General features: G+C 63.8%; 53 protein-coding genes and 3 pseudogenes (2 of these 56 running past the window's edge). 25 read left to right on the top strand and 31 right to left on the bottom strand.

Annotation, left to right across the window (positions count from 1 at the left end):
- Positions 1-820, top strand: the 3' portion of a protein-coding gene (locus OKQ63_RS21875; protein ID WP_264214252.1) for a LysR family transcriptional regulator. 83 nt of this gene lie to the left of the window's left edge; 820 of the gene's 903 nt are visible here — the last part of the coding sequence; the start codon falls outside the window, past its left edge; it ends in the stop codon at positions 818-820.
- A 475-nt stretch (positions 821-1,295) separates the two neighbouring features.
- Here the strand turns inward: OKQ63_RS21875 and OKQ63_RS21870 are convergent, their stop codons facing one another.
- From OKQ63_RS21870 to OKQ63_RS21840, 7 genes are all read right to left on the bottom strand, one after another.
- Positions 1,296-1,634, bottom strand: coding sequence for a RidA family protein (locus tag OKQ63_RS21870; protein ID WP_264214251.1), 339 nt, complete (start codon positions 1,632-1,634; stop codon positions 1,296-1,298).
- Positions 1,635-1,643: 9 nt separating this feature from the next.
- Complete coding sequence (locus OKQ63_RS21865; RefSeq protein ID WP_264214250.1) at positions 1,644-3,032, bottom strand: FAD/NAD(P)-dependent oxidoreductase; 1,389 nt, start codon at positions 3,030-3,032, stop codon at positions 1,644-1,646.
- Positions 3,019-3,327 carry a (2Fe-2S)-binding protein gene (locus OKQ63_RS21860; protein ID WP_264214249.1) on the bottom strand — a complete coding sequence of 103 codons (309 nt, stop codon included), beginning with the start codon at positions 3,325-3,327 and terminating at the stop codon, positions 3,019-3,021. The genes OKQ63_RS21865 and OKQ63_RS21860 overlap by 14 nt, the downstream gene beginning before the upstream one ends.
- Positions 3,302-4,405 (bottom strand): NAD(P)/FAD-dependent oxidoreductase, encoded by a 1,104-nt coding sequence (locus OKQ63_RS21855; RefSeq protein WP_264214248.1) that lies wholly within the window; start codon positions 4,403-4,405, stop codon positions 3,302-3,304. The genes OKQ63_RS21860 and OKQ63_RS21855 overlap by 26 nt, the downstream gene beginning before the upstream one ends.
- Before the next feature lie 71 nt (positions 4,406-4,476).
- Positions 4,477-5,451, bottom strand: a complete 975-nt coding sequence (dctP, locus tag OKQ63_RS21850) for a TRAP transporter substrate-binding protein DctP (protein ID WP_264214247.1) — start codon at positions 5,449-5,451, stop codon at positions 4,477-4,479.
- A 40-nt stretch (positions 5,452-5,491) separates the two neighbouring features.
- On the bottom strand, positions 5,492-6,790 hold the full coding sequence (locus OKQ63_RS21845) for a TRAP transporter large permease (protein ID WP_264214246.1): 1,299 nt from the start codon (positions 6,788-6,790) through the stop codon (positions 5,492-5,494).
- Positions 6,787-7,260 carry a TRAP transporter small permease gene (locus OKQ63_RS21840; RefSeq protein ID WP_264214245.1) on the bottom strand — a complete coding sequence of 158 codons (474 nt, stop codon included), beginning with the start codon at positions 7,258-7,260 and terminating at the stop codon, positions 6,787-6,789. The genes OKQ63_RS21845 and OKQ63_RS21840 overlap by 4 nt, the downstream gene beginning before the upstream one ends.
- A 113-nt stretch (positions 7,261-7,373) precedes the next feature.
- Here OKQ63_RS21840 and OKQ63_RS21835 point away from each other — a divergent pair, with 113 nt between their 5' ends.
- Positions 7,374-8,318: a LysR family transcriptional regulator gene (locus tag OKQ63_RS21835; RefSeq protein ID WP_264214244.1), complete on the top strand. Its 945-nt coding sequence runs from the start codon at positions 7,374-7,376 to the stop codon at positions 8,316-8,318.
- 241 nt (positions 8,319-8,559) lie between these two features.
- On the opposite strand, the gene OKQ63_RS21830 is transcribed toward OKQ63_RS21835, so the two are convergent.
- From OKQ63_RS21830 to OKQ63_RS21815, 4 genes and pseudogenes are all read right to left on the bottom strand, one after another.
- Positions 8,560-9,036, bottom strand: a complete 477-nt coding sequence (locus OKQ63_RS21830) for a cupin domain-containing protein (RefSeq protein WP_264214243.1) — start codon at positions 9,034-9,036, stop codon at positions 8,560-8,562.
- Positions 9,037-9,069: 33 nt separating this feature from the next.
- Positions 9,070-9,927, bottom strand: coding sequence for an alpha/beta fold hydrolase (locus OKQ63_RS21825; protein ID WP_264214242.1), 858 nt, complete (start codon positions 9,925-9,927; stop codon positions 9,070-9,072).
- 25 nt (positions 9,928-9,952) lie between these two features.
- Complete coding sequence (locus tag OKQ63_RS21820) at positions 9,953-10,219, bottom strand: pirin family protein (RefSeq protein WP_264214241.1); 267 nt, start codon at positions 10,217-10,219, stop codon at positions 9,953-9,955.
- A gap of 100 nt (positions 10,220-10,319) precedes the next feature.
- Positions 10,320-10,502 (bottom strand): annotated as a pseudogene (locus OKQ63_RS21815) (hypothetical protein); the annotation flags it as partial.
- Between the two features lie 172 nt (positions 10,503-10,674).
- On the opposite strand from OKQ63_RS21815, the gene OKQ63_RS21810 reads away from it, so the two are divergent.
- The 6 genes from OKQ63_RS21810 (at position 10,675) to OKQ63_RS21785 (ending at position 13,832) form a co-directional block, all read left to right on the top strand.
- Positions 10,675-11,556 carry a LysR family transcriptional regulator gene (locus OKQ63_RS21810; protein WP_264214266.1) on the top strand — a complete coding sequence of 294 codons (882 nt, stop codon included), beginning with the start codon at positions 10,675-10,677 and terminating at the stop codon, positions 11,554-11,556.
- Between the two features lie 6 nt (positions 11,557-11,562).
- Positions 11,563-11,907, top strand: coding sequence for a hypothetical protein (locus OKQ63_RS21805; RefSeq protein ID WP_264214239.1), 345 nt, complete (start codon positions 11,563-11,565; stop codon positions 11,905-11,907).
- A 95-nt stretch (positions 11,908-12,002) separates the two neighbouring features.
- Positions 12,003-12,422, top strand: a complete 420-nt coding sequence (locus tag OKQ63_RS21800) for a MarR family winged helix-turn-helix transcriptional regulator (RefSeq protein ID WP_264214238.1) — start codon at positions 12,003-12,005, stop codon at positions 12,420-12,422.
- Positions 12,423-12,644: 222 nt separating this feature from the next.
- Positions 12,645-12,965, top strand: coding sequence for a DMT family transporter (locus OKQ63_RS21795; protein WP_264214237.1), 321 nt, complete (start codon positions 12,645-12,647; stop codon positions 12,963-12,965).
- Positions 12,966-13,010: 45 nt separating this feature from the next.
- On the top strand, positions 13,011-13,391 hold the full coding sequence (locus OKQ63_RS21790) for a DMT family transporter (protein ID WP_264214236.1): 381 nt from the start codon (positions 13,011-13,013) through the stop codon (positions 13,389-13,391).
- A 243-nt stretch (positions 13,392-13,634) separates the two neighbouring features.
- A complete protein-coding gene (locus OKQ63_RS21785; RefSeq protein ID WP_264214235.1) occupies positions 13,635-13,832 on the top strand; it encodes a hypothetical protein in 198 nt (65 codons plus the stop codon).
- A gap of 24 nt (positions 13,833-13,856) precedes the next feature.
- Here the strand turns inward: OKQ63_RS21785 and OKQ63_RS21780 are convergent, their stop codons facing one another.
- Positions 13,857-14,771 carry a LysR family transcriptional regulator gene (locus OKQ63_RS21780; RefSeq protein WP_264214234.1) on the bottom strand — a complete coding sequence of 305 codons (915 nt, stop codon included), beginning with the start codon at positions 14,769-14,771 and terminating at the stop codon, positions 13,857-13,859.
- Positions 14,772-14,864: 93 nt separating this feature from the next.
- Here OKQ63_RS21780 and OKQ63_RS21775 point away from each other — a divergent pair, with 93 nt between their 5' ends.
- From OKQ63_RS21775 to OKQ63_RS21750, 6 genes and pseudogenes are all read left to right on the top strand, one after another.
- Positions 14,865-15,257, top strand: a complete 393-nt coding sequence (locus OKQ63_RS21775; protein ID WP_264214233.1) for a VOC family protein — start codon at positions 14,865-14,867, stop codon at positions 15,255-15,257.
- Positions 15,254-15,923: pseudogene (locus tag OKQ63_RS21770) on the top strand (SDR family oxidoreductase). Before OKQ63_RS21775 ends, OKQ63_RS21770 begins: the two are co-directional and overlap by 4 nt.
- A 124-nt stretch (positions 15,924-16,047) precedes the next feature.
- A pseudogene (locus tag OKQ63_RS21765) lies at positions 16,048-16,296 on the top strand (oxidoreductase); the annotation flags it as partial.
- A gap of 13 nt (positions 16,297-16,309) precedes the next feature.
- Positions 16,310-17,107, top strand: a complete 798-nt coding sequence (locus tag OKQ63_RS21760) for an FAD dependent oxidoreductase family protein (protein WP_264214232.1) — start codon at positions 16,310-16,312, stop codon at positions 17,105-17,107.
- 112 nt (positions 17,108-17,219) lie between these two features.
- Positions 17,220-17,627, top strand: coding sequence for a hypothetical protein (locus tag OKQ63_RS21755; protein ID WP_264214231.1), 408 nt, complete (start codon positions 17,220-17,222; stop codon positions 17,625-17,627).
- Positions 17,628-17,842: 215 nt separating this feature from the next.
- The gene (locus tag OKQ63_RS21750) at positions 17,843-20,260 is read left to right on the top strand and encodes a GcvT family protein (RefSeq protein ID WP_264214230.1); all 2,418 of its coding nucleotides are present in this window, start codon (positions 17,843-17,845) and stop codon (positions 20,258-20,260) included.
- A gap of 131 nt (positions 20,261-20,391) precedes the next feature.
- Here the strand turns inward: OKQ63_RS21750 and OKQ63_RS21745 are convergent, their stop codons facing one another.
- The 3 genes from OKQ63_RS21745 to OKQ63_RS21735 form a co-directional block, all read right to left on the bottom strand.
- A complete protein-coding gene (locus OKQ63_RS21745; protein WP_264214229.1) occupies positions 20,392-20,778 on the bottom strand; it encodes a type II toxin-antitoxin system death-on-curing family toxin in 387 nt (128 codons plus the stop codon).
- Positions 20,775-20,999, bottom strand: a complete 225-nt coding sequence (locus tag OKQ63_RS21740; protein WP_024092785.1) for an AbrB/MazE/SpoVT family DNA-binding domain-containing protein — start codon at positions 20,997-20,999, stop codon at positions 20,775-20,777. Before OKQ63_RS21740 ends, OKQ63_RS21745 begins: the two co-directional genes overlap by 4 nt.
- A gap of 80 nt (positions 21,000-21,079) precedes the next feature.
- A complete protein-coding gene (locus OKQ63_RS21735; protein WP_264214228.1) occupies positions 21,080-21,967 on the bottom strand; it encodes a LysR substrate-binding domain-containing protein in 888 nt (295 codons plus the stop codon).
- A gap of 210 nt (positions 21,968-22,177) precedes the next feature.
- On the opposite strand from OKQ63_RS21735, the gene OKQ63_RS21730 reads away from it, so the two are divergent.
- Positions 22,178-23,530: an MmgE/PrpD family protein gene (locus OKQ63_RS21730; protein ID WP_264214227.1), complete on the top strand. Its 1,353-nt coding sequence runs from the start codon at positions 22,178-22,180 to the stop codon at positions 23,528-23,530.
- A 30-nt stretch (positions 23,531-23,560) separates the two neighbouring features.
- Entirely contained in the window at positions 23,561-25,099 is a 1,539-nt protein-coding gene (locus OKQ63_RS21725; protein ID WP_264214226.1) for a trimethylamine methyltransferase family protein, read from the top strand.
- 94 nt (positions 25,100-25,193) lie between these two features.
- Here OKQ63_RS21725 and OKQ63_RS21720 read toward each other — a convergent pair whose 3' ends face one another.
- The 5 genes from OKQ63_RS21720 to OKQ63_RS21700 form a co-directional block, all read right to left on the bottom strand.
- Entirely contained in the window at positions 25,194-25,934 is a 741-nt protein-coding gene (locus OKQ63_RS21720) for a maleate cis-trans isomerase family protein (protein WP_264214225.1), read from the bottom strand.
- Positions 25,931-26,998 (bottom strand): pyridoxal phosphate-dependent aminotransferase, encoded by a 1,068-nt coding sequence (locus OKQ63_RS21715; protein ID WP_264214224.1) that lies wholly within the window; start codon positions 26,996-26,998, stop codon positions 25,931-25,933. The genes OKQ63_RS21720 and OKQ63_RS21715 overlap by 4 nt, the downstream gene beginning before the upstream one ends.
- A complete protein-coding gene (locus OKQ63_RS21710) occupies positions 26,995-28,653 on the bottom strand; it encodes a hydantoinase B/oxoprolinase family protein (RefSeq protein WP_264214223.1) in 1,659 nt (552 codons plus the stop codon). Before OKQ63_RS21710 ends, OKQ63_RS21715 begins: the two co-directional genes overlap by 4 nt.
- Positions 28,653-30,767 (bottom strand): hydantoinase/oxoprolinase family protein, encoded by a 2,115-nt coding sequence (locus tag OKQ63_RS21705; RefSeq protein WP_264214222.1) that lies wholly within the window; start codon positions 30,765-30,767, stop codon positions 28,653-28,655. The genes OKQ63_RS21710 and OKQ63_RS21705 overlap by 1 nt, the downstream gene beginning before the upstream one ends.
- Positions 30,768-31,031: 264 nt before the next feature.
- Positions 31,032-32,453 carry an aldehyde dehydrogenase family protein gene (locus tag OKQ63_RS21700; protein ID WP_264214221.1) on the bottom strand — a complete coding sequence of 474 codons (1,422 nt, stop codon included), beginning with the start codon at positions 32,451-32,453 and terminating at the stop codon, positions 31,032-31,034.
- 386 nt (positions 32,454-32,839) lie between these two features.
- Between OKQ63_RS21700 and OKQ63_RS21695 the strand changes: the two genes are divergently transcribed.
- Complete coding sequence (locus OKQ63_RS21695) at positions 32,840-34,234, top strand: efflux transporter outer membrane subunit (RefSeq protein ID WP_264214220.1); 1,395 nt, start codon at positions 32,840-32,842, stop codon at positions 34,232-34,234.
- Between the two features lie 42 nt (positions 34,235-34,276).
- On the opposite strand, the gene nqrM is transcribed toward OKQ63_RS21695, so the two are convergent.
- The 3 genes from nqrM to OKQ63_RS21680 form a co-directional block, all read right to left on the bottom strand.
- Positions 34,277-34,513 (bottom strand): (Na+)-NQR maturation NqrM, encoded by a 237-nt coding sequence (gene nqrM / locus OKQ63_RS21690; RefSeq protein ID WP_264214219.1) that lies wholly within the window; start codon positions 34,511-34,513, stop codon positions 34,277-34,279.
- A 46-nt stretch (positions 34,514-34,559) separates the two neighbouring features.
- Positions 34,560-35,594, bottom strand: coding sequence for an FAD:protein FMN transferase (locus OKQ63_RS21685; protein ID WP_264214218.1), 1,035 nt, complete (start codon positions 35,592-35,594; stop codon positions 34,560-34,562).
- 78 nt (positions 35,595-35,672) lie between these two features.
- Positions 35,673-35,861 carry a hypothetical protein gene (locus OKQ63_RS21680; RefSeq protein ID WP_264214217.1) on the bottom strand — a complete coding sequence of 63 codons (189 nt, stop codon included), beginning with the start codon at positions 35,859-35,861 and terminating at the stop codon, positions 35,673-35,675.
- A 108-nt stretch (positions 35,862-35,969) separates the two neighbouring features.
- Here OKQ63_RS21680 and OKQ63_RS21675 point away from each other — a divergent pair, with 108 nt between their 5' ends.
- Positions 35,970-36,494: a CBS domain-containing protein gene (locus OKQ63_RS21675; RefSeq protein WP_264214216.1), complete on the top strand. Its 525-nt coding sequence runs from the start codon at positions 35,970-35,972 to the stop codon at positions 36,492-36,494.
- 420 nt (positions 36,495-36,914) lie between these two features.
- Here OKQ63_RS21675 and OKQ63_RS21670 read toward each other — a convergent pair whose 3' ends face one another.
- Both OKQ63_RS21670 and OKQ63_RS21665 read right to left on the bottom strand, forming a co-directional pair.
- Complete coding sequence (locus OKQ63_RS21670; protein WP_264214215.1) at positions 36,915-37,619, bottom strand: CpXC domain-containing protein; 705 nt, start codon at positions 37,617-37,619, stop codon at positions 36,915-36,917.
- Positions 37,620-37,641: 22 nt separating this feature from the next.
- Complete coding sequence (locus OKQ63_RS21665; protein WP_264214214.1) at positions 37,642-43,176, bottom strand: coiled-coil domain-containing protein; 5,535 nt, start codon at positions 43,174-43,176, stop codon at positions 37,642-37,644.
- 310 nt (positions 43,177-43,486) lie between these two features.
- Here OKQ63_RS21665 and OKQ63_RS21660 point away from each other — a divergent pair, with 310 nt between their 5' ends.
- From OKQ63_RS21660 to OKQ63_RS21645, 4 genes are all read left to right on the top strand, one after another.
- The gene (locus tag OKQ63_RS21660; protein WP_264214213.1) at positions 43,487-43,837 is read left to right on the top strand and encodes an META domain-containing protein; all 351 of its coding nucleotides are present in this window, start codon (positions 43,487-43,489) and stop codon (positions 43,835-43,837) included.
- 255 nt (positions 43,838-44,092) lie between these two features.
- The gene (locus tag OKQ63_RS21655; protein ID WP_264214212.1) at positions 44,093-44,494 is read left to right on the top strand and encodes a hypothetical protein; all 402 of its coding nucleotides are present in this window, start codon (positions 44,093-44,095) and stop codon (positions 44,492-44,494) included.
- Positions 44,491-45,348, top strand: coding sequence for an alpha/beta fold hydrolase (locus OKQ63_RS21650; RefSeq protein ID WP_264214211.1), 858 nt, complete (start codon positions 44,491-44,493; stop codon positions 45,346-45,348). Before OKQ63_RS21655 ends, OKQ63_RS21650 begins: the two co-directional genes overlap by 4 nt.
- A gap of 49 nt (positions 45,349-45,397) precedes the next feature.
- Complete coding sequence (locus OKQ63_RS21645) at positions 45,398-46,261, top strand: 3-oxoadipate:acetyl-CoA acetyltransferase (RefSeq protein WP_264214210.1); 864 nt, start codon at positions 45,398-45,400, stop codon at positions 46,259-46,261.
- A gap of 251 nt (positions 46,262-46,512) precedes the next feature.
- Here the strand turns inward: OKQ63_RS21645 and OKQ63_RS21640 are convergent, their stop codons facing one another.
- The 6 genes from OKQ63_RS21640 to OKQ63_RS21615 form a co-directional block, all read right to left on the bottom strand.
- Positions 46,513-47,202 carry an ABC transporter ATP-binding protein gene (locus OKQ63_RS21640; RefSeq protein ID WP_264214209.1) on the bottom strand — a complete coding sequence of 230 codons (690 nt, stop codon included), beginning with the start codon at positions 47,200-47,202 and terminating at the stop codon, positions 46,513-46,515.
- On the bottom strand, positions 47,199-47,954 hold the full coding sequence (locus OKQ63_RS21635; RefSeq protein WP_264214208.1) for an ABC transporter ATP-binding protein: 756 nt from the start codon (positions 47,952-47,954) through the stop codon (positions 47,199-47,201). Before OKQ63_RS21635 ends, OKQ63_RS21640 begins: the two co-directional genes overlap by 4 nt.
- Positions 47,947-48,936 (bottom strand): branched-chain amino acid ABC transporter permease, encoded by a 990-nt coding sequence (locus tag OKQ63_RS21630; protein WP_434086070.1) that lies wholly within the window; start codon positions 48,934-48,936, stop codon positions 47,947-47,949. Before OKQ63_RS21630 ends, OKQ63_RS21635 begins: the two co-directional genes overlap by 8 nt.
- Positions 48,933-49,853 (bottom strand): branched-chain amino acid ABC transporter permease, encoded by a 921-nt coding sequence (locus OKQ63_RS21625; protein ID WP_264214207.1) that lies wholly within the window; start codon positions 49,851-49,853, stop codon positions 48,933-48,935. Before OKQ63_RS21625 ends, OKQ63_RS21630 begins: the two co-directional genes overlap by 4 nt.
- 73 nt (positions 49,854-49,926) lie before the next feature.
- Entirely contained in the window at positions 49,927-51,063 is a 1,137-nt protein-coding gene (locus OKQ63_RS21620; RefSeq protein WP_264214206.1) for an ABC transporter substrate-binding protein, read from the bottom strand.
- A gap of 337 nt (positions 51,064-51,400) precedes the next feature.
- Positions 51,401-52,288: a LysR family transcriptional regulator gene (locus tag OKQ63_RS21615; protein WP_264214205.1), complete on the bottom strand. Its 888-nt coding sequence runs from the start codon at positions 52,286-52,288 to the stop codon at positions 51,401-51,403.
- A gap of 143 nt (positions 52,289-52,431) precedes the next feature.
- Here OKQ63_RS21615 and OKQ63_RS21610 point away from each other — a divergent pair, with 143 nt between their 5' ends.
- The 3 genes from OKQ63_RS21610 to OKQ63_RS21600 form a co-directional block, all read left to right on the top strand.
- Positions 52,432-53,052, top strand: coding sequence for a glutathione S-transferase family protein (locus tag OKQ63_RS21610; RefSeq protein ID WP_264214204.1), 621 nt, complete (start codon positions 52,432-52,434; stop codon positions 53,050-53,052).
- Positions 53,053-53,123: 71 nt separating this feature from the next.
- Positions 53,124-54,116, top strand: coding sequence for a pyridoxamine 5'-phosphate oxidase family protein (locus OKQ63_RS21605; RefSeq protein ID WP_264214203.1), 993 nt, complete (start codon positions 53,124-53,126; stop codon positions 54,114-54,116).
- Positions 54,117-54,250: 134 nt separating this feature from the next.
- A protein-coding gene (locus OKQ63_RS21600) for a GcvT family protein (RefSeq protein WP_264214202.1) crosses the window boundary here: on the top strand, positions 54,251-55,847 show its 5' portion. 809 nt of this gene lie beyond the right edge of the window; the window shows 1,597 of its 2,406 coding nt (coding positions 1-1,597); the start codon lies at positions 54,251-54,253; its stop codon lies beyond the right edge, outside the window.

Raw genomic sequence — 55,847 nt, 5'->3', positions numbered from 1 at the left:
TCAATCGGCGTTCACCCGCAGGATCAAGAATCTGGAATACTGGGTTGGCACGCCGCTGTTCGACCGCAGCGTGCACCCCGTTGTCCTGACCCCGGCGGGCGAAGCTTTCAAACAGACGGCGCTGGACACCGTAAAGGCCTTGGAACTGGCGCGCGAAGAGGCAATGGGACTTGCGCAGAGGTATGGGGAAGTAATTGATTTCGTTGCGCTTCATACGCTTTCCATTTCCTACTTCCCGGCTTGGATTGCTGGCATTTCACGATCTCTGGGCGTCTTGAAAACCCGAGTTGTCGCCGAAAATTTCTCAGGCTGCGTCGAGGCTGTGCTCGCAGGAAACGCGGATTTCATGCTGTGCTACCATCACCCCGGCGTTCCGACGATCACCGATGACGCCCGCTACCCGTCCATCATCATTGCCGAAGACAGGCTGATCGCCGTCTCTGCCGTCAATGCGGACGGGTGTCCCAAGTTTCAGCTGTCAGGACAGGGGGAGGTTCCCTTGCTGACATATTCGCCGGACACTTTTCTGGGCCGGCTGACGCAGCTGTCGATTGAGCGCGGCGGCCTGAAGAACCAGTTCGAGCTGATCTACCAGAACTCTGTCGCCGAGGCGCTGAAGACGGCCTGCGCCGAAGGGCTTGGCGTCGCCTGGCTGCCGTATCTCACGGTCCAGAACGACCTTGCCAAGGGCACTCTGGCCAGAGTTAGCACCGAGGCCAGCGAAACCATGATGAAGATCAAACTGTACCGCTCCATCGAACGCAGCCGTTCGGCAGTCGAACGGCTTTGGACCTTCGCCAACGGCCAATCCCAAAGCTGACCCGCCCGCAACAAGAAAGAGGCCCCTAAGGAAAATCCCTCTGAGGCTGCCGCAAGGACTGTTTGCAGAGTTATCCGCCAAGTTGCCGAGTGCAGGCCGCGCAAGCCCGTTTGCCCGGGATCAGGTAGCGGCTGCTGCGGGCGTCTCGATCGGTTTGACATAGCTGCGGAAATTGCCGGTGATCGCAACACGCGGCCCGCCCCGCAAGCGATGAACCAGATCGAAAACGCCTTGCAGCCCTGGCATTGCGCCGGGCTGCAAAAGGATATCCGGAACAGTGCCATTCACACCATTGGCCCGCCTAAGCCCGGGCTTCTCACCGCGACCGTGGTCACGATTTCATCAAGATGCCGCTCCTCGCACGGTGCAGGCCGGCATCGCCATCCGTAACCGCCAGCGCAACTATGGTCCTGAATCGACTTGGCGATTCAGGACCGGCTTTCCCGGCGGGGCACTGCGCAGACGCAAGCCTCGCTCAGCAGGCGGCGGTGATGATGATCTCCACCTTCAGATCCGGGCTGGCAATTCGGGATTCGCCGCAGGCGCGGGCCGGGGCGTGGCCGGCCGGCACCCAGGCATCCCAGACCGCATTCATCTCGGCAAAATCATTCATGTCGGCCAGCCAGACAATTGCGTGCAGAATGCGGTCGGGCGAAGAACCCGCCTTGTCCAGCAGCGCCTCGATGCGGGACAGGCAGTCGCGGGTCTGCTCGGCCACGGTGCTGCCGGAACCGACCTGGCCGCAAAGATAGGCCACGCCGTTGTGTTTCACGATCTTGCTCATGCGGGTGCCGGTGTCGATCCGCTCGATCATTTCTGTCTCCTAGTCTTCGGCGGGCGTGTCTTGCGCACCGGCAAGCTCGCCCAGGGTCACGGGTTTGATTGGCGGCCGGATGCGGTAATAGCCGGTCTCATCCTTGCTCCGGCCATTGGCGCTGGCCAGAAGGCCGGTCACGGTCAAGCCGCAGTACCGGCCCTGGCAGGGACCCATGCCGGCCCGGCCAAAAGCCTTGGCCTGGTTGGGGCCCTGGCAGCCCAGCCTGGCAAAACTGCGGATGTCGCCGGCGGTCACTTCCTCGCAGCGGCAGATGATGGTCGCGTCGTCCGGCGCCAGCGCCTCGGCATAGGGCGGATAGGCCGCATCCAGGAACGGGCGCACCGCAGTTTCCCGCGCCTTCTGCCGCAGCAGCGGCGCTGCCAGGCGGTCGCGCTCCTGCACGGTCAGCCGGCCCAGTTCCTCAGCCGCTTTCAGCGCCGCGATCCGGCCCGAGTATTCCGCCGCTCTGGCACCGCCGATCCCGGCACCGTCGCCGGCGGTGAAGACCCCCTCGCGGCCGGTGCGGCCCCAGGCATCTGCCACCGGCGCGAAGCACTGCTGCGCCTGCGACCACAGGTGCGGCACCTGCATCGAACGCGCCGCCTGCTGGTTAGGCACCACACCGTGATGCAGCAGCACGGTCCCGCAAGCGATCCGGTGGCCGCGGCCGCCGCTTTCAAAGGCCACTGCTTCGGCGCGGTCTTCGCCCTCCACCGCAATCGCGGTGGCGCCGGTATAGCGCGGCACCCCGGCGCGCCTGATTTCGGCCATCAACTTCAGGCCCTTGGCCAGGTAGCGCCAACCGCGCAGGGCGCCGCCCAGATGGCGGCCGGCCCTGATCATGTCGGCACGGGTCTGGGTTTCCACCAGCGCCAGCGGCGGCGTGCCCGCGCGCACCATCTGCGCCGCGATCAGATACAGCAGCGGGCCGCTGCCTGCCAGCACCGCCTGCCTGGGCAGCACGCCGGATTGCTTCAGCAGGATCTGCGCCGCTCCCGCGGTCATCACTCCCGGCAGGGTCCAGCCGGGAACCGGCATCGGCCGCTCCAGCGCGCCGGTGGCCAGAATCACCCGGTCCGCCGCGACCCGGGCGGCGCGCCCCTCGCGGGTATAGGAGACCTGAAAGCCCTGCTCGATCATCCAGACCACCGCCCCCGGGACATGCTCGATGCCCGGGCTGCGCAGCCTGGCCGTCAGCGCTGCACCATGCAAATAATCCGCCCCCAGGATGCTGCCGCGCAGGCCCGCCGCCCGGTCCACATCGCGGTAGATTTGCCCGCCGGGGCGGGGCTGCTCGTCCAGCAGGACGGTCCGCAGCCCGGCCCCGGCCGCCTCGCTGGCCGCAGCCATGCCCGCCGGGCCGGCACCAATGACGATCAGATCAGCCTTCTGCATGGGCCGCCTCCGCTTCATGCGGGCGCGCGATGCGCATCCCGTCTTTCACCTCGAGCATGCAGGCCTGCTGAACCCTGCCGCCGGTTTCCACCAGGCAGTCGTAGCATGCGCCCATCATGCAGAACGGCGCCCGCGGCGCGCCCGAGACGGGTGTATGGCGGAACGTCCGCACCCCCGCTGCAAGCAGCGCCGCCGCCAGGTTGGCGCCGTCCGGCAGCTCCAGCGGCTGGCCGTCGAACCAGACCCGCACCCGCGGTGCGGCCTCCAGCTCAAGAAACGGTGAATCGGTCTTCACTGAACACCTCCAAGTCAGGGGCGGCGCCGGTGCCTTCCAGCCAGTCCGGCAGGAACAGCGCATGCGCCGCGGCCAGAGTGATGCCGCTGTGGCAGGTGACCAGATAGGCCCCCGGCAGCTCGGTGCTTTGCTGGTAGATCGGCAGCCCGTCGGGCGACAGGATCCTCAGCGCCCCCCAGCTGCGCACCAGCTGCGCCCGGGCCAGCGCCGGGTAGGCCCTGACCGCCTCAGCGGCGAGGCCGGACAGGCCGGTGCTGGTGACCCGGTCATCCAGGCCGGTCTCTTCGTTGGTGGCGCCGATCTGAATGCCGCCCTCGTCAACCTGCCGCGCGATCAGCGACGGCCGGTTTATCATCCTGGGCAGCTTCTCGGTGATCAGCACCTGGCCGCGCTGCGGCCGCACCGGCGCCTTGAAGCCCAGCCTCGGGCCCAGCTCCATCGCGCCAAGCCCGGCCGACAGCACCACCTTTTCCGCGGTTGCGGCAGTGCCGTCGCTGCAGCGCACCTCAAAAGCACCGCCTGAGTGCACCGCACCGGTGACCGTCTTGCCGTTCAGTACCCGGCCGCCCATCCGCCGCACATCCGCCGCCAGCGCCAGCAGCAGCCGCAGCGGGTTGGCGTGGCCGTCCTGATGGTGCAGGATCGCACCCGCAACCCCGGGGCCGATGTGCGGCTCCTCCCTGCGGAGCGCGGCGCGGTCCAGCACCTCATAGGGGTAGTTGCCGCCAAGGGCCTGCTTCAGCACCTCGTATTTGGCAACCGTCTCGTGCAGGGTCTGCTCGGAGAAATGCAGATCGTAACCGCCGTTCTGCTGCAGCGGCACCGTGCGGCCGGTGCCCTCGGCAAGCTCGGCCGCAAACCCGGCCCAGGCCGCAGCGGACTGCTGGCTCCAGCTGGCATAGCGCGGCTGCTTCATGCCCTTGGACTGTACCCAAACCAGGCCGAAGTTGCCGCGGCTGGCGCGGAAGGCTCCGTCGTCCCCATCCAGGACGACCACCCGTTTGCCGCGCCGCAACAGGCCCCATGCGACGGACAGGCCGACAACACCGCCGCCTATCACTGCATAGTCAGCTTCCATTCCGACGTTTCCCCTGAATTCTTGCCAGTGCCGCGGGGCGGCGTCCTGCCGCCCCGCGCAGTGTGCTGCGCTTACTTGCCGATCTGGTCCAGGATGCCCTGGCCCCATTCAGCGCCGATATCCTCCAGGATGACCGGCCAGACATCGGCGCGGACCTTCTCGGCCATTGCCGCCAGTTCATCATCGCTGAGGTCGACAACCTTGGTGCCAAGGTCGTCGGCCAGCTTCTTCTCCCAATGCGCCTGATCGGCTTCGGCCACGCCCCAGCGCTGCGTTTCGAACTGGACGGCAGCGGCTTTCAGCGCCTCCTGATCCTCGGCATCCAGTTCCGCCAGCGAGCTGTTGGAAATGATCATGTACCAGATCTCGAAATGCGTGTTGGCCGGCACGTAGACCTTGGTCACGTCGCGGAACGAGGCATAATAGCCCTCAGCGCCCGAACCGATCACGCCGTCGACGACACCGGTCTGAATCGCGGTGAAGGCTTCGGAGAACGGGATCGGCGACGGAATGTACCCAAGCGCTTCGCCGGTCAGCTGAAAGCTCTTGACGCCGGGCACGCGCACCTTGATGCCCTGGGCCTCCGGCGCATCGACATTCAGCGACACGCCGCCGAAATAGACCGGGTAGGCCGCCAGCATGGTGATGTCCTGCTTGGCATAAAGTTCCTGCATCACGTCACGGACCGCGCCGCCGGGACCGTAGATCGCCTGCGCCTCGGCCCAGGTGCTGGCCAGGAACGGGAAAGCGCTGATCTGCATGCGGCGGTCCGCTGCGGTCGCCGCAGGCTGGGTCCCCATGTCGATCGCGCCGACGCTGATGCGCTCCTGCACGGTGGTGTAGTCGCCCAGCGAGGACGCCGGGAAGATCGAGATCTTGACGTCGCCGCCGGTGGTCTCAGCCACCTGGTCGGCAAAGGCATGCAGTTCCTTGTCGATGGTGGTGTCCTGCGGGCGCACGTGGCTCATTTTCAGGTCAGCGGCCGAAACCGTGCCGGCCATGGCCATCAGGGCTGCGGCCGCGGCGCCGGAAAGAAAGTGCTTCATCTGGGTTCTCCTCCGTTGGATGAAAGGGGTGGGATCGGGGTCAGTAGCCGAACAGGCGCGGCAAAAACAGCGACAGATCGGGCCACAGCGAGGTCAGGAAGACCACCGGAACGTAGCAGGTCACGATCAGCAGCATGGCATGGGGGATCACCTTGGTGACCTTCACATTGCCGATGCGCGCGCCCAGGTACAGGATCGAGGCATAAGGCGGGGTGACCCCGCCCATCGCGGTGTTCACGCCCATGATCGCGGCGAACTGGACCGGAGTGACCCCGATGGCCTGCATCAGCGGCAGCAAGAGCGGCGCGATCAGGATGATGGCGGTGACGTCGTTCACCACCATGCCGACCAGGAACAGCAGGATATTGATGAAGATCAGCAGCAGCACCTTGTTTTCGGTCACTTCGAAAATGGCGCCGACCATCTGCTGCGGGATGCCCTCATAGACGAACATCTGGCTCAGGATCATCGAAAACAGCACCATCACCATGATCGCGCCCACCGCGGTCGAGGCTTCCTTGCCGGCCAGCAGAAAGCTTTGCCAGTTCAGGCCCTTGTAGATGAAGAAACCAACGGGAAGCGCATAGATCACTGACAGGGCAGCGGCTTCCGTCGGGGTCATGATGCCACCGTAGATGCCGCCGAGGATGATCACCGGCATCAGCAGCGCCGGGGTCGCGCTGAAGCCTTCCCGCGCCACCTTGCCGGTGAATTCCGAAAAGCTCGGCGCATCGTCCAGCACCAGGTCGAACTTGCGGCTGAGCCAGAGGTTCATCGCCGAGAAGTTGAACATGATCAGCAGCCCCGGCCCGAGGGTCGCCAGGAAGCAGGCAAGGATCGAGGTGTCCGTCACCCAGCCGTAGACGATCATGGTGACCGACGGCGGGATCAGCAGGCCAAGGATCGACGAGTTGGCGATCAGGGCGGTCGCGTATTCCCGCGGATAGCCGCGCTTTTCCATCTCGGGGATCAGCAGCGGGCCGATTGCGGCAATGCCGGTCAGGCCCGAGCCGGAAATCGCTCCGATGACCGCGCAGCTGACGGCCGCAACGACGCCCAATCCGCCCCGCACATGGCCGATGAAGGCATTGACGAAATTCAGCAGTGACGCGGCGATACCGCTGACGGACATGATTGTGCCGGCCAGCACAAACAGCGGGATGGCAAGCAGCACCGGGTTGCCAAGCTGCTGCGAGCCCCAGAGCATCATGCCCTTCATGGTCACGCCGCCGAGGAAATACATGATCATCAGCGCCGAACCGAAGCAGTAGGGCAGCGGCACCCCCAGCGTCAGGGTGATGACAAGCACCGCAATGGCAAGAAGGGCGATCTCGATCATTTTGTTGCACCTCCGGTGCGCAGGTCATTGATGTGGCGCACAAGATGCAGCGCGGTGTAGATCATCATCAGCACCATCCCGCCCAGGATCGCCACTTCGGAATAGAACGTCGGAAGGTACAGGGTCGGGGTCTCTTTCCAGACGCGGATGGCGTACAGGGTGTAATCCCACGCCCAGGTGGTCAGCCAAATGCCGACAACCAGGCTGATGATTTCGCCCACGATCGCCAGGATGGTGTGGCCGCGCGGTGTATTGATGGCGATTTCCAGAACATTGGCGCGGATATGGGTATCCTCGCGCGAGGCGTTCACGGCGCCCAGGATGTAAAGCCAGACCGTGGGATAGAGCATGACTTCCTCCAGCCCCATCAGCGGCACCTGCAGCAGGTAGCGCGTGACGATCTGGACGAACTGGGCCAGGGCGACCATGCAGATCAAACCCGTCAGCAGGTATTTCGTAAACTTGTCCATTCAACCTCCGTCCCAGCATTCCCTTCTGCTAGACCCGGTGCATATGGCTGGACAATTGCCATAATATCAATTTCATTATTCCTCTAACTTCATAAATTCAGTGAATACCCCACATGAATCTCTCCATCCGTCAAATCGTTACCTTCCGCGAAGTCATGCGCAGCGGCTCCATTTCCCAGGCCTCCCGCACCGTCGGGCGCACACAGCCTGCTGTCAGCACCATGATCGCGACGCTGGAATCCGAGCTGGGGTTCAGTCTTTTCCTGCGCAGACAGGGCAAGCTGATTCCGACCCCCGAAGCATATTTTTTCCTCGAGGAGTGCGACGCTGTCCTGGAACGGTTCGAGCGTATCGAGAACACCGTGGGCCGGATCCGCGCGCACCAGGCCGGCAGGCTCAGCATCGCCTGCCATCCGGCCGCATCCAGCTTCTTCCTGCCGCGGGTGCTCACCGCATTCATGGAAGGCAAGGAAGATCTTGAAATCGCGCTGACCATGCGGTCTTCCGATGTCATCGAAGACCTCATTGCCTCACAGCAGTTCGACATCGGCTTTGCCGAAACGCCGAATCCGCGGCCGTCGGTCACCCAGCGGGATTTCGATCTGGAATGTGTTTGCGTGCTTCCGGCCAGTGATCCGCTGGCGGCGGCCCCGGCGCTCAGCCCGGCGGATCTGGCCGGCCGGCCGATGGCGCTGCTGTTCAAGGAACACCCGCTGACACGGCAGACAGAGCAGGTCTTTCAGCAGGCCGGATGCCGGATCCGCAAACGGCTGGAACTGCGCACCTGGGCACCAGGGCTGCAGTTTGTCGCTGACGGCATATGCTATATGATCTGCGACATGATCACCGCCTACAGCTGCCTGCAGCAGCCCCAGACCCGCAATCCGCTGGCCATCCGACGTTTCGAGCCGCGGATGAGTTCCTGCATCTCGATCCTGACGCCCGGCTACGCCACCCGGTCACTGGTCTCCCATGCCTTTACCGACCGGCTCTGCTCAGCGATCGACGAGATGCAGGACGAGATGGAAGAGGTCCTTTCAAATGGCAACGGCAACTGAACAGGTCCCGCTGGCCACGGATCTGCCCCCGCCTGCCTCCGGTGCAGGCCGCTGAAAGCGATGCACGCTCTGCCCGCCAGTGCGGCAAGGTCCTGCCGGAATTTATCATCTGCAGCTTCCATCCCGAAAGTGTCGTCCGCAATGAGCTGAAAGAACCGCATGTTCTGTAAAAAGGAAGCCGGAGAGCGCAGCCTTGCCCAAATCTGATGGTGCACCCTCCCGGCAAACCGCGGACCGGGGATCAATGATCCGGCGGAATGATCTCCATGCCGTATTTGGGGGCAAGTTCCAGCATTTTCCCGATCTGCGACGGATCGATGGCTGGCGGATTGTCTGCTGAGAAGGTGCCAGGTTCCTGGCTGACTTCAGCGAAGAACTCCTCCAGCCCCGCGGGCGCGGCAAGGATCAGCATGCGCGCAGCCGTTGTTCCGGTGTTCTTGAACTGGTGGACCGATCCTTTTGGCAGCAGGATCACCGTCCCCGCACCTGCGGCAGACGTCTCTCCGCCAGCCACAATCTCCAGCTCGCCGTCGAGAATGTAGAAAGTTTCATCCTCGCGGGAATGCCGGTGCGGTGGCGGTCCGCCTCCTGGCGGCACAATGGCTTCTAGAAGGGCAAAAGACCCGCCGGTTTCCGCTCCGCTGATCTTTATCGTGTAGATGTCGCCGGCCACGCCGGTCATTCTGCCGTCGCCGGGTTTGCGAATGAGTGCAGTCATCGTTCCTCTCCGTGTTTTGAGTTTCGGCATGGATCATGGCTGTGTGAAGAAACCGGTCAGCTGGCAGGCCAGCTGCGCCGGTTGCTCTTCGGGTATCCAGTGACCGCTGCGTTCCACGACGGCGGTCGCTACCTGGCCGGCCAAAGGCTCCATGAACTTGCCGACGTGCTCGCCCAGGCTGTGATCGCCCCCTATGCCCAGCACCGGCAAGGGCAGCTTGTTCCGGGCGTTTTCCTGATTGTTGAGGGCATCGGCCGGAAAGGCCCGGTAGTGCTCAAAACTGGCCCGCAAAGCGCCGGGCGCGCTCATCCGGTCCGCGTATTCATCGAGGTCATCGCCAGTGACGGCGTATGGGTCATAGGCAAGATGCCTGATGAAGTGCGACAGAAACTGTTTCTCCCGCCCGGCGATGAGCGTTTCCGCGGCGCCGGGGGCATTGAAGAAGCCGAAATGCCAGAGGTGCGGGTACTTTGCAGTGTCCTGGTAGGCTTCCAGCCCCAATCCGGGAAGACCTGCTTCCAAAACGGCAGGCCGCCGGACTTCGGCCGGGAAAGCGGCAGCGTATTCGTAGGCAACCCTCATGCCGATATCATGTCCCGCCAGGTGGATTTCGCGGAAGCCGAGGCAATGCACCAGTTCGCGGATATCCGGTGCAACGGTGCGTTTGTCATACCCGCTTGCGGGTTTGTCCGAGTCGCCAAAGCCCCACATGTCCGGAGCAATCACGGTAAACCGCGACGCGAGTTCCGGGATCAGATGGCGCCATTCGCGCCAGCTTTGCGGCCATCCGTGCAGAAAGACCAGCGGATCTCCCGATCCTGCAATCACGTAATGCAGGCGCACGCCGTTCACCACGGCCGTTGCGTGCGGCAGGTTGACTTGCTGTGTCATGGTTCTTTTCCCGATTGCTGCCGGCCTAAGCGGCCAGCTTGTTGCCCCTGAACATTCCGCCCTTGAACACCGGGGCGGCTTCGTCCGTGCTGAAGAGGATCAGCCCGGCATCCTCCCCGGACAGGATTGCCGCGCCGCCACTGATGAGACAGTGGCCATCAAACTCAATTGAGCCGTCAAAGACATACAGCATTCGGGTCAGCCCGGTGCTGCAGGGCGTCGGCAGCTGGCAGCCGGTGCCATGGGACTGCTTGCGGTCTCTGGGGATGAACATGTGCGGTTTACAGGGCATTTCAGGCACTCCGATTTGGTCCGCGGCCAGGACGCACCGGCCACGGCGTGCTTTGGTTTGCATTGCGGTTGCGGCAGTGCGCGCTGCGCTATCGCGGGCGTCAGCTGTTTAAGGCTTCCACCATCACCTGAACGCGCTGCTTTCCTTCAGGCGCTGACCAGCTGCCGACCGGTTCAGCAATGACCTGGTTCGTGCTGCTGAGCGTCACGCCGCCTTTTTCCATCCGGCGCAGCGCCATGTCGTCGCCCATCTTGGAAGGCGACCCGCCGGCATCCGCGATGACCCACCCCATCGTGCCGACCTGATGATCGACCAGAAGCATTGCGGCATTCTCGCCGGTAAAGCGCTCGAAGGACATCACAGGTCTCCTGTTGGTGTGCCACCCGAACTTAGCCCTCGCCATAGGTGGCATAAAGGTGTTCAAGTGGGAACCAGTATTCCAAAAATGGCGCAATATGGGTAATCATCTGAATGATATGGTGCTTTTCGTGGAAGTGGTGAAAGCCCGCAGTTTCCGGGGCGCCGCCAAGGCTGCTGGTGTCCCCAACTCGACGCTTTCCCGGCGCATCACGGCACTGGAAACCGCCATCGGCCTGCGACTGCTCCACCGCACCACACGCCGCGTCGAGCCCACGGAAGCCGGGCAGCTCTATTTTGACAGATGCAAACGGATCGTCGAAGAAGCCCGGGTAGCACATGAAGAACTGGGCGAGATGGTGACTCAGCCATCCGGAACGCTGCACCTTTCCCTGCCGGTGGATTTTGCAATTGTGTGGCTGGGGCCCCTGTTCCCCAAATTTGCCGCGAAATATCCGGGCATCGATTTTGATCTCGATTTGACCCCGCGGAACGTTGACCTGATTTCCGAGCCCTACGATCTCGCGATCAGGATGGCCGCACCGCAGGCCGACGGGCTGATATCCCGCGTGATTGGCCGCGTCCGCTTCAAGCTTTATGCTTCCCCCGGGTACCTAGCGGCAAACGGCAGTCCTGCCCACCCTGCTGATCTGTCTCAGCATAATTGCCTGACAATGCCCAATCTGAAGACCTGGCAGCTGCATTCAGACAGCGGCTCGGCTGATGCGCAGGTCCAGGGGCGGTTTACGGTCAACAGCGTGGGACTTTTACGCAACCTTGCGGTCCAGGGCATGGGTATACTCTTCATGTCTGAACACGTGGTCGCGGAAGATCTCGCCGCCGGCCGCATCAAACGGGTCTTACCCGGCTGGCAGGGCGTGTCCCGGCCGATCCATGTCGTCACGGAATCCAAGCTGCTGCCCGCGAAAACTCAGCGGTTCATCGAGTTTCTTCAAGAGGAGCTGGCCCTGAACGAATAGCAACAGGTGCAGATTAAGTCCCGCTCCCGCGAACTTCCATTTGATAAGGCCGTGCGCGAGGAGAGGCATTCATCTGGGCTGGAGCTTGCCGAACCGCTGATGCTTGATGCGGTCACCTTGGCCGGGGCCCGCGCGGCCGAAAGCGAGGGCCGTTCCCAGCACGGCCGCAGCAGTCTGACGCGCGCCGGGCAGCGAGCCACCGGCGTCATTGATACCGTTGCAAGCCGGCTGGGCATCGAAATGCTGACCGCAAACCAGGTTCCGTTCTGGGGCGCCTTGCAGGCAGCCGGTGTTCGGCCCACCGCTGAAGGGCATGGGACGCTTTTTTCAAAGAATGTAGCATCCATGTGATTTCCAGGGCTGGCAAGTGCCGCGCAGTTTCCATATCCTTGCTTGCAAAAGCAAGCATGTGCTGCGCACCACTTGCAGGACAAAGGAGCCAGGCAATGAAGCTGGATGTTTGGGATCAGATAACGGCCTTGTTCTCCGGGATCGAAAACCAGCTCACGGAAGAGCTGCGCAGGTCCAGCGATCTTGGCCTCAGCGAATTCCGCACCCTGAAACATCTGTCAGAACAGCCTGACCTGGAGCTTCGCATGCAGGAGCTGGCGGAATTCCTGATGCTGACCCAGAGCTCGACCACCCGTGTGGTCGAACGGCTGGAGAAGAGAGAGTTTGTTTTTCGCGACAGTTGCCCCAGCGACAAGCGGGGGAAATACTGTGTCCTGAATGAGCACGGTAAGAAGTATATCGAGGAGGCCGCTCCGCTGTTTCAGGACTGCCTGGAGCGCGTGTTGGAAAAGACCTTCGAAAACAAGGAAGCCCGTGCCGCGGCCCGCGCCCTTTGTGCCCTGGCCGGGGACTGATACGGTCTGACGAAGGACTGGGCAGGGACACCTCTCCGCCTGCGTTCAACACAGGAAACCTCAATCTCGAGCAAATTAAATGCATGTACAAATAAGGTGATTGACAGCCACTGCCGACTCTCATTAATTTGCATGTGCAAGTAAACTAGTATCCTCCCCAATCTCCGCTGGGGCACATCCTCCTTGACCCGCAGGTACGGGTTCACCCTGAAAGGAACAGCAATGCACTGGTTATATCTGATGATCGCAGTTGTATTTGAAATCACCGTGGCAATCGCCGCCGGCAATTCAGAAGGTTTCAAGAACGTCAAATGGACCACGATCACGCTTGCCAGCGGTGTGTTCGCCACGTTTTTTCTCAGCCTTGCCCTGCTCACCTTCGACGTAGGGGTTGGCTACTCCATGTGGACCGCGCTGGCCGGGGTGGGAATCGTGGCGCTTGGCGCAATGTTCTTCAGCCAGCGCCTGAGCGTCTCCAAGGGTATCGGCATCCTGATCGTCATCGGCGGGGTTGTCGGCCTGCGGATGAGCGGCGCCGCATGAAACGATCCGGTCATCAACTCCCTGAATGGACGAAAGGAAGACACCATGACTGATACGCAAACTTCTTCGCTTCCCGCGGCTGAGACCGGCAGCAAGGGTGCTTGGGGCGCGCTGCTGCTGGCGGGGGCCTTCGAGGTCGGCTACGCCCTGAGCGTCGGCGGCAGCCAGGCCTTCACCGTTCTGACATGGTCGGTCTCGGCCATCGTATTCTTCTTGCTGACGCTCTATTTCCTCAGCGTTGCACTCAAATCCATCGACGTGGGCATCGGCTACGCTGTCTGGGCCGGGATCGGCTCGATCGGCGCGGCGGTTCTGGGGGCCGTACTGCTTGATCAGCCCCTGACCCTGGCGCAATCGGTCTGGCTGGCTGTCATTATCGCCGGGGTGGTCTGGCTGAAGCTGGCAGACAGCCCCAAGCTCAAGTAGATCAGCCTCCGATGGCAAGGGCTGGCATGTCCCGCTCCCGCCGCCGGGTGCATTGCGAGCAAGGCCCATGCCCTTAACAGGGTGGGGCTCTCAGGCACTCCGCACTTGGCGCTCGCAGAGACATGGCTTTGCTGGGCAAACGGGTGAAGCCCGGAGTCCCCCTTTCCCAGACGGGCTTACGCTGCGGGCTCTGCAGCGGCAGCTTCACGCGATGCATATTTATTTCGGCGCGGGAGGCAGGCGATGAACGTGGAAAGCACCTGGCCCGCACGGCGGCCGCTGATCATCGGCCTGTTCAGCCTTCTTGTCCTGGCGGGCGGCGCCGGCTCCCGGCCGGTGCTGTCGCCGCTTTCCGGCGCGGTGGCGGCAACCGGGCGGATCAAGGCCGACCGCAACCGCCAGGTGGTTCAGCACCTGGACCGCGGTTCGCCTTCCAGCTGACCGAAGGCGCCCGGCCTTTTTGGGTTAGGCACCACCCTTCTTGCCGGCCGCAATTCGGGACTGGAAATCCTCGGTAAGCATGTCGATCAAGGCCCGGACCCGTTTCGGCTGGATACGCGCCACCGGCCAGACGACCTGAAGCCCCAGCGGCGGCACTTCGTATTCGCGCAACAGCGGAACCAGCCTCCCGGCCTCGATGTCCTCCATCACGTCCCATTGAGACTTGCGAACGATTCCGTAGCCTTCAAGTGCCCAGCGGCGGACCAGATCGCCGTCATTCGCCACCCGATCCCCCTGCACCGTCACGACCCGCCTGCGGCCTTCAATTTCAAACGGCCAGGCACGGTCAGCATCCATGCCGAACCTCATGAGCAGGCAATTATGCTGCTCCAGATCCTGCGGATACTGCGGTATCCCATTGCGCTGCAGATACGCCGGAGCCGCGCAGACGATGCGGGAACTGCCGGCCAGGCGCTTCACGATCAAGCTGCTGTCGGCCAGGTCTCCATAGCGAAGCGCCATATCCAGCCCCATCGCAGCAACATCAACATAACCGTCCCCGAGATGAAGATCGATTGACACCTCAGGATTCGCGGCAAGGAAGCGGTTCACCACCCTCGCGAGGCGGTTGCGCCCCAGGTCAGAAGGTGCACTCAGACGGATTGGCCCGGCAATCCGTTCCACGCCAAGACGGATACGCGCTTCCAGTTCTTCGGTCTCTGCCAGAAGCCGCTGCGCGCCGGCGACCAGTTCCCGCCCCTCCTCCGTCAAGCTGATCGACCGGGTTGTCCTGTTCAACAGCCGCGCCCCGTAATGCGCCTCCAAGGCGGCCAGTCGCTCCGAGACGGTGGCTGGCGACAGCCCCATCTCGCGGCCTCCGGCGGCAAGCCCGCCCTTTTCCACGATACGGAGAAACAGAGACAGGTTGTCGATCAGCATTTTTCGCCCAGTCCGAAATATCAATTCGGAATTCTCTCAATTCTCTAACTTTTACGCAAGGTCCACATTCACGGCAACAGAGGACAACGCACCATGCAGCTCGATCATGTCACCCTGCGCACCCGGAACCTAGCACGCACGCGGGACTTTTTCATTGAGGTCTTCGGACTGGTTGAAAGCACCCGCCCTGAGGCCATCCGGCGCATCCCGGGCCATTGGCTCTGCACCGGAGGCGAACCCATCATCCACCTGATCGGATCGCGCGGGCTTGGCGCCGGCAGCGGTCCTGAAGCCTGGGATCATGTCGGTTTCCGGCTGACAGGCTACCGGGAGTTCCGCGCCCGCATCGAACAGCTGGGTATTCGCTACTCCACCATGGATCTGCCGGAACTGAACGAACGGCGATTGATCTTCCACGCCCCCTGCGGGCAGCTCATCGAAACCGTGTTCCGAGAGGATGCACAACTGTCCGGAGACAAGTCATGACCAGCATGAGGGACAAGAAAGCCATTGTCATTGGCGGCACCTCTGGCATCGGGGCAGCTGTGGCCGGCGCCCTGGCCGCTCGCGGCGCTGATGTCATCAGGGGCAGCCGGTCGGCTGGGCTGGTTGTGACAGACACTTCGGTCCTGCGCGACTGGATCGCAGCGCAGGGCCTTCGATCATTTGATCATTACCGCCGGTTCCCAAGCGCCGGGCGGTGCGGTGGCCGCGCTCGATCTGGCCGCAGCCAAGACTGCATTCGATACTAAGTCCTGGAGGTCAATCCTTGCCGCCCAGGCGGCAGCCAGTCAGATCAGGCCGGGTGGCACCATCACCTTCACCAGCGGGTTTGCCGTGCGGCGGACACTGCCGGGAACCTTCACCAAATCCGCGATGACCGCCGCGCTTGAAGCCAGCACAAAGGTCCTCGCCAAGGAGCTGGCCCCGATCCGTGTCAACATCGTCAGCCCGAGCCGTACTGACACAGCCTCCTATGCAAGCATGGACGCTGATGCCCGCCAAAACATGTTCGACGGCGCTGCCGCACGCTTGCCCGCCGGGCGCGTGGCCCAGCCGCAGGATGTGGCAGCAGGCTATCTCTTCGCCATTGAAACCCCTTCTGTAACCGGCGCTGTGATCGACATCTACAGCGGCGCACTGATCGCCTGAAGCACGCGGGACAGGACGGAAAGCCACTCCCCTCGGATGGCTTCAGCCGCTGGCCGCAAGACTCAGCGCCCTTAACCCCATCTGCCAAACTCCCTCCTTCATGCCTTTGACAAAGGATCTGACCATGAACACGCTCTTTGACCCTTTCAAAGTCGGCTCGATCAAACTTCTCTCACGCATTGCCATGGCCCCGATGACCCGCTGCCGGACCGACCAGCCAGGCAATACGCCCAACGTCATGATGGCCGAATACTATGCACAGCGCGCCAGCGCGGGCCTGATCGTGACCGAAGCCACACAGATTAGCCAGCAGGGTCAGGGCTATTCATTTACCCCCGGCATACTTTCGGAGGCGCAGATCGCAGGCTGGAAACAGCCCAGACGGCTTGGCCCCTTTTGAACCCGCCTATGCCGACGAACTTGCGGCAATTATGGAATGGGCCCTCGGCCGCGTGCTACGCGATGGCGAAACGGCACCCCGGCCAGATGGTTGGCTCCGGGATGAGACCGGTGGTGCGGTCTACCTGCGCCTCTCGACCCACAAGCTGGGTCAGCCGGGCCGGCACCTGAGCGAAGATCAAAAACGGGATATCATTAATGGCGCCTTTTGGCTGCGTCCGCCAGGACCCGCGTGCCGCCTCTTCATCGCCTGTACCGGCGTCGTTGCCCCGGAAGCGATTGCGGCGGCTGGCCAGACCGTGCAGGGCCAGCGTGACATCGGCCTGCTGGCAGTAACGCCTGCCGACCGGCTGAACGCAGGCTGGCATGCCGCGGACCGGGTACGGGCACTAGGCCATGCGGACGCGCAACCCCATATCGAAAGGCTGCTGTTTCAGGCCAGCCGCAACGCGGCCATCGTGAGGACCACGGACGGCCGTCCGCTGGCACCTTCGTGGATTGGCGCCAACCTCGGTTCCGGCCTCAGCGAAATGGCCAATTTCGCGTTCCGCCGCAGGGACCTGAAGGCGTGCCGGCGCGCCTGCCCCGCATTGGAAATCGGTGACCTGCAACCGCACCACCCAGGCATTCGGGCGCAGGCAGTGATGCGGGACGGCAGGCTCGTCGATGATTTCCTCATCCGCAGCACTGCGCGCACCATTCACATCTGCAATGCACCGCCGCCCTCCGCCACTTCTGCCATCCCGGCTGCAAGAAACATCCGAGCCGCAGCTGAAACTCTATGAAGACCTCGGATACGCCGCCCAGTGCCGCCATCCCGGCAAACCAGCTTGCTCGTGTTCGGCGCTGGCATTCAGCAAGCTGTGGGATTTTCTCGACCGGGCAGGTTCCGGGAATGTGACCCTGCACATCCGTTTGCAATCGCAACCGTGGCATCTGTTTTCCCGCAACATCGTTCGCGCCTTTCTCACAGCCTCGACCGGCTTGGACGGCAAGATGGCGGCCAGGCGTGTCATGCAGGCAGTCTTTGGCAACCGCACGGAATTCGATTTCACCAATCACTGCGCCGGCCCAAACCGTCAGGCGACACCTGACGGAGTCCTGAGCCGCATCGAAGCGCTGAGCGGAGTGGTCGTCGCAGATGCCTTTAACCTCCCCGATCTAGACCAGGAACTTGAATGGCATTGCAAATACGCCCGCCAGAACGGAATACATGTCTCCCCTACATTCATGGCGGATGGGCTGGTCCGCTCTGTTCTGGGCAGCCGGGAACCAGTAGAGCAGTGGGAGGCTGCGCTGCAATAAATCCCCCTCGCGATGGCACCTGGTTGCGGCCCTGCTTCCCCAAGAGCCCTATCAGCGGGCATCGCAGATGACCCATCGAATCCAAGGGCATTGGGTCTGAATTCTTCACGGGTCATCCCTCGCCGCCGCCGCTAGTCTCGCCGGGAAGAATTTGACGGCTCTCCCCAGCCTGCGGGGCGTGCCGTGCCAGAGGCGCAGGCAAGGGAAACACAGGCATGAAAACCCATGCACAGGCAGTTGTCATCGGCGGCGGGCTGGTCGGCTGCTCGATCCTCTACCACCTGGCGAAACTCGGCTGGAAAGACGTGGTGCTGCTGGAACGCGATGAGCTGACCGCAGGCTCCACCTGGCACGCGGCGGCCAACATCCACGGGCTGCACGACAACAACAACGTCACCCGCGTCCAGCACTACACCATGAACCTGTATAAAGAGCTGGAAAAGGAAACCGGCCAGGGCTGCGGCGTGTTCCAGCCCGGCTCCCTGTATCTGGCCAAGACCGAGGAGCGCGAGCACCAGCTGCGCCTGCAGGAAGCCAAGGCGAAATACTACGGTTTGAACTTCCATGAGGTCAGCCGCGAGCAGGCCAAGGAGCTGCACCCGCTGGCGCAGTTCGACGACATCCGCTGCATCATGTTCGAACCCGATGGCGGAAATGTGGACCCCTCGGGCGTCACCATGGCCTACGCCGCCGGCGCCCGCGCCATGGGCGCACAGATCGAACGCTTCTGCCCGGTTATCGGCACCGAACAGCAGCCCGACGGCAGCTGGATCGTGAAAACTGAAAAGGGCGATATCCACACCCAGTGGGTGGTGAACGCAGGCGGCCTCTGGGGCCGCGAAGTGGCGGCCATGGCGGGCCTTACCCTGCCCTTGCAGCCGACCGAGCACCAGTATTTCGTAACAGAATCCATCGACGAGGTCGCCAAGCTGGGCCGCCGGCTGCCCTCGATCGCCGACCGCGACGGCGAATACTACTTCCGCCAGGAGGGCAACGGCTTCCTGATCGGCGCCTATGAAAAGGACATGCGGTTCTGGGCCGAGGACGGCACCCCGCTGGACTTTGCCCATGAACTGTTCCCCGACGATCTGGACCGGATCATGGAGAACGTGATCCGCGCCACCGAACGCGTGCCTTGTGCCGAAACTGCCGGCGTCAAGCGCGTGATCAATGGCCCGATGATCTGGTCGCCCGACTCCAACGCCATCTGGGGGCCGGTGCCAGAGCTGAAAAACTACTTCTGCTGCACCGGCATCATCCCCGGCTTCTCGCAGTCCGGCGGCCTCGGCCTGCTGGCCGCGCAATGGATGATCGAGGGCGAGCCGCAATATGACATGTTCGCCTGGGATCTGGCTCGCTTTGGCGACTGGGCCGACAAGAAATTCACCAAGGCCCGGGTCGAGGACCAGTACGCCCACCGCTTCGCCATCCATTTTCCGAACGAGGAACGCAGCGCCGGCCGCCCGGCCCGTGTGCGTCCCGCCTACGAGCTGCAAAAGAAACTGGGCTGCGTCTTTGGCCTCAACTGCGGCTGGGAGCATCCCTTGTGGTTCTCCGGCACACCCGGCACCCAGGACACCAACAGCTTCACCCGACAGAACTGGTGGGAACCGGTGGGCCGCGAGGTCAGTATGCTGCGCGAAAACGTCGGCGTGATCGACATCTCGAACTTCGCCAACTACGTGATCAAAGGCCCCGGTGCGTTTGAATGGCTGGACAAGCTGGTCGCCAACAAGGTGCCCACAGAAGTGGGCCGCTCCTGCCTCACCCCGCTGATCTCGGTGCGCGGCGGCGTGGCCGGCGATTTCACCATCACCAAGGTCGCGGATGACGAATACATGATGGTCGGCTCCGGCATGGCGGAACGCTATCACCAGCGCTTCTTCAACATGGTCGAGCTGCCGGAAGGCACCACGTTTGAGGTCGCCACCAACCGCATCGCGGGCTTCAACGTGGCCGGTCCCAAGTCGCGCGGCATGCTGCAGCGGCTGACCAATGAGAACCTGTCAAATGAAGCCTTCCGCTTCATGGGCTCACGCACCATCGACGTGGCGGGGGTGGAATGCCTGGCGATCCGCGTCTCCTTCACCGGCGATCTCGGCTGGGAACTGCACTGCGCCGAAGAGGATCAGGTCAAGCTCTACGCGGCGCTGTTGGAAGCCGCCAAGGAATTCGGCGGCGGCCCGGTCGGCGGCCGGGCGCTCGGATCTTTGCGGATCGAGAAGGGCTATGGCTCCTGGGGCCGCGAATACAGCCAGGAATACTGGCCGCAGGAGGTGGGGCTTGCCGGACTCATCAAGCTGGACAAGGACTTCCTCAACAAGGACGCCTATCTGAAGGTCAAGGACAACGCCCCGCGCGAGGTGCTGTCGGCCTTTGAGATCGACGCGGTGAATGATGCCGATGCCTCCGGCGGCGAGCCCATCTTCACACCGGACGGCAAGCCGGTGGGCCGGGTCACCTCGGGCGCCTATGGCTACTCGGTCGGCAAGTCGCTGGCGCTGGGATATGCCAACCCGGCAGTTGCCAAACCGGGCGACGAGGTCGAGGTGTTCATCCTCGGCAAGCCGCATAAGGCGCGGATCTTGGAAGCGGCAGCCTTCGACCCCTCCGGCGCACGCCTGCGCGCCTGAGCATTCGGAAGGGTAGAACTACAGCGCCAAGGGCAGCGCCCGACCCTGGGTGGGTGCGAAAGCGCCCTCCCGTGGGGAGGGTCGGGCGCTGCCCGGCCTTCGTCCGGGCGGAACTTACCCGTTAGACAGAGCTATAACGGCTGCATCCCGGCCGTAAGCCACTCCGCAAACGCCGCCTCATCCACATCGCCGGTGGCGAGGTCTTCCATCATCCGCACGCCCGCAAGCGGATCAGGGCGGAACTGGTATCCGTTCAGCCGCAGAAAGGTCACAGCGGTCACAAAGGCCGTGCGCTTGTTGCCATCGACAAAGGCGTGCGCCTTGGCAATGCCAAACGCATAAGCAGCGGCAACCTCTGCCACACCCGCATCCGAATAGGCCGCAAGGTTCATCGCGCGGGCACAGCCCATCTCCAAAAGCGCCTTGTCGCGCATTCCGGCAGCGCCGCCGTGGCGCGAAATCTGCCGGTCATGAATGATGATAACCGCCGCCAGCGGCACCCATGTGTATTTGCTCACGCAAGCGCCTGCAGCAGGTCGCGGTTCTCATCCATCACGATCTCGGCCGCCGCCAGCGCCTCGGCCACCGACGGATCATGCGCCATCACCCTAAGGCTGCCGTCATCGCCGCGTACCACAAACAGCGTATCGCCTTCCTTGGCGTCCAGCATGGTGAGCATCTCCGTCGTCAGCGTGATGACGGCAGAGTTTCCGACTTTCCTGATCTTGGTCTCAATCATGGAGGCACCTTCCGTATATATGGTTGTATATACACGCGAGCGGGCGGGAAATCAATGCGGCCCGCCGTTTCCGCGCGCCCTCACAGCTCCATCTGCGCCGCCGCCTTCAGCAGCCAAGCCTTGAAATGCTTGACCGACGGCGTCGCCGCCTTGTCCTTGAAGGTGGCGAAATAGGTCCAGGGGCAGTCGAGGTCGAAATCGAACGGCTCCACCAGCCGCCCGGCCTCCACATGCGAACGCACCAGCGATTTCGGCAGCACCACGCTCCCCAGCGCATTGACCGCAAACTCCAGCCCCATGTTGGAGGAATTGGTCTGCAAACCGCCTTTCAGCTCGATTCCCGACAGGTTGTAGTGCTTGGCGATCCTCTCCCAATAGACCGGGCGGCCCAGGATATGGATCAGCTTGGCCTCCAGCAGCTGTTCGGGCCGGGTCAGCGCCTCGCTGCCAACCCGGTAGTCCGGCGAACAGACCAGCGCCAGCTTTTCGTCCCACAGTTTGACCGCCGGCCCCATCACATCATCGACATGATTGATGGTGATCGAAATGTCGGAGACGTTGGTCTCCACATCCACCCAGATGGTGCTGTGAATGGTCAGATCGATATCCGGGTGCACCTTGGTGAAATCCTCGATCACGCTGATCAGCCATTTCTCCGCCAGGCTGACCGGGCAGGAGATCACCACCTCCCGCTTGTGGCTTTGCGAGATCAAGAGCTGGGTAGCGCTGTCGATCTCCTGCAGCGCGTGGCGCACCGAGGGCAGATAGGCCTCGCCCACATCCGTCAGCGACAAGGACCGCGGGTGGCGCACGAACAGCGGCCGGCCGATGAATTCCTCCAGGCTGCGCACATGGTTGGAAACCGCCGACTGGGTGCAGTTCAGCTCATCCGCCGCCGAGGTGAAGCTCAGGTAGCGCGCCGCGGCCTCGAACGAGCGCAGGAATGTCAGGTGGGGGAGATTTTTCATCAGGCAGTCCGCTGGCGGTTTCGGGGGCCATGTTCCCATGCTTTGGAATGGGCTGCAATTCCCAGAAGTTAGCGGCCCGGAGAGGTCGGAAAACGACGTCTAGCGCACCATTCACGAAATATCCCGCACCTCAGACCCCCTTTAATTTGTGTGTCACCTGCCGCCATTGAGCCTAGCCTGTTGCGGAAACCGCCCTGCGAGAGAGCCGCCATGACCGCTACCTTCGACCGCGCCGCCGACTTTACCTTTGACATCGCCCCTGGCGACCTGCCGGAAACCACCCGCGAGGCGGCGGCGCTGATGTTCCTCGACACTCTGGGCATCACCATCGGCGCCACCCCGATGGAGGCCGGCCGCATCACCCGCGACACTGCCGTGGCGCTCTACGGCTGCGGCGAGGAAGGGTTGGCTGCGCGCATGCTGTTCGACGGCCGCAGGGTGAGTGTTGCCGGCGCCGCCTATGCCGCCGCCACTGCCACCGACAACCTGGACGGCCATGACGGCTATTACCCGACCAAGGGCCATATCGGCGTGGTGGTGATCCCGGCAATTGCGGCGCTGGCGGAAACCGTGCCGGATTTTTCCGGGCCGGAAGCGCTGGCCATTACCACATTGGGCTATGAGCTGGCAGGCCGCGCCGCGCTGTCGCTGCACGCAACGGTCAGCGATTACCACACATCCGGCGCCTGGAACGCGCTGGGGGTGGCGGCGATGGCGGCCCGGATGCGCGGCCTGTCCCGCGCCCAGCTGCGCGAAGCGCTGGGGATCGCCGAGTTCCACGGCCCCCGCAGCCAGATGATGCGCGAAATCGCCAACCCCTCGATGCTGCATGACGGCTCCGGCTGGGGCGCGATGGTTGGAATGTCGGCGGCGGTGCTGGCCGAGAAGGGTTTCACCGGTGCCCCCGCCATCACCCTCGAGGAAGACCGCGTGGCCGAACATTGGCAGGACCTCGGCAGCTTCTGGCAGATGGAGCATCAGTACGTGAAGCCCTACCCGATCTGCCGCTGGGCCCATGCGCCGATCGACGCGTTGCGCCAGGTGATGCTGGAGTACGGACTGAACCACGAACAGCTGGCCAGAATCCGCATCAACACCTTCCACGAAAGCGCCTGCCTCTATTCCGGCATCCCCGCGACCACCAGCCAGGCACAGTATTCGCTGGGCTTTGCGGTGGCGGTGCAAGCGGCCTATGGCCGCATCGGGGTCGAGCATATCTCCGGCGCAGGCCTGGCGGACCCGTTGGTGGCCTCGATCCACGAACGGATCTCGGTTGCTGAGGCCGCGCGCCATTCTGTCCGCTTCCCCGCCTGCCGGGTGGCCGATGTGGTGGTCACCCTGACCGACGGCCGGGTGATCGAATCCGGCGACGTGCACGCCCGCGGCGGACCCGAAGCGCCATTCTCGCAGGAAGACGTGGTGCGGAAATTCATGGAATTCGCCGTCCCCGTGCTGGGCGAGGCCCGCGCCGCAGGCATCCGCGATGCGGTGCTGGGGTTCACCCGCCAGGACAGCAAATTCTCCGATCTCGGCCGCCTGATCTACGGCGCGCCGGAAACCTAAGCCTGCAAACTGACCAGAAAGATGAACGACATGGCACGCGAAAGACGCGGCGGCGGACGCCGCGGCAAATCCAGCCGATCCGGCGGCAGCATCGAACAGCTGCCGTGGCAACAGGTGAAGAACACCTACCCGCCGTTCGAGCTGCTGAACCCCGACCAGATGGACCAGTTGCACGCCACCTCGATGCGGATCCTGTCAGAGGCCGGCATAAGGGTGATGGGCGATAACGTCATGGATCTCTTCGAGGCCGCCGGCGCCATCGTCGACCGTGACAGCAAGACCATCCGCATCGACGAAAGCATCGTTGCCGCGGCGCTGGAAACGGTGCCGGCGGAGTTCACCCTGACCGCGCGCAACCCGGCCAAGCGGATCACCATGGGCGGCAACAACGTGACCTTCGGCCTGGTGGCCGGCCCGCCCAACGTGCATGACTGCGTGGGCGGACGCCGTTCGGGCAACCTCACCGACTACCAGAACTTCATCAAGCTGGCGCATCACTTCAACGCCATCCACCTGATCGGCAACCAGGTGACAGCCCCGCTGGAGCTGCCCGCCAACAACCGCCATCTGGACACCTATCTGGCCAACCTGACCTACTCGGACCTCACCTTCCACTGCTCCGCCATCGGCCGCGGCCGGGCAATGGACGGGATAAACATGATGGCAATTTCCCGCGGCCAGACGCCTGAGCAAATGAAAGGCGATCCGGGTGTGATCACCATCATCTCGGTGAACTCGCCGCGGCTGTTCGACGATGCGATGGGCGACGGGCTGATTGCGATGGCGGAATACGGCCAGCCGGTGACGGTGACGCCGTTCACCCTGATGGGGGCGATGACCCCTGTCACTCTGCCCGCGGCGCTGGCCCAGCAGAACGCCGAGGCGCTGTTCGGCGTGGTGCTGACGCAGCTGGTCAATCCCGGCACGCCGGTGATGTACGGCTCCTTCACCTCCAACGTCGACATGCGCTCCGGCGCGCCGGCCTTCGGGACGCCGGAAAACGCCAAAGCCAATATCGTCGGCGGCCAGCTGGCGCGGCGTTATGGCATCCCTTACCGGACCTCCAACGCCAACGCCTCCAACGCGGTGGACCTGCAGGCGGCTTATGAGACCATGATGGGCACCTGGGGCGCAGTGCTGGGCGGTGCCAATATCGTCTATCACGCGGCCGGCTGGCTGGAGGGCGGGCTGACGGCGTCTTATGAGAAGTTCATCCTGGATGTGGAGATCATCCAGAACATGATCGAGTTCCTGAAGCCGATGAAGTTCGACACGGACGAACTGGGCTTTGACGCGATCCAGTCGGTGCCCAGCGGCGGCCATTTCTTTGGCGCCGCGCACACGATGGCGCGCTATGAGACCGCGTTTTACCGCCCGATGCTGTCGGATTGGCAGAATTATGAGAACTGGGAGGCAGCCGGCGCCAAGGATGCCCTGCAGCGGGCAACCGGGCTGTGGCAGCAGGCGCTGCGGGATTACGAGGAGCCGGCAATGGACCCGGCAATCCGCGAAGAGCTGGAGGCCTATGTGGCGAAGCGGCGCGGGGAAATCGGCTCCGGCGAGCCTTGAAGGGGCCGGTGCGAGGGGCCGGCCCCTCGCGCTCCCCGGAGTATATTTGGAAAGATGAAAGAGCCAAGGCTCCGGAACGCCCTGGCTTTTTCCATTAAAGGCGGCTGAATAGCCGGCCGGGCAGCCTGTCATGGCGCGGCAGCGCCAGCGCCTGCATCAGGCAGAACATCATCGCCTGATTGGAAGTAACCACCGGCTTGCCCAAGTGCGCTTCGATCCGCTCCACCGCCTCGACCGCGCGCATGTCAGTGCAGCTGAGCACGATGGCTTCGGCCTCCGGGTGATCGGCCTGGCAGGCGAGATCGAACACCTCCTCCGGGGTGAGTTCGCCCTGACCGTAGTTGCCGAGCGCGCGGCCGATATCGGCGCAGGCCACTGTTTCGATGCCGTTTGCGGCCAGGAAGTCCACCGCCTGGGTGTTGATCTCCCCTAGATAGGGGGAGGAGAAGCCCACCCTGGCGGCTCCGATAGCCTTGATCCCCGCCACCAGCGACCCGGCAGCGGTGAGGGAAATGGCGCCGGAGCCCGCCTTGATCCGCTGCGCCAGATCCGCGTCGAACCCGGGGCCATGCGTGAGCGTCGCCGAGGTGCAGCCGTAGAGCACCACGTCGGGGCGCACGCCGGAGATCATCCGCAAATCGTGGCTGATGTCGGAAGCCCCCAGCCCCGCCATCTGGCCGGAACCCGGGATTTCGTCCACGTCATAACCGCCGATGCGCTGGAAGTGCACCGTGGTGTCCGGGCAGCGCATCAGCATCATGTCGGCTTCGAGATTGGTGTTGGTGAAGGGCACCAGCACGCCGATTTTCGCGCGTGTGCGGGTTTCATGGGTCATGTGAGCACTCCTTTCAGCACCGTCAGGGCGCGGTCCATGATCTGCTGGCTGCAGATGGTGGCGCGCAGGCAGTCATTGAGGCCATAGCCGCCCATGCCGCGCATCAGCAGCTGTTCCGACCGCAAGGCAGCATCGGCGGCCTGCACCTGCTCCGGCGAGGCAAAACGCATCAGCACGAAGTTCGTGTGGCTCTGCGGCACCTCCAGCCCCAAGGCGCGGCAGCCTTCCGCAAACCGGTCGCGGATGGCGGCGGTTTTGGCCACTACCTCCCGCATATACGCCTGATCGCGCATGGCGGCGGCGGCCATCGCCTGCGACGGTATGGAGACGTTGTTGGGGTTCAGGAGCTTGCGCACTTCCCCCGCGATCTGCGGCGGGAAACAGCCCCAGCCGGCCCGCGCGCCTGCCAGGCCATAGGCCTTGGAAAGGGTGCGCATCACCACGGTATCGCCGCGCGCCACCAGCGCGAAGATTCCCGCCGGATCGTGCTCCGCATCGGCAAATTCGCCATAAGCCTGGTCCACCACCAGCAGCACATCCGCTGGCAGGCCTTCGCGCAGGCGCAGAATCTCGCTGTTGGGGATCAGCGTGCCGGTCGGGTTGCCCGGGTTGCAGACAAAGACAATGCGGGTTTCAGGCACCACCGAAGACAGTATGTCATCAACGGACACGGTCAGCTCCCGCTCCCGCGCCTTCACGTAATCGGCCTGCGCCTGCGCCGTGGCCGAGGCCGCATAGGCGTAACCGTAATCGGTGCCCAATACGCGGTCTCCGGGCCCGGCAAAGGCGCGGATGAGACAGCCGATCAGCTCCATCGAGCCCGCGCCGCAGAGGATGTTTTTCGCGGCCAGCCCATGCACCCGTGCAATCGCCGCGCGCAGCTCAGTCCACTCCGGATCGGGGTAGAGCGGCATCTGCGCCAGCACCGCTTGCCCTGCCGCGACCGCTTTGGGGCTGGCTGCAAAGGCGCTTTCGTTCTGGGCGAGGGAAATGGTCCCCTCGCCGCCCAGGTCCGCCAGCGCATAGGCGGCCATCTGCCTCACATGGTCAACCGCCCGGATCATGATGCACCGCCATAGGCTTTTGCGCCTTCCGCGGTCACAAGCCCGCGTTTCAGATCCAGCGCGAGCGCCGCCGGGTCGCGTTCCGCCGGGTCGCCGAAGCCGCCGCCGCCGGGCGTGTCGAAGATCAGGTAATCCTCCCCCTCGACCCGCAGCTCACCCTTGCCGGGAATGTCACTGCCGGCACCCCGGAAGCGGATCCGCCCCGGCGCGCCGGCGCCGCCGCCCATCCGGCCCAAAGCCGGGAACTTCAAGCGTTCCACCGACAGGAACACAATGAAAGGCGCCTTGTTGGAAGAGGTCATCTCGATCCGCTGGCCCAGACCGCCCCGGTATTTGCCGGCACCGCCACTGTCGGGCCGCAGCTCGCGCCGCCACATGATCACGGGCGCCACGCTTTCGGTGATCTCGACCTGGCTGCCAAAGACCCCCGACGGGTAAGCCGTGGCCGAGAGGCCATCGGCATGGGGCCGGGCGCCGGTGCCGCCATTGTGCACCGGTTCAATTGCGAACGCGCGCCCGCCATTGGCCGCCACTTCCGGCGCATGGCGCATCGGCAGGTCGAACATGCAGCTGGCGCCCTCGGCCGGCACATGATCGGGCAGCGCCTGATGCAGGCAGCCCAGCACCAGATCCGGGGTCATCTGGCCCAGCGTGTGGCGCATCGCCACCGGCACCGGGTGCTGGGCATTGAGGATGCAGCCCTTGGGGCCGTCCACGGTGAAAGGCGCCAGCGAGCCCGCATTGTTGGGGATGTCCGGCCCAACAATGCAGCGCAGCGCAAAGACGGTATAGGCGGTGGCATAGTTCAGCGGCACGTTGATGCCCTTCTTCGAACAGCCCGAGGTGCCGGTGAAATCCACATGCATCCCGTCCCTGGTGACCGTCAGGGCCGCGTGCAGTTCCAGCTCAGTCTCATAGCCGTCCATTTTCAGGACGTTCCGGTAGACGCCCTCCGGCACTTCCGCGATGGCCTCCAGCGTGCCGCGGCGGGAGGTCTCGATGATGTAGGACCCCAGCGCCTCCAGATCCTCGATGCCGAACTCCTCCATCATCCCCGCCAGCCGCGCCACTCCCGCCTCGCAGCAGGCGATCAGCGCGTAGATATCGCCCTCGTTGGCAGTGGGCTCGCGGGAGTTGGCGCGGATGATGTCCATCAACAGCGCGTTGAGCACGCCTTCCTCCACCAGCTTGCACGGCGGGATCAGCAGCCCTTCGTCATAGATGTCGGAACCTTCCGGCCCCATGCCCTGGCCGCCCAGATCCACCAGATGCGAGGTGCAGGCGGTGAAACCGGCCACCCTGCCATCCTTGAAGGCCGGCATCATCAGCAGGAAGTCGTTCAGGTGCCCCGAGGCCAGCCAGGGATCGTTGGTCATGTAGATATCGCCGGGCTTCATGTCCTGCAGCGGGAACCGCCCGCGCAGGTGCAGAACCGCTTCGGCCATGGTGTTGATATGGCCCGGCGTGCCGGTCACCGCCTGGGCCAGCATGCGGCCGTCCGCGTCGAAGATACCGGCGGAAATGTCGCCGCATTCGCGCACGATCGGCGAAAAGGCGGCCCGGATCAGGGTCTGGCCCTGTTCTTCGACCACAGCCAGAAGACGGTTCCACATCACCTGCAGACGGGCCGGGGAAAGATTAGCGGGCGAGGTCATCATGCACCTCCTTTCTGGTCCTGGATCAGGACGAGGTTTCCAATCGCATCGAGATGAGCCGAGAAATCGGCGGACACGAGCGTGGTTGTTTGCGGTTCATGGATCAGCGCGGGGCCGCGCACATGGTCGCCGGGCTGCAGATCGGCCCGCGCCACGAAGGCCGCCTGCTTGGCTGTCCCATCAACATCGCAAATGATCGGGCGGGTCCGGGCAACGTCAAATGGGCGCAGCGCCGGCGCCGCCGGCACCGGCGGCACGGCACGTTCCTTGGTGGCCACCCGGACCGCCCAGTTGAGAATCTCGATCTCCATACCCGGCACCGGGCGCGAGAACTGCTTGCGGTACTCTTCTTCGAAAGCTGCCGTCAGCGGCGCTATATCGCCGGAGGCAAGCGCCCGGTCGGGCAGGCTGATCTCGATTTCGTGGCCCTGGCCATTGTAGCGCATGAAGGCGGTGCGCATGGTCTGGGCCGGCGCATCGCCCGCGCCCTGTGCCACCACGTCCCTGGCTTCCGAAATCATCCTCTCCAGCAGGCCGTTCACCCCGTCCATGTCCATGCTGTCAAGCAGCGCATACCGCGACCGGACAATCTCGAACGACACCGGCGCGAACAGGAAGCCAACAGCCGAGCCCACCCCGGGGTTGGGCGGGATCACGATGCGCGACACCCCGGCAGACCGCGCCACCCGGCTCGCGTGCAGCGGGCCGTTGCCGCCAAAGGCGATCATGGTGCGCGGACCGAGGTCCTTGCCGCTTTCCACCGCATGCATGCGGCCCGCCGACGCCATGCTTTCATCGACGATGCGTGACACACCATCGGCCGCCCCCACCGCGTCAAGGGCAAGTTTCGACCCGATCACTCGGGTTAAGGCCTGTTTTGACCCTTCCGGATCCAGCTGGATATGCCCTTCAGCAAAAGTGTCCGGCACAATGTAGCCCAGCGTGATATCGCTGTCGGTCACCGTCGGTTCAGTCCCGCCGCGCCCGAACGCCACCGGGCCGGGCTCGGAGCCTGCCGATTTCGGGCCCACGGTCAGGCGGTTCAAACGGTCGACCCCGGCGATCGAGCCGCCGCCTGCGCCGATCTCGATCATCTCGATCACCGGGATGCGGACCGGCATGCCCGACCCTTTGATGAATCGCGCCGCACGGGCAATCTCGAACGAGCGCGAGGTCTGCGGGCGGGCGTTGTCGATCAGGCAGAGTTTGGCGGTGGTGCCGCCAATGTCAAAGGACAGCACCTCATCGAGCCCGGCCCGCGCGGCAATGCGGGCGGCAAGAATGGCCCCCCCGGCAGGGCCGCTTTCGACCAGGCGGACCGGGAACCGCGCCGCGGTCTGCACCGTGCACATGCCGCCGCCGGCGGTCATCATCAGGATCGGGCAGGTGACACCCTCCGCCGCGAACCGCTCAGCAAAGCGCGCCAGATAGGTCTCCATCAGCGGCTGGATATACGCGTTGGCGGCAGTCGTGCACAGCCGGTCGAACTCCCGCGCCTCGGGGCTGACCTCGGAGGAGATCGACACCGCCAGGCCCGGGCGTTTTTCGGCAATCAGGCCGCGCAGGCGCCGTTCATGGGCCGGGTTGGCATAGGCATGCAGCAGACAGACCGCCAGCGCTTCGGCACCGCTTTCGTCGATCTGGCGCAGCAGCGCATCCACCGCGCTCTCCTCCAGGGCGATCAGCACCCCGCCCTCTGCCGACATCCGCTCGCGGATCACGAATGAACGCTCGCGCGGCACCAGAAGGTCCGGCTTTTCCAGATTGATGTCATACTGCGAGTAGCGGCGTTCATATCCGATATCGAGGATATCGCGGAACCCTTCCGTGCAGACGGTTGCCACCACCGCGCCGCGGCGTTCAATCAGGGCATTGGTCGCCAAAGTCGTGCCGTGGATGAAACCGGTGACCTCACCGAGCGTGCGCCCCGATTGCCCCATCACCCGCGCCGCGCCTTCCATCGCGCCATCCGCAGGATTCTGGTGGGTGGTCAGGGTCTTGGTGGATGCCAGTACTGTGTCTTCACCCGCCACCAGAACGGTATCGGTAAAGGTGCCGCCAATATCGATGGCGAGCCGCAGCGCCTGTCCGGCGCCGGTGGATGTGGATGTCATGGGTCATTCCAAAATCTGTCGTTGAAGAGCCGCCGGGCGCCCGTCAAGGGGCGGCGCTTTCAGACAGCGACCAGATCGCAACCGGTTGCGCGGCGGTCAAGGCGTTTGGGAATGATGCTCTGTGCCATGCCGCCATCTTGAGGCGGCACCGCGGGGCGCGCTTGGCGGATTGCGACATGGAAAACGCTGGATAACGGCACCAGAAGCGCCGCTGGCGGCAGCCATCCCCTCCCGGTTGCGGGTCCGTCCGGAAGGGGAAATGACTTAGCCGAAATGCAGGGTTTTGATTTCCTGGTAATCCTCCAGCCCCAGCAAGCCGCCTTCGCGGCCATTGCCGGACTGCTTGTAGCCGCCGAAGGGCGAACCGTAGTTGAAACCGCCGCCGTTGATATGCACGGCGCCTGCCCGCAGGCGGGCTGCCACCCGCTCGGCCCGCTCCGGATCGCCGGTCTGCAGATAGGCGGCCAGGCCGTAAGGCGTGTCATTGGCGATGCGGATGGCATCCTCTTCGTCCTCGAACGGGATGATCACCAGCACCGGGCCAAAAATCTCCTGCTGGGCAATGGCCATGTCGTTGGTCACATCGGCAAAGACGGTGGGGCGCACATACCAGCCCTTGTCCAGCCCCTCGGGACGGCCGAGGCCGCCTGCCAGAACGGTGGCGCCTTCGTCGATGCCTTTCTGAATCATCGCCTGCACCCGGTCGAACTGGATGCGGTCGAACATCGGGCCAATGTGGTCGCCTTCCTGCGTTGGGTCGCCCACCGCCTGGCCCTCTGCCGCAGCCTTGGCGATCTCCAGCACTTGGTCATAGCAACTGCGCTCCACCAGCATCCGGGTCGGCGCGTCGCAGCTCTGGCCGGTGTTGTACATGCACTCCAGCACCGAAGCGGTGACCTTCTCCTGCAGGTCGGCATCACCAAACACCAGGTTCGGGGACTTGCCGCCCAGCTCCAGCGTTACCCGTTTCACGGTGTCCGCGGAATCCTTGGCCACGGCCACTCCTGCGCGGGTCGAGCCGGTGAAGGACATCATGTCGATATCAGGGTGGCGCGACAGGCCTGCGCCGACAGTCGGCCCGTCGCCGTGGATCAGGTTGAACACCCCCGCCGGATAGCCCGCATCATGAATCATCTGCGCATAGACCGCGGCCGACACCGGCGTGTGCTCCGACGGTTTCAGCACGCAGGTGCAGCCGGTGGCCAGCGCCGGCAGCACCTTGAGCGCGATCTGATTGACCGGCCAGTTCCAGGGCGTGATCAGCCCGCAGACCCCGATCGGCTCGCGCACCAGGATATCGCCGTTGAAGAGTGTCTCGCGCAGGGTCTGAGCCTTCAGCGCCTCCAGGATGCCTTCCAGATGGCCGATGCCCGAATCGGCCTGGGCATCGCGCGCCATCGAAATCGGCGCGCCCATCTCGGTACTGAGCGCCTGCGCCATCTCCTCGCGCCGTGCCCTGCTGATCTCCAGGAGCCGTTCCAGCAGCGCAATCCGCTCGTCGCGCGAGGTGCGCGAAAAGCCGTCAAATGCTGCCTTGGCCGCTGCAACGGCAGTGTTCACATCCGTTTCATCGCCCAGGATAATGGTGCCGATCTGATCTTCGGTCGCCGGGTTCAGCACCGGGAAACCGCGGTTCGAATGCGGCGTCACCCAGGCGCCGCCGATATAGAATTTTTGCAGGTCCATCAGGTTGTTCTCACTTTGTGTCGCGGTTGCGGTTCAGGCGTGCCAGACACCGGGCCGGCCGGCAGGACAGGGCTGCAGGTGCACAGCCCTTCGCCGAAACAGTGAAGGCGCGGCCCATGCCCGTCAAGCGCCGGCACTGCCCCGGCGGCACATCCCTGCAGCCCTTCCCGGCAGCGTTCATCTGCTCCGCAGACTGACCGGTTCGCCGCCGCCGGGAAGCAGCAAAAGCGGCACAGCCGCAACAGATTACGCAGCACCCAGGCTGTGGACTGCGCGCATCAGTGCGCGGCAAAGACTCCCTCAACGGCAGGAAGGTGTTCGCAGCACTGCCCGGCGCTGGCTATGATTTTCGAAAGCCCGCAAAACCGGGCGCCTAGAGGCAAGTCATGAGCAACTCCAATTGGACAGCCCGTTCCGTGCTGCTGGCCGGAACCATCCTGTGTAGCTGCACCGTCGTCGGTCTGGACTACCAGCGGCCGGACTTTGCGGTGCCCGCAAGCTATTACCACTCGCGCACCTATGCGACCGCGCAGGGTGCCTCTGAAACCTGGTGGCAGGGGCTGAACGACGCGACGCTGAACCGGCTGGTCGAGGCAGGCCTGGCCCAGAACCTCAGCCTGAAGTCCGCCCGCGAACGGCTGAAAGCTGCAGAAGCCCTGCGCCGGGGCAGCGGCCGCGCGGAACAGGTCAGCGGCGATCTGGAGGGCAGTTCGGTGTTCTCACGCCGCGAATCGCAGGATGGCTCCACCAGCACCGACACGGCCGAAGCGGGCGCAACCTATGTATTCGACCTGTTCGGCGAGTTCCAGCGCCGCTCCGAACGCGCTGTCGCCGGCCGCGACGCGCAGTTCTACCAGATGGCCACCACACGGCTGGCGATCATCGACGCCATCACCCGCACCTATATCCAGGCCCGCTACTTCCAGCGCGGCGCCGCCGTCACCCGCAAGACGATCCAGCTGCGCCAGCAAATCCTGGAAACCGTCGAAGAGCTGAAAGAAGCCCGTGCGGTGCTGGCGCTGGATCTGGAGCGCACCAAGCTGCAGGTCGCCAGCGCCAAGGCCGACCTGCCCTCCTTCATCGCCAATTACGAATCTTCCGTTTTTGCCCTGGCGACGCTGCTGGACCGCGATGCCTCCGAAGTGTTCGCGATGATGCAGGGCAGCTACGGCCAGCCCTACCCCGCCAGCCAGCCGGAACTGGGCGTGCCCGCTACCCTGCTGCGCAACCGTCCAGATGTGCTGCTGGCCGAAGCCCAGCTGCGCAGCGCCACGGCAGATATCGGCGTCACCGAGGCCGAGCTGTACCCGTCGCTGGAGATCACCGGCAGCGTCCGGGCCACCCGCCACGCGCCCAACCTCTACCAGATCGGGCCGGCGCTGAACTTGCCGCTGTTCAACCGCCCGGTTCTGCGCGCCTTCCACGAACAGGCCATCGCCGAAGCCAAGGCCACCGAATACGATTACCGTGCCTCGGTCCGGTCCGCAGTCGAAGAAGTCCAGTCCCAGCAAAGCACCCTGAGAGCCGCCCGCGAGCGCACCGCCGCCCAGGTCCGCGCGGTCAATCTGGGCACCAAGGTTGCCGATCTGGCCCGCGAAACCTTCCGGGCGAGCGAGATCACGCTGTTCGACCTGCTGTCGACCGAAGAAGCGCTGCGCGACAATGAGCTGAACCTGATTGCGGCCCGGCGCGATCTGGCCCTGTCCTGGTCCAGCCTGCAGATTTCCCTGGGTAAAGGCTGGGCACCGGGCCAGAGCCCGGCTGCCGCCGCGGCTGAGTAACCGGATCCAGCCCCCGCGCGCCAGGGGCCGGCCTGTCCGGCTTCAGGCCTGTTCCTGCATCTTCTCGACCATCTGACGGGCGCGTTTGCACTGCAGCTTGTCGCGCAGCGGGCTGTCGGGGTCGATGTCCTTGGAGCAGACCACGCATTTGTCGGCGCCGGAAATCGCATTGAGGCCGCCGCAGCTGCCCTTGATCTTCTTGCCCATCAGGATCACCCCCAGCGACATGCCCAGGGTGACGATCAGCAGCAGGATGAAGGCCAGAAGAAAGGTGCTCATTGGGGTCTCTCGCGGTTCGGTTCGGCTTAGTTCGGTTCGATGCGGTTCAGTGTCCGGTCAGCGCCTCAAACGCGCTGCTGGCAGAGGTCATATAGGCATCCGCGCCGGCTTGCACGTCCCGGTCTATGAAAAACACGGCAAGTTTATGCGCTTCCGCAAGCTTCAGCCCGTTTTCCCGCCCCAGGACCAGCATCGCGGTGGCCCAGGCATCCGCCAGCATGGCGTTCTCCGCAATCACCGTGACTGACGTGGTGCTGTGCGTCACCGGCCGCCCCGCCACCGGGTCGAGGATATGGGAATAGCGCACGCCGTCATGTTCGAAATAGTTGCGGTAATCGCCCGAAGTCGCCAGCCCCAGGTTGCTGACCGGCACGATCAGCTGCACGGTCTGCGCCCCCGCACCGGGTTTTTCAATACCTATGCGCCAGGCCTCGCCCTTGGCATTATCCCCCTTGGTCACCAGATCGCCGCCGATCTCAACCATGTACCGGTCTGCCCCGAACCCCTCCAGCACCGCCGCCACCGCGTCGACGCCGTACCCCTTGGCGATGGCGGACAGGTTGATGCCGGTCTCCGGCGCGGATTTCTTCAAGGTTCCCGCGGTGACATCCAGGGTCAGCAGCCGGGCCTGCCCAACACTTTCCAGCGCCGCTGCAATGTCTTCGTCGGACGGCACCGGATCCTCGGGTCTGCGCGGGCCAAACCCCCACAGTTCGATCAACGGGCCCAGGGTCACGTCGAACTTGCCGCCGGTCTTTTCATGCACGTCGTTGGCTGCGGCCAGCACATCGGCAAACTCCGGCGACACCCGGACCGGCGCAGTGCTGCGCGCGGCGGAAAAGGTGGAAACTTCAGAAGCCGGATCCCAATTTGACATCTTGGCGTTCACCGCGGCCAGGGTGCCCTCGACCGCTGCGGCAAGTGCCTCATGGTCCAGTCCTGTACCAATCGCAACCACGCTGTAGGTGGTGCCCATGGTCTCGCCCGACAGCCGCAGTTCTTCCGGCGCGCTGCCGAACCAGCAGCCCGGCAGCAGCAGGGTGACGGGCAGGATCAGGGCAAGCAGAAACCTTCTGGGCATCGGGCAACCTCCGGCGGCAAAACTGGCGCTGCTATGCCCCTGCACGGCGCCAGTGTCAAATCCGGGCAGACCGCGCCGTCAGAACTTCAACGGCACAAAGGCCAGCACCAGCAGGCCGAGCGCCGCGGGCACCCCGAATAACCAGGCACGCAGCCGGGCATTGGGCGGCTGGGTCTTCCAGGTCTGCCGGTACATATGGCCGCAGACCACCACCAGGAACACGGTCAGCGCGCCGGTGACGGGGGTCAGGTAAAGAGTCTCGAACATGTTGTTTTCCGGTCCATGTTAGCGCTCGCGTCATTTCGCCCCTTCCCGGATCGGAATCCCGCGTTAAGATGAGGTATCACCTGTTCAGGATAGGAGGAGACCCGCGCAATGGCACCGACCTCATACCAAGCTCCGATGCGGGGCGACAAGGAGGACAAGCACACTTACAGCCAGTCCGCCGAGTCAAACCTGTCGCATTCGCAGACAACAGTGGCCAAGCTGCTGGAGGGCAAGGGCGATGCCATCTTTGCGGTGCGGCCCAACGACACTATCGGCCATGTGGTGGATGTGCTGAAGGCAAAGCACATCGGCGCGCTGGTGGTGACCGATCAGAACGGCGATCTGCAGGGCATCCTGTCGGAACGCGACATTGTGCGGCGGATGGCTGAAACCCCGGGCCACACCCTGCCGCAGGAGGTTTCGGCCCTGATGACCAGCAATGTGCATACCTGCACGCCGGATGACTATTTGCATGATGTGCTGAAAAGGATGAGCGAAGGCCGCTTCCGCCACATGCCGGTGCTGAAGGACGGCAAGCTGGCCGGCATGATCACCGTCGGCGACGTGGTGAATTTCCGCCTGAAAGAGCTGGAGTACGAAGCCCTGCGGATGAAGCAGATGATCGTCGGCTGAGCCGAACGGCCCGGGCTGGTCCATAGAGGCGTGAGCGGCAGCCGCAGAAACAATGCAGGCATTTGCCGCACGTTTCCTGGGAAGTCGCACAGCGGGACGAAGCCTGGGCAACCCGGTTGGCCGGAGGGTGAGGTCAAGTTCTCGATAGAGTGCGGTGACTGCAGCAAGCTGCAGAGAACGAGATGGATTACGCCGCCGCGCACGCAATGATGATGTGATCGGTTGCCGGTTCAGGTATCGCTCACAGGAGGTGCGAGCGGGCTGCCGGAGTCACGGAAAAATTTTTCCGGCAACAGTAAAGTGCCGGCAAAATCCAGCTTCTGGCGGTTCGGCGTTGGGGATCACATCAACCCCAGTGCTCCCTTGAGAGCCGTCTGGCAGGATCAAAGGGGGGACCGCAGCCTGACACCGGTGGCAATGTCAGCCCGCTTGACGTCCTTCGCCCATATAGAGTTTCTGGAAATCAACAAAAGGACCGGTTTCGAGCCGGCTCCGTATGGCGTCCCAGCCAGAGGGGTTATCCTGTATCGCCTTATAAAGTTCTGCAGGCACGCTCAGGTACTCGACGAACTTCTCGGACGCGGTTTCCAGCCAGGCGAAAACATACCCGTCCCCTTCTTCGTCCGCATCGACCAAACGAAGCTCAACGCCCTCGGACAGAGGCGCGGTTTCCACACTTCGCAGGATGTGCAGTTTCATCATCTCCACGATCACGTCATCCAGTTCCAGCTGCCGCACCAGCAGTTTTTCCCGGATGGCCGGCCAGCCAAAGGTCAGGCGCACGGCGAGTCCGCTCCCGACTTCCCGGGCGGCTGCCGGGGCATTCGTGCCGTAACTGCTGGAGAAAAGCGCGGTGGCCTCATCCTCAAGCTCCAGGTGGTCGCGCATCCGGCTGGCGGGCATCGCGGCGATCCACTGCCCGCGCCCGGCGTCCAGATAATTGAACTGGGGCTGCAAGCGGAAACTCTCCCCGCAGGCGCCGCACGCGACGTCCTGAAACCGGTCTGTGAGGATGTCTTCGCGCAGGTCGGGACGGCGGTCTGCGTTCACGCTGCCAACTGCCATCATCGATACAGGGGCTTCGCATTGCGGGCACACCAGATTGACGGGGTGAAAAAGCGACATCAGTCAAGGGCCTTTCAATGGATCAAAGTTTGGACAGCCAGCCAACGGCAGGGTGGTTCGGCTTCAGCTTGCCCGAGTGATAGGCGGCATAAAGTTCCGAGAACCATTCCCCCGGCGCCCGGAACTGATACCCGGTAATGCCCTTGGGCCGCTCGCCCAGCAGGTAGGACGTCCAGGTGTTCGGATAGCTTTCCTGGTATACGACCCCATCAATCGCAATTTTCTTGGCCGAGGTCATGCTGGACCAGGGCTTGGCCGGTTCGGACGCTGTATCGATATGCGCCTGCACCTGAATGCGGCGGTTTTCCCATTCTTCGTCCGAGCAGGTCTCATCCGCGGGTTTGGCCGGAACATGCGCACTTTTGTTATGGGCCATGTATTCAGTGACATAGGCTTTGTCATAGCTGAACTTTGCGGCGATCTTATCTGCGATGCCCGCAATATCCATGCCGTACTCGGCCCAGCCGCCAAAGGCCTTCTTGCTGCCGTTGCTTTTCATGAAGCCCTTTTTGTCATCAACCGCATGGCCGACTTCATGCAGGGTATTCCAGTTGAAAAAGGTGACCGGCTCCTCGTTGGCGGGTTTGCATTTCTCCAGTTCCGCTCGCTCTTCCGGGGTGGTCGCATCATCCAGGCTGCCAACCGCATCGTCACTGCCAAAGGCATAATTGGGCGACAGCCCGGCATCGCCTTCATGCATCACGATCCGCTTTTCCTTGCCCTGGTACTTTGACCCGCCCTTGGCGGCCTCATTGACGGCGAACTTCTGCAGTGAGTCATTGCTGAGCGTGTGATCCAGCGGCAGGTCCTGCATCGCCTTGTAGAAAGCGACGATATTCGGACCCTTCAGATTGGCATCGGCGATTTCGGAGGCCGGAGCCAGGTTCTCGTTGCTGAAGTTCTTGATGTCGCATCCGAAACGCGCCTTGAACGCCACCTTGACCACTGCCCGCTGCGCCTCGGGCTCCAGGTTGTCGATCATCGCGTCCAGCTCATCAGTGCCATTCGGGCGCGACAGGATTTCCTTGATGTCCGCTTCCTTGGGCGGCGTGTTGGCCCGCATTTCGGCCATCACAAAGGCGCTGGTGCCGATGGCGCGCGCCTCTTCCAGCAGTTTGATCGCCTCGGCCGGCTTTTTGCCGGCCGCCTGCGCCGCCGCATCGGCCAGCTTCTTGCGCATGGAGTCGATGCTGGGTTTGATGGCATAGCGGTGTTCGTGCTTTTCCAGCACGTTCAGGCGGGGCTCGACCTCTGGCTTGGCGCGCAATTCCTTGTATTGCTTGTGAAGCCCGGCCATTTCCAGCGCCGCTTTGGTCAAAGCTATGGCTCTTTCAATATCCGCACTGACCTTGCCGTAGTTCTGCCCGCTTTTTGCAGCTGTTTCCGCACCTGCCAGCAGCTTGTCAGCTTCGGCAATTTCGGCCTTCACATAAGCGGTTTCATCGTGGGATTTGACCGGAGCCAGCGCGGCCCGCGCACGGGCGGTTTCCTGCTGGATGAACGCATATTGCGAAATCACCTCATCCGCCGTGTTGCAGGCCTCCAGCGCGGCCAGCAAATGGCCCTTGGCAACCTTGGCGGCAAGCCCGTCCTTCTGGCAGTTTTCGATTTCGGTCTCGGCGGTTTTCAGGTGAACCGCAGCTACTTCGGCGTTTTCGCGGCCGCCCACCACCTTGATGGAAAGTTTCGCCGCCTGCACCTGCGGCCACCAGGGCGCACTGTCCTCGTCGCCGCCGATGGCCGAATTCACAGCTTCGAGAATGCCGTGCCGGTTCGCTGTGCTGATGGCCTCTTCGGCGGATGCCGTCACCTCTTCCGCCATGGTCTTGGCCGTTGCATAGCCGCCTGGGGCCTGTTTTACCAGATTGCTGTATTTGGCAGCCAGCCGGGTCAGCTGTGCCTTGATGGCATCCGCGTGCTTATGCCCCTGCGCCTCGGCCAGCTTGTCCTGTGCGGCCTGCCGGGCTGTTTCATACTCCGATGATCCCTTGATTTCCACAAGCAAAGCCTTGGCCTGCTCCGTGACCGCCTTCAGCAGCTTTTCCGCCTGGGAGTAGTCGTTTGCGGTCAGATCCGTCCTTGCGGTGTCCACCTTCGCCGCCGCCAGCCTGTCTTCAAGCGCCTTGATCCTGTCCGCGGTTGCCGCGTTCCGCTCGGCTGCCAGCGCGTCCACTGCAACCTGTGCATCAGTCAGCGCCGGCGCGTAAAGGTCCGCCGCCGCAATCAGGAGCTTGCAGGCTTCGATCTTCTGAAAGGCATTTTCGAACACTCTCAATGCAGCCGAATAGGTATGGGCGGCCTTCGCAGCCTCGTACTTGGCAAAGTCCGCATCTGCGCGCGCGATTTGATGCACCCCGGCCTCCTTGCCCGGCCCGATCAGCGCGGCGCGCGGCACTTTGAAGAACGGGTCTTCCCAGCCCAGCACGGTCTTGAGTGTCTTCAAATCCTCATCCGTGGCTTTTTCCCAGCCGGCGGCAGCCTTGGCCTTCTCGGCCGAGCCTTGGAAATCCCGCGCCGTCTGCTTTGCGGTGCTTTCATCCAGCAGCGCCTGGATTTCGGTCTTGCGGTGCGCCAGCTGGGTCTCGACAGCTCCGCCCTCGGTGGTGATCTTGGCGATAATTGCGGCGGCCTTGGCCCGGTCCGCCTTGATCGTCTTGTACAGCTCGCCATCCGCACGGGCCTGCTCCGCCACCTTGCGCGCCGCAGCGACTTTGGCCTCCGCGCCCTTGTAATCGTAACCTTCCGGTTTGATCAGATCGTCCGCTTCGCCGGTCAGCCGGGTGATGTCGTCAAGATGCGGCTGCAGGCAATTGGCATCGTTCAGCGGCGCCAGTGCCGCCGCCTGCCCCGCCAGCGAGGTCTTGAGATCGCCAAAGGCGCGGTGCTGGTGGATCAGCACCATGGCCATCTTGAGGTTGGAGATGGCGCTGTCCAGATGCGCCCGGGCATCGTCGTACTTCTTGGCCTTCTTGGCCTTTTCCGCTTCCGCCGCAGGGACTTGCGCCTTTGCGATCAGCACAGTGAAGTCAGTGCCGGTATCCGCCGCGACAACTTTGTCACGGATATCGGTGAAGACCTTGAAGGCCGGGTCCCATTTCTTTTTCAGATTGTCCAGCGCCGCCGCATCGGTGAGGCCGTCCAGTTCCACCGAGGCCTCAGCCGACGCCTTGGCGCTGTCCACCCGTTTTTCCGCATCAGCAAGGGATTTGCTTGCCGCCGCAAAGTCCAGCTTGAGCGCCGCCGCCGCCGCTTCTGCCATCAGAGCCTTGGCATCCGCAACCATCGCCGCAGCCTGCGGCACATTCTTCAGGGCATCGATTTTGCCCTGAACAGCGGCACGTTTCTCCTTGTACGCCTTGCAGGCATCAGCCTGCGCAGCGGCCGCAGCCCAATCCCCTTGCGTGGCATCCAGAAGGGTCAAGGCTGTCGAGAACTTGTGCAGCGCGGCTTCGGATTTGGCCGAGGCGAGATCCGCTTCCATTTTCAGAATGATGGCTTGAATGCCGGAGGCTCCGTCATGGTCCTTGAAATCCTTCAGCTTGGCCTCGAACGCCTGCAGTTTCGGCGCATATTGCTGAACAACCGGAATTTCCTTTTCCAGAAAGCTCCGCAGCGTCCAGAACTTCCCCAGCTTGCCAAGGGATGCAGAGTAATCCTTGGTCGTGGCAACGTCTGAATCGGTGTAGTAGCCGCCGAGCTCTGTCAGCTTCGCCGTCAGCAGCGTTTTGGTTGCGGCAGGCAGCCCTGCCCAGTGATCCACCCAGGATTTCGCTTTCGGCCGGGCATCTTCATAGTTCTTGCGCTGCACCTTCACCTTTGCGGTCCGGGCAAATACCACCGCAATCTGGTCGAGTTTCTTGGTGCCGTCCTTGAATTTCTTCGCGGCCTTGTCCTGTTGCGCCGCGTCGTACAAACGCTCCATTTCCCGCGCCGGGTCATCAACCGCAGGGGCGCCGGTCGTAACACCACGGTCCGTGTCGGCCATTGTCTGGCGGTCGCCATCAATTGCCATGAAATGCGCAAAATCGTCGGCCAGGACTTCGGTCTGCGCAATCACGGTTTCCGCGGCGGCAAGGTCCCCGGTGGCCGTTTTCAAGTCGTGGTTCTTTGCCTTTTCAACAGCGGCAGTCCGCAGCCCGTTTATTTTTGTGATTTCAGGAGCAATTTCCGGCGCCCCTGCCTTGGGGTGGCTGGTCAACGGCACCAGGCGCAGATCGAAAATTGCCAGCGCCTTCTGAAAATTGGTCTTTGCGTCGGTGTCCGCGGCAACCGCCTTTTCCAGACCGGCCAAGGCCTTTTCGCCGGCCTCCAGCTTGGCCCCGCTGCCGGCGTCGGGTTTCGCCTTGGCCTGAGCTGCCAGCGCTTCGACCTTGTCCAGCGCGGCCTTCCACTTGTCCGGTGTCTGGCTGACGGCCTCGGGCAGCATGGTGTTGTAGGTCTTGACCGGACCCTCCCGCAGTGCCTTGAGCGCCGCCTCGATGCGGGCAACCTGTTCCGCCAGATCGGCATCGGTGGCGTCCCCGCCTGTGTCACCGGCGGGCGGCGCTGCGTCTTCGGGCGCCTTGGCCGGAGCGTCCTGTTTCGGTGCAGTCAGTGTTTCCCCGTCTTCCGCTGCTGCCGCCGGCGCGCCGGCCGGAGCCGGATCGTCCTGGCCTGCCTCCGCGGCGGCCTGCCGGGCTTTGGAAATCGCCTGGGCCAGGGGGCCAACCGCCTTGAGCGCGCCCTCGTAGTCAGGCGGCGCGGCGGCTGCACGGGCCTTGATCTGCGTCCAGACGGTTTCGATTTTCTCCGACTGCGCGGTCTTGAGGGCGAGGATTTCCTCTATCATGGGTTCCAGCTTGGCCGCGGCCTGCTGCCACTTGCCTTCCAGCAGGCTCAACCGCTTGGCCCGGGCCGCAGCGTCCTGGGCCGCAGTTTTCATCTCGGCGGAGAGTTTGGCGACATGCTCCAGCGCCGCCGCAAAGCCGCTGCCTTCCGCTTTGGCCTGGATCGCCTTCCACAGCGCCTCGGACCTGGAGAGGTCGATGCCGGCAATCCCCCTGAGTTTGACCAGGTTGGCCTCGATCTTGGCCGCCGTGGCGGTCCATTTGGCTTCCGCCGGGTCCGGTTCGGCGGACGGCGCTTCTGCCGGATCTTCGGTGGCGGTGTCGCCGCTGGCAGCCGGGGCGGCCTCGGGGGCGTCGCCCGCCTCCTCATCCTCGTCGTCGCGGTCGGCCTCAACCACCGTTCCGTCGGGATCAAGGATGATGATGCTGTACTTGAGCCCGACCACCATGAACATCTTCTTGGCCTTGCGGGCCATGCCCGGCACGATCTTGCCCTCGACCGAAAGCGACAGCTCCTTGCCGTCAAGCTTCAGTGTGCCAAAGGTGAACTGCGGCGTTTCCCCGTCCGACTTCGCCTGCTTGCCCAGCACTTTGGCAGCCTTGGTTTTGTGGGTGAGAAAAACCGAGTTTTCGATTTTCTTGCCGAAGCACAAACCAAAGGCCAGCGCGCGCTTGCGCGCAAGTGCCATCTGTTGCTTGATTTCTTTCGCGGCAGATCCATCAAGAGGCATGGGGCAGCTCCTGAGATAAAAAACTGTTTAAAACAAGTACGTTATCTTTGCACCTCTTCGAGAGTCGCATGGAACCCGGATTCCAGCAAGATTTTTTTCTTGTCAATCTCCTCAGGCTGCGCACACTCAATCCATATGTGCACCAAGGTGAAATGCTGATGATGTTCCGGCCCGCCGGGTCCGCCGAATGAAGGGGCTGCGCCCCGCCCAGGCCGTGGTGCTTGCGGCATTTGCGGGCGTCTGCGGCGGCGGATTGGCCGTCTGCTCCTTTGCCTCTGACAACGTGAACGCACCCAGTGGAGTAATCCCTATGGCTTCAACCACGGCAGAATCTTTTGACGGCGCTTGGATTGTTCAGAAGGTCAAGGACGTTGACCTGGAGAAATTCGAGGACCTGCGGTTTGATTTCGCGGACGGCACTCTCTATGGCTCCAGCCCCTGCAGGAGTTTCACAACAAATTTCGGACCGGACACCCAGAACCTGATGTTCACGCCATTCGAGATCGGCGGCGGGCTGTGCGACGAAGAGACAATGATCGCAGAACGCGATTTTATGCAGCAGCTGGGCTTGGTCAACCGGATGGAACTTCAAGACGACGGGCTGCTGGTCATGTATAATTTTGACCAGCCGCTGTTATGGGCCGAGCCGCTGGCTGAGTGAGACCGCATGGCGTGGCTGCCTGAATTGTGCGCCCGCGCATTGCTGCCCGGACCGGATGAGGGATTCATATTGCGGACCCAGCCGGTCTGCTGAAACGGGCGGAAGAGCTTTTGCAAACCGCGGTCCGGACCTGTCTGGCGTTTCCAATCCTTTCGGGCACTCCGCTCCGGCAGGCCGGCCAGGGCCAGAGTATTGCCTCATACCCCCGCCGGCATGGCCACACGCCCTCCTGTCATGGCAGCTAACTGAAAGCACATGAACGCAAGGGAGGCTCAGGTGATCGAAACCTTCAATCAGATCCAATCCGCTCTCAGGGAAACACCGCACCTGCTGCGCCTTGGGCGCTTGTTTTCCGAGACTGTCCTGATCGAAACCGGCGGCAATGAGGTCTATCTGACTTTTGAGAAAGGACAGCTTGTATCCGTCGCCGAAGGACCGAGCCGCAAGACCCCATGGCGCTTTGCCCTGCGCACCGATGCAGAAGCGCTTGAAGAATTCTGGCAAGCCCGCCCGGCGCCCGGATTCCACGACATCTTCGGCCTGGTGAAGATCGGCCGCGGACGGATCGACGGGGACATTCTCAGCCTTGTCAAGAACCTGCGGTTCTTCAAGGAAGTCATGGCATTGGGGCGCAAATCAGAGGAGCTGGCCGCATGAGCATCGAACCGATCACCGGATGCTATCTGACCATCACCGCCGGAGGTGCCCGCCGCCGCATTTATGTTGAAGAGGCCGGCCAGGGCCGCCCCGTCATCTGCCTGCACACCGCCGGTGCCGATAGCCGCCAATGGCGCCACCTGATGAACGACACCGCGATCACAGCATCGAACCGCCTGATCGCCTTTGACATGCCGTGGCATGGCAAATCGCTTCCGCCCGAGGGGTTCGAGACCCAGGAATACCTGCTGACGACCGAAGCCTACATCGAGACCATCCTGGCGGTGATCGAGGGGCTCGGGCTGGACCGTCCGGTGCTCGCGGGCTGCTCCATGGGCGGCCGGATTGCTCTGCAGCTTGCAGCCCTGCATCCGGAAAAATTCAGCGGCTTCATTGCCATCGAGGCCTCGGATTTCCAGTCGGCCTGGTATGACATCGACTGGTTCCACCGCCCCGACGCTCATGGCGGCGAAATGGGGGCGGCGCTGGTTTCTGCCAATATCTCTCCCTTCGCCCCTGAAACGGAGCGCTGGAACACCCTTTGGATGTTCATGCAAAGCGGCCCCGGCGTGTTCCGCGGCGATCTCAGCTTTTACACCAGGGACGACAGCCTGGTTGCGCGCCTGCCGTCGATCGATACGTCCCGGACCCCGGTGCATATCATCGCCGGGGCCTATGACCTGACCTGCACGCCGGAAGATGCCGAACGGACCGCAAAAGCAATCCCCGGCGCAACGCTGGCGGTGATGGATGAGCTGGGACATTTCCCGATGAGCGAGCACCCCGAAGGTTTCCGTCCGTTCTTCATCGAAGCGCTGGACAAGATGCCGTCCGCCGCGGCTGCGGCCGCCTGACAGTTCGGCAGCCGCGCCGGGCACACCAGAGCCAACACGGAAGACCATCATGACCACCCCTTGCATCATCTGCGTGGCGATCACCGGCAGCCTGCCGACCAAAGCCAGCAACCCCGCCGTTCCCGTCACCGTGACGGAGCAGGTGGAATCCACCCATGAAGCCTTTGAGGCAGGCGCCGCAATCGTTCACGCCCATGTCCGCAACGACGATGAAACCCCGTCCTCGGATCCTGAGAAATTCGCGGCCCTGAAGGACGGCATCGCGAAGCACTGCCCGGGTATGATCATCCAGTTCTCGACCGGCGGCCGTTCAGGTGCCGGCAGAACCCGCGGCGGCATGCTGCCGCTGCGGCCCGACATGGCGTCGCTCTCGGTCGGCTCCAACAATTTCCCAACCCGCGTCTACGAAAACCCGCCCGAACTTGTCGACTGGCTGGCCTCCGAAATGCTGACCCACGGCATCAAGCCAGAGATCGAGGCCTTTGACCTCAGCCATATTCTGAAAGCGCACGAGATGGCGGCCAGGGGCCAGCTGGCAAACACGCCCTACATCCAGTTCGTCATGGGGGTGAAGAACGCGATGCCTGCCGACCGGGATGTTTTCGGCTACTACGTCCACACCGTCCGCCGCCTGTTCGGCCCCGATGCGCCATGGTGCGCCGCCGGAATCGGCGCCAACCAGACCGTGCTGAACGAATGGGCCATCGCCGCTGGCGGCCATGCCCGCACGGGACTTGAGGACAACGTGCGCCTGGACCGCAGCACGCTCGCGCCCAGCAATGCCGCGCTGGTCCGCCGCACCGCGGAGATCTGCGGAAAGCACAACCGCCGGGTGGCAACCTGGCAGGAGGCCCGGCACCTGCTCGGGCTCCGTCCGCCTGAAAACATGCCCCAAAAGATCCCAGCGGCATGAAAACGGCCCGCCGTCCGGCGGCCGTGGCAGCCGGCGGGATGCTGTCTGACGGGGGCACCGACTGCCACCGGAAGCCTTGGTCATTGCGCCGTTTCCAGCCATTGACTGGCACGCGGAGCAATCCGATGGCCGCCGCCGGTTGTGACAAGTTTGCGCCCTATCAGCGCAGACCGCGTCCGGTCCGCCAAGGCGGAAACGCGCCCTGGCGCATCACCCATGGAACACTGCGCAAATCTCTTTGCCGGCTGCTCTCAAACCCCCAGATAACGGTCGGCCATTTCCGGCGGCAGCTCCCCGATACACCCTGTCCAGACGTTGCAGCCCTTGTTGAGGATCACCGCGCGGTCAGCGATGGCGGCCAATTCCTTCAGCGACTTGTCGACCACCAGAATGGCCAGCCCCGCCTCCCGCTTGAGCCGACCGATCGCGGCCCAGATCTCCTGCCGCACCACCGGCGCCAGGCCTTCGGTCGCCTCGTCCAGGATCAGCAGCCGCGGATTGGTCATCAGGGCGCGGCCGATGGTCAGCATCTGCTGTTCGCCGCCCGAGAGCGACCCCGCCGCCTGGGTCCGCCGTTCTTCGAGCCGCGGAAACAGCTCTGCCACCCGTCGCATGTCCCAGGGTCCGGGGCGCGCGGCGGCGGTCAGGTTTTCCTCCACCGTCAGCGGCGCAAAGCAGCGCCGCCCTTCGGGCACCAGTCCGACCCCCAGCCGGGCAATCTTGTAGGACGGCAGCTGGCGCAGGTCGTGGCCGTCAAACCGCAGATCGCCCTTGGAGGCCGCCAGCATCCCGCAAATCGTCTTGATGGTGGTGGATTTGCCCATGCCGTTGCGGCCCATCAGCGCCACCACCTCGCCTTCGCCGATCTCCAGATCGACCCCGAACAGCGCCTGCGCCGGGCCGTATGAGGCCTCAACCCCTTGCAATGTCAGCAGGCTCATGCGGCGTCCTCCTCTCCCAGATAGGCGCGGCGCACCTCGGCGTTGGCGCGGATGTCGTCCGCGGTGCCGGTGGCGATGATCTGGCCGTAGACCAGCACGCTGATCCGGTCCGCCAGCGCAAACACCGCGTCCATGTCGTGTTCCACCAGCAGGATCGGCGCCTCTTGCCGCAGCCCGTCGAGGAACCCGGTCAGCGCCTTGGACCCTGCGGACCCAAGCCCCGCCATCGGCTCATCCATCAGGAACAGCTTCGGCTTCAGCGTCAGCGCCACCGCCACTTCCAGCTGGCGGCGCTGGCCGTGCGACAGGTCGGCGGTGCGGCGGTTTGCGTCCCCGGTCAGCCCGACCCGCTCCAGCGCGTCGCGTGCCGGTTCCAGCAAGCCGGGATCCTTCATCACATTGCGGAAAAACCGGAACGGGCCGCCCCTGCCCCCAAGCGTGCCCAGCACCGCGTTCTGCAGGACGGTGTAGTCCATCGCCAGCGCCGAGATCTGGAACGTCCGCCCCAGCCCCATCCGCGCCCGCGCCACGGTATCCAGCGCCGTCACATCGCGCCCCAGCAACTCAACCGCGCCGCTATCGGGCGCCAGATTGCCCGCGATCTGCTTGATCAGGGTGGATTTTCCCGCGCCGTTGGGACCGATCAGCGCGTGGATTTCACCCGGCCGCAGATCCAGCGAGACATCGCGGCTGGCCTGCAGCGCGCCAAAGCTCTTGTTGAGTTTTTTGGTTTTCAGAACCACGTCAGCCATGCGCCTTCTCCCGTCCTGCCAGCGCCCCGATCAGCCCGCCACGGGCAAACAGCACGATCAGCAGCAGAAGCACCCCAAGGAAGATCTGCCAGTAATCGCTGATCCCGCCCAGAAGATGCTCCAGCAGGATATAGAGCGCCGCCCCCGCCACCGGGCCATAGAGCCGCCCCACCCCGCCGAGGATCACAAAGATCATGATCTCGCCGCTGGTGTGCCAGCTGAGCATGGTCGGGCTGACAAACCGGTTCAGGTCGGCAAACAGCGCGCCAGCCAGCCCGGTAATCGCGCCGGAAATGACAAAGGCCGTCAGCCTCAGGGTAAATGGTGTAAGGCCCACCGCCTCCACCCGGTCCGGGTTCTGCCGTGCCGCCGCCAGCGCCAGCCCGAAGGGCGAACGCGCCAGCCGTGCGGCGAAAAACAGCGCCAGGCACAGGATCACATAGGCAATCGCAAAGAACTGGATCGGGTCCAGCGTGTTGAGACCCGGGAATTCATTGCGCACCCAGATCGACAGCCCGTCCTCGCCGCCATAGGCGCTCCAGCTGATCGCGAAGTAATAGAGCATCTGCCCGAAGGCCAAGGTGATCATGATGAAATAGACACCGGAGGTGCGCAAGGACAACGCCCCGATCACCAGCGCGGCACAGGCGCTGAGGACAACCGCCACCAGCCAGATCAGCGGCATCTGGTTGCTGCCCTCGAACAGGAAGGGCCAGTCGAACAGCGGCTCGTAATTCTGGGCATGGGCGGCAAGAATGCCCATGGCATAGCCGCCGATCCCGAAAAACGCCGCGTGGCCGAGGCTGATCAGCCCGCCCAGACCCAGAGCGATATTCAGTCCAACACCCGCCAGCGCCAGGATCGCAGCCTTGGTGGCCAGCGTGATGATGAAGGGCTCATCCAGTGACCAGGCCGCCAGCGGCACCAGCAGAAGCGCGGCAATCACCGCCCGGTTGAGCAGGGTTTCGCGGGTCAGCATCATGCGCTCCCTCCGTAAAGGCCCGAGGGGCGCACCAGCAGGATTGCCGCCATCAGAATATAGATCAGCATCGACGCCAGCGACGCCCCCGCAGAGGCCGCGCTGGCCGGGTCCATGACCATGGCAAACAGCTGCGGCAGGAAGACGCCGCCCAGCGTGTCGGTCATCCCCACCAGCAGGGCACCGGCCAAAGCGCCCTTGATCGAGCCGATGCCGCCTATCACAATCACCACAAAGGCGAGGATCAGCACCGGCTCGCCCATGCCGACCTGCACCGACTGGATCGCGCCAACCAGCGCCCCCGCCAGCCCGGCCAGCGCCGCGCCGAGGGCAAAGACCAGCGTGTAGAGCTTGGAGATATCGACGCCAAGCGCGGCAATCATCTCGCGGTCGGCCTCGCCGGCGCGGATCTGGATGCCGATCCGCGTCTTGGCGATCAGCAGGAACAGCCCCGCCGCAATCGCCAGACCGATCAGGATGATGGTCAGCCGGTACAAGGGATATTCAATCCCGCCCGGCAGGGTGACCGGCCCGGACAGATAGGCCGGCACATCCAGAAACAGCGGGAAGGAGCCGAACAGCCAGCGGGTGCCCTCGGAGAAGATCAGGATCAGCGCAAAGGTCGCCAGCACCTGGTCCAGATGATCGCGCCGGTAGAGGCGGCGGATCACCACCAGCTCCATCAGCGCGCCGGCAGCGGCGGCGGCGGCAAGGCTTGCCGCCAGCGCCAGCAGGAAGGAGCCGGTCCAGCCCGCCACCGCGGCGGCGGCAAAGGCGCCCACCATATAAAGCGAGCCATGGGCGAGGTTGATCAGCCCCATCACCCCGAACACCAGCGTCAGCCCGGCTGCCATCAGAAACAGCATCACCCCGAGCTGGAGCCCATTCAGGATTTGCTCCAGAACTAGAATATAAGTCATTTTCGGATTTCCGCGGGGGAAGATTGGCCGCTTGCGGAGACGCCGGCAAGACGTCTCCGCTCAGAGGCTCAGGTCACATCTTGCACTCGCCGCCATAGGCGTCGGCGTGGTCTTTCAGGCCGGTGGCGATGATCTTGTTGGTATAGACATCGCCTTCCTTGATCACTTCGCGGACATAAATGTCCTGGATCGGATGGTGATTGTCCCCGAACTTGAAGGAACCGCGCACGGAGTCGAACTCCGCCGCCTTCAGCGCCGCGCGGAAGGCGTCCTGGTCGGAAGCCTCGGCCTTGTCCAATGCGCTCAGGATCAGGTTGGCGGTGTCATAGCCCTGGCTGGCATAGAGCGAGGGCAGGCGGCCGTATTTCTCCTGGAAGGCGGCGACAAAGGCGGCGTTGGCCGCATTGTCGATATCCTTGTTCCACTGCGAGGTGTTCTTGACCCCCAGCGCGGCATCGCCCACCGCCTGCAGAATGCCCTGGTCAAAGGAGAACGCCGGACCCACCACCGGCAGATCCACACCGCTGCCTGCGTACTGCTTGAGGAAGGAGATCCCCATGCCGCCGGGCAGGAAGAAATAGACGGAGTCCGCACCGGACGCCCGGATCTGGGCGATTTCCGCGGCATAATCGGTCTGCCCCAGCTTGGTGTAGATCTCACCGGCCAGCGCGCCGCCGTACATCCGCTTGTAGCCCGTCAGCGCGTCCTTGCCCGCCGGATAGTTCGGCGCCAGGATGAAGCTGTTCTTCAGGCCCGCCTCATTGGCATAGGCGCCGGCGGCCTCGTGCAGGTTGTCGTTCTGCCAGGCGACGTTGAAATAGTTCTGGTGGCAGCGCTTGCCGGCCAGTGCCGAGGGGCCTGCGTTGGGCGAAAGGTAAAACACGCCCTGTGCGGTGGCGGCAGGCACCACTGCCATCGCCAGGTTCGACCAGATGATGCCGGTCATGATGTCGACCTTCTCGGACTGGATCATCCGGTCGGCGATCTGCACCGCCACGTCGGGCTTGCGCTGATCGTCCTCGATCACCACCTCGACGCCGTCGCGGCCATCCTGTTCGATGGCCAGCATGAAGCCGTCGCGCACATCGACGCCCAGACCGGCGCCGCCACCGGACAGGGTGGTGATCATGCCAATCTTTGTCTCCGCTTGCGCCGCCGCTGCCAGCGCCGGGATTGCGGCCGCCATGGCGAGCATTCGAATGGTCTTCATAACGTTGTGTCCTCCCAGAGTATTCCCTGGCCCGCGGCCGGGGTTTTCGATCAAATGCTTGCGACTGTAACGCGGCGGCGGCAGAAGCCAAGGCCGGCGGCAGCCCGCATCTTCCCGGCCGGTCTTGCGCCGGTCCTTGTGCTGAGCCTACGCAGGCTTGGATAGATATTTCAAGATTAAAATATATAGGGCAACATTATTGCCCTATCAGTCCGCGGCCGTTCCGCAAACCGCATCCGAGGCGGCGAGGGGCCTGCCCCTCGCCCTCCCCGGAGTATCTGCAAAAAGATGAAGCAGGACCGTTCCGGGACGCATCCACGGCCAGGTGGCAGGACACTCAGCGCGGTCCGAAATATCCTGACAAATGATCGATCAGCGCCCGGATCCGAGCGGTCAGATGGCGGCTGGGCGGGTAGACCGCATACAGCGTGATCGGATCGGTTTCCTGTTTCTCAAAAAGCACTTGCAGCCTGCCGTCCCGCAGAAACGGCACTGCCGTATAGTACGGGCAGCGGGCAATGCCGAGGCCGCCGGCCGCCATATGCGCCACGGCCCGGGGTGAATTGGCGCGGAAGCTGCCGCCGACGGTGACCGTTCTTTGCGCGCTGCCGCGCCCGAAGGACCAGGCATCCGGCTGCGGCGAGGTCATTTGCAACAGGCAGTTGCGGCTCGCCAGCGCTTCCGGCCCGGCGGGTTCACCCTGCGCTGCCAGATAGTCCGGCGACGCCACAACCACCAGCCGCATGGCGCAGAGCTTGCGGGCGACCAGCGTCGAATCCTTCAGCGCGCCAAAGCGGACCGCCAGGTCCACGCCCTCCTCCAGAATCGGCAGATGGCGGTCGGACAGTACCAGTTCCACGGACACCTTCGGGTGCGCCTGCTGAAAGGGCTGCAGCGCCTCCACCAGCTCGCGACTGCCAAACCCGGTAGGAGCGGTGATGCGGATGGGGCCTGCCAGGTCGTGCTGGCGCTGCTGCACCACGTCCTCCAGTTCGTCGAATTGATCCAAGAGCGGCAGGCAGCGGTCCAAATAGGCCCGGCCGGTATCGGTCAGCGTCACCTTGCGGGTGGTCCTGTTCAGCAGCTGCGCGCCAATCTGCGCCTCCAGCCGGGCAACATATTTGCTGGCCAGCTTGGTGCTGATCCCGATCTGCCGGGCGCCGGCGGTAAAGGAGCTTTGCCCCGCAACGGCGGCAAAGGTGCGCATGCAGTCCAGCTTATCCATCGCAGGGTCTCCGGCGGTCCAGTTTATGAACCTTTTGTACACAATCATTCCACAGGAAGGAATATTATCTCCAACTGGTGAAGGGCGTATCTTCCGGATGTCTTCAAAACCCCATGGCTCATGCCACAGAAAAGGACCCCAGCATGCCGCATCCGATCCGCATCCACAGTTTCCCCCTGTCCGGCCACGCCCACCGGGTGGAACTGTTCGCCAGCCTCGCAGGGATTGCCCATGAGGTGATCAACGTCGACCTCGCCGCCGGAGAGCACAAGCAGCCCGCCTTCCTGGCGCTGAACCCCGCAGGTCAGGTGCCGGTGCTCGAGGACGGCGGCACCGTCATCACCGACTCCAACGCCATCCTGGTCTATCTTGCCCGCAAATACGCCCCCTCCTGGCTGCCGTCCGATCCGGTCCTGGAAGCCGAAGTGCAGAAGTTCCTGACCCTGGCCGCGGGCGAGATCGCCTTCGGACCGGCGGCGGCACGGCTGATCACTGTCTTCAACGCGCCGCTGGACGCGGAATTCTGCGCTGCCGTCGCAGCCCGTGCGCTCGGCAGGATCGACAGCCACATGCAGGGCCGCAAATTCCTGGTCGGCGACGCCCCGACCATCGCCGATGCGGCGGTGTACTCCTACATTGCGCACGCGCCGGAGGGCGGCATCTCGCTGCAACCTTACCCGAATGTGCGCGGCCTGCTGGCCAATACCGAAAGGTTGCATGGCTTCAAACCGATGCCCGCCACCAAGGCCGGCCTGGCGGCGTGATCCCGTCGCCACCCCTGCGCGGCGGCCGATCCGGCCGCCGCTGATCCAAAAACAGATCCCAGGAGATTTCCATGCGCCCGCTTGATGCAGACAGCCCCTCCCCCTTTCATGAGGGCGAGCAGGAATTGCAGCGCCGCGCAGGCAAACGCGGCAGGATGGAGGCTTTTGGGCGCCGCGCCATCCGCCCGTTCATGCCGGATCAGCACCGGGAGTTTTTTGCACAGTTGCCGTTTCTGGCCGCCGGCGCCGTGGACCCCGGCGGCTGGCCCTGGGCCAGCCTGCTGAGCGGCCCGCCCGGTTTTGCCTGCGCGCCGGATTCGCAGCATCTGCGGGTGGCCCTGAGCGGCCAGGCACAGGATCCCGTCCGCACCGCCATCCGCAAGGGCGCGGCACTGGGGCTTCTGGGAATCGAACTTCACAGCCGCCGCCGCAACCGGCTGAACGGGCGGGTGGTTTCCGTGGCGGACGACGGGTTCACCCTGAGGGTAGATCAGTCCTTCGGCAACTGCCCCCAGTTTATCCAGGAACGGGACCTGACCGCTGCCGGGCCGCGATCCCGGACCGCCGCGCCGATGGCCTTTTCGCGGCTGCCGGAGGCTCACCGCACGCTGATAGCCCGCGCCGATACTTTCTTTGTCGCCAGCCACATCCCGGCCGCCGGCCATCCGGAGCGCGAGGGTGTGGACGTCTCCCACAGGGGCGGGCGGCCCGGATTTGTCAGAGTTGCAGGCAACACCCTGACCATCCCCGATTTTCCGGGCAACAGCCATTTCAACACGCTGGGGAATTTCCTGCTGAACCCGCGCGCGGGGCTGACCTTTGCCGACTTCGAAACCGGCAGCCTTCTGCTGCTGACCGGCACCGTGGACCTGCTGGAGGAGGGGCACCCCGATATCACGTCTTTCCAAGGCGCGGTGCGCGGCTGGCGGTTCACACTGCATAAGGGCCTGTGGCTGCAAGCCGCCCTGCCCTGGCGCACCGGGCCCGGCAGGTTTGCACCGCAAACCCTGCGCACGGGCACCTGGCAGGAGGCGGAGTCGCGCGCCAAGGCGTCCAGCCGGTAGCCAGCCTGCGGATCTGCCCTGCAAGATTTTTCTGGACAAGACTGTCCAGGATCGCCGATGAATTGGACAGCATTGTCCAAAAGGCGGATTCGGGGAGGCTCCCCGCCCGGCGGCGTCAGACAGGGAGCAAGCCCATGAAGTCGCACTATCGTGCCGTTGTCATCGGGGGCGGCGTTGTCGGCGCCTCTGTCCTTTACCACCTGGCCAAACTCGGCTGGACCGACGTTTGCCTGATCGAGCGTTCGGTGCTGACCGCCGGCTCCAGCTGGCACGCGGCGGGCGGCTTTCATGCGCTGAACGCCGATCCCAACATCGCCTCGCTGCAGGCCTATACCATCGATCTGTTGTCCGAGATCGAACAGGAATCCGGCCAGTCCGTCGGAATGCACATGACCGGCGGCATGACGCTGGCAGGCACCCCCGACCGCTGGGAATGGCTGCAATCGGCCTACCGCACCTTCCAGTCGATCGGCATCGACGACTGCCGTCTGATCACCCCGCAGGAGGCTGGGGAGCTGTGCCCGATCATGTCCACCAAGGGCATCCTCGGCGGTATGTGGGCCGACCGCGAGGGCTATGTCGACACCACCGGCACCGTCCATGCCTATGCCGGAGCCGCCAAGAAACGCGGTGCGGAAGTCATTGAAAACAATCGGGTGCTGGAACTGCATCAGCTCGCGGACGGCTGGCAGGTCGTGACTGAGAAGGGCACCATCCACGCCGAGCATGTGGTCAATGCCGCGGGCCTCTGGGCCAAGCAGGTGGGCCGCATGGCAGGGGTCGAGCTGCCGGTCTCGCCGCTCAATCACCACTACCTGATCTCCGACACCACCCCCGAGCTGGAACAGCTCGATTTCGAAGTGCCGATGACCGTAGACTTGGAGGGTTTCACCTATATGCGCCAGGACCAGAAGGGCATCCTTCTTGGTATCTACGAGATTAACCACCAGCACTGGATGATGGACGGCGCGCCCTGGGAATACGGGTTCGAGCTGCAGCAGCAAGACCCCGACCGTATCGAGAAGGAGCTGACCCTCGGCTTCGAACGCTACCCGGCCCTGCAGCACACAGGTGTGAAAACCTGGGTCAACGGCGCCTTCACCTTTGCCCCCGACGGCAACCCGCTGGTCGGCCCGGTGCGCGGCAAGCCCGGCTACTGGTGCGCCTGCGGCGTGATGGCGGGCTTCCTGCAGGGCGGCGGCGTCGGCAAATCGCTGGCGGAATGGATGATCCACGGCGAGCCGGAGGCGGATGTCTTCGGCATGGATGTCGCCCGCTTCGGCGATTACGCGCAGAACAAGCGCTTCATCAAGGAAACCACCGGCCAGTTCTACACTCGCCGCTTCGTGATGACCTACCCGAACGAGCAGCTGCCCGCAGGCCGCCCGCTGAAAAAGGCGCCCGCCTATTCGGACATGACCCGTGCGGGCTGCCGCTGGGGCGCCACTTATGGGCTGGAAGTGCCGCTCTATTTCGCGCCCTCCGAGGAGTTCACCGAAACCCCCACCCTGAAACGCTCCAACGCCTTTGAGATCGTCGCGGACGAATGCAAGGCGGTGCGCAAGGCCGTGGGCCTGCTCGACATCTCAGGCTTCTCCCGGTTCGAAATCTCCGGCCCCGGCGCCGAAACCTGGCTCAACCGCCTCATGGCCTCGAAACTCCCCGCTCCGGGCCGCGCGCGGCTGGCGCCGATGCTGTCGCGCGAGGGCCGCCTCAAGGGCGACCTCACCG

Origin of the sequence: Leisingera thetidis (assembly GCF_025857195.1) — a bacterium.
Lineage (GTDB): Bacteria > Pseudomonadota > Alphaproteobacteria > Rhodobacterales > Rhodobacteraceae > Leisingera > Leisingera thetidis.
This window is presented reverse-complemented; position numbering and strand designations above follow the sequence as displayed.

Excerpts from the sequence above, each read along its gene's own strand:
- OKQ63_RS21870 (WP_264214251.1), bottom strand. The coding sequence starts at position 1,634 with ATGATCGAGCGGATCGACACCGGCACCCGCATGAGCAAGATCGTGAAA.
- OKQ63_RS21865 (WP_264214250.1), bottom strand. The coding sequence starts at position 3,032 with ATGCAGAAGGCTGATCTGATCGTCATTGGTGCCGGCCCGGCGGGCATG.
- OKQ63_RS21855 (WP_264214248.1), bottom strand. The coding sequence starts at position 4,405 with ATGGAAGCTGACTATGCAGTGATAGGCGGCGGTGTTGTCGGCCTGTCC.
- dctP (WP_264214247.1), bottom strand. The coding sequence starts at position 5,451 with ATGAAGCACTTTCTTTCCGGCGCCGCGGCCGCAGCCCTGATGGCCATG.
- OKQ63_RS21845 (WP_264214246.1), bottom strand. The coding sequence starts at position 6,790 with ATGATCGAGATCGCCCTTCTTGCCATTGCGGTGCTTGTCATCACCCTG.
- OKQ63_RS21840 (WP_264214245.1), bottom strand. The coding sequence starts at position 7,260 with ATGGACAAGTTTACGAAATACCTGCTGACGGGTTTGATCTGCATGGTC.
- OKQ63_RS21835 (WP_264214244.1), top strand. The coding sequence starts at position 7,374 with ATGAATCTCTCCATCCGTCAAATCGTTACCTTCCGCGAAGTCATGCGC.
- OKQ63_RS21830 (WP_264214243.1), bottom strand. The coding sequence starts at position 9,036 with ATGACTGCACTCATTCGCAAACCCGGCGACGGCAGAATGACCGGCGTG.
- OKQ63_RS21825 (WP_264214242.1), bottom strand. The coding sequence starts at position 9,927 with ATGACACAGCAAGTCAACCTGCCGCACGCAACGGCCGTGGTGAACGGC.
- OKQ63_RS21820 (WP_264214241.1), bottom strand. The coding sequence starts at position 10,219 with ATGCCCTGTAAACCGCACATGTTCATCCCCAGAGACCGCAAGCAGTCC.
- OKQ63_RS21810 (WP_264214266.1), top strand. The coding sequence starts at position 10,675 with ATGGGTAATCATCTGAATGATATGGTGCTTTTCGTGGAAGTGGTGAAA.
- OKQ63_RS21800 (WP_264214238.1), top strand. The coding sequence starts at position 12,003 with ATGAAGCTGGATGTTTGGGATCAGATAACGGCCTTGTTCTCCGGGATC.
- OKQ63_RS21795 (WP_264214237.1), top strand. The coding sequence starts at position 12,645 with ATGCACTGGTTATATCTGATGATCGCAGTTGTATTTGAAATCACCGTG.
- OKQ63_RS21790 (WP_264214236.1), top strand. The coding sequence starts at position 13,011 with ATGACTGATACGCAAACTTCTTCGCTTCCCGCGGCTGAGACCGGCAGC.
- OKQ63_RS21785 (WP_264214235.1), top strand. The coding sequence starts at position 13,635 with ATGAACGTGGAAAGCACCTGGCCCGCACGGCGGCCGCTGATCATCGGC.
- OKQ63_RS21780 (WP_264214234.1), bottom strand. The coding sequence starts at position 14,771 with ATGCTGATCGACAACCTGTCTCTGTTTCTCCGTATCGTGGAAAAGGGC.
- OKQ63_RS21775 (WP_264214233.1), top strand. The coding sequence starts at position 14,865 with ATGCAGCTCGATCATGTCACCCTGCGCACCCGGAACCTAGCACGCACG.
- OKQ63_RS21750 (WP_264214230.1), top strand. The coding sequence starts at position 17,843 with ATGAAAACCCATGCACAGGCAGTTGTCATCGGCGGCGGGCTGGTCGGC.
- OKQ63_RS21740 (WP_024092785.1), bottom strand. The coding sequence starts at position 20,999 with ATGATTGAGACCAAGATCAGGAAAGTCGGAAACTCTGCCGTCATCACG.
- OKQ63_RS21735 (WP_264214228.1), bottom strand. The coding sequence starts at position 21,967 with ATGAAAAATCTCCCCCACCTGACATTCCTGCGCTCGTTCGAGGCCGCG.
- OKQ63_RS21730 (WP_264214227.1), top strand. The coding sequence starts at position 22,178 with ATGACCGCTACCTTCGACCGCGCCGCCGACTTTACCTTTGACATCGCC.
- OKQ63_RS21725 (WP_264214226.1), top strand. The coding sequence starts at position 23,561 with ATGGCACGCGAAAGACGCGGCGGCGGACGCCGCGGCAAATCCAGCCGA.
- OKQ63_RS21720 (WP_264214225.1), bottom strand. The coding sequence starts at position 25,934 with ATGACCCATGAAACCCGCACACGCGCGAAAATCGGCGTGCTGGTGCCC.
- OKQ63_RS21715 (WP_264214224.1), bottom strand. The coding sequence starts at position 26,998 with ATGATCCGGGCGGTTGACCATGTGAGGCAGATGGCCGCCTATGCGCTG.
- OKQ63_RS21710 (WP_264214223.1), bottom strand. The coding sequence starts at position 28,653 with ATGACCTCGCCCGCTAATCTTTCCCCGGCCCGTCTGCAGGTGATGTGG.
- OKQ63_RS21705 (WP_264214222.1), bottom strand. The coding sequence starts at position 30,767 with ATGACATCCACATCCACCGGCGCCGGACAGGCGCTGCGGCTCGCCATC.
- OKQ63_RS21700 (WP_264214221.1), bottom strand. The coding sequence starts at position 32,453 with ATGGACCTGCAAAAATTCTATATCGGCGGCGCCTGGGTGACGCCGCAT.
- OKQ63_RS21695 (WP_264214220.1), top strand. The coding sequence starts at position 32,840 with ATGAGCAACTCCAATTGGACAGCCCGTTCCGTGCTGCTGGCCGGAACC.
- nqrM (WP_264214219.1), bottom strand. The coding sequence starts at position 34,513 with ATGAGCACCTTTCTTCTGGCCTTCATCCTGCTGCTGATCGTCACCCTG.
- OKQ63_RS21685 (WP_264214218.1), bottom strand. The coding sequence starts at position 35,594 with ATGCCCAGAAGGTTTCTGCTTGCCCTGATCCTGCCCGTCACCCTGCTG.
- OKQ63_RS21680 (WP_264214217.1), bottom strand. The coding sequence starts at position 35,861 with ATGTTCGAGACTCTTTACCTGACCCCCGTCACCGGCGCGCTGACCGTG.
- OKQ63_RS21675 (WP_264214216.1), top strand. The coding sequence starts at position 35,970 with ATGGCACCGACCTCATACCAAGCTCCGATGCGGGGCGACAAGGAGGAC.
- OKQ63_RS21670 (WP_264214215.1), bottom strand. The coding sequence starts at position 37,619 with ATGTCGCTTTTTCACCCCGTCAATCTGGTGTGCCCGCAATGCGAAGCC.
- OKQ63_RS21665 (WP_264214214.1), bottom strand. The coding sequence starts at position 43,176 with ATGCCTCTTGATGGATCTGCCGCGAAAGAAATCAAGCAACAGATGGCA.
- OKQ63_RS21660 (WP_264214213.1), top strand. The coding sequence starts at position 43,487 with ATGGCTTCAACCACGGCAGAATCTTTTGACGGCGCTTGGATTGTTCAG.
- OKQ63_RS21655 (WP_264214212.1), top strand. The coding sequence starts at position 44,093 with ATGAACGCAAGGGAGGCTCAGGTGATCGAAACCTTCAATCAGATCCAA.
- OKQ63_RS21650 (WP_264214211.1), top strand. The coding sequence starts at position 44,491 with ATGAGCATCGAACCGATCACCGGATGCTATCTGACCATCACCGCCGGA.
- OKQ63_RS21645 (WP_264214210.1), top strand. The coding sequence starts at position 45,398 with ATGACCACCCCTTGCATCATCTGCGTGGCGATCACCGGCAGCCTGCCG.
- OKQ63_RS21640 (WP_264214209.1), bottom strand. The coding sequence starts at position 47,202 with ATGAGCCTGCTGACATTGCAAGGGGTTGAGGCCTCATACGGCCCGGCG.
- OKQ63_RS21635 (WP_264214208.1), bottom strand. The coding sequence starts at position 47,954 with ATGGCTGACGTGGTTCTGAAAACCAAAAAACTCAACAAGAGCTTTGGC.
- OKQ63_RS21630 (WP_434086070.1), bottom strand. The coding sequence starts at position 48,936 with ATGATGCTGACCCGCGAAACCCTGCTCAACCGGGCGGTGATTGCCGCG.
- OKQ63_RS21625 (WP_264214207.1), bottom strand. The coding sequence starts at position 49,853 with ATGACTTATATTCTAGTTCTGGAGCAAATCCTGAATGGGCTCCAGCTC.
- OKQ63_RS21620 (WP_264214206.1), bottom strand. The coding sequence starts at position 51,063 with ATGAAGACCATTCGAATGCTCGCCATGGCGGCCGCAATCCCGGCGCTG.
- OKQ63_RS21615 (WP_264214205.1), bottom strand. The coding sequence starts at position 52,288 with ATGGATAAGCTGGACTGCATGCGCACCTTTGCCGCCGTTGCGGGGCAA.
- OKQ63_RS21610 (WP_264214204.1), top strand. The coding sequence starts at position 52,432 with ATGCCGCATCCGATCCGCATCCACAGTTTCCCCCTGTCCGGCCACGCC.
- OKQ63_RS21605 (WP_264214203.1), top strand. The coding sequence starts at position 53,124 with ATGCGCCCGCTTGATGCAGACAGCCCCTCCCCCTTTCATGAGGGCGAG.